This is a genomic window from Sphingopyxis sp. (assembly GCF_051861155.1).
Lineage (GTDB): Bacteria > Pseudomonadota > Alphaproteobacteria > Sphingomonadales > Sphingomonadaceae > Sphingopyxis.
Map to the genome: position 1 here is coordinate 279115 of NZ_JBHYDE010000005.1, position 45789 is coordinate 324903.

The window sequence follows — 45789 nt, forward strand, 5'->3', positions numbered from 1 at the left end:
GGCAGGTCGTGATTGTCGAAGGTCAGCACCCGCGGCACCGCAAATTTTGGCGATTCGTGGATCAGCACCCCCTGCGACAGGCGCAGGATGATGGTGTCGGGATCGTCGGTGGCGAGGAACTGGCCGCGCGCCGCGGTCGCCGAAACGCGCTGGCCGTCCTTGTTGTCGCCGCGCACGAAAATGCCGCGCAGCGCGCGCCCATCCTCATAGCTTTGCTCGATCCGCAAGGTCATGCGGTCGCCCAATTTGGTGAATTCGCCGACCTTGATCGAGGCGCCGAGCGCGCCCGAGCGCAGCTCGAACTGCAACCCTTCATAGGCGTAGCGCGCGATCGGCTGAATGAAGCCGACGATCGCGAGGTTGAGCGCCGCCAGCGCGATCGCATAGGCGAACGGCACGCGCATCAGGCGCCCGAAACTCATGCCGACACCCTTCAGCACATCGAGCTCGCTAGTCGTCGCGAGCTTGCGAAAGGCCAGCAAAATGCCCAGCATCAACCCAATCGGGATGCCCAGCGACAGATATTCGGGGATCAGGTTGGCGAGCATGCGCCACACGACGCTGACCGGGCCGCCTTCGGTCGCGACGAAGTCGAACAGGCGCAGCATCTTTTCCAGCACCAGCAGCATCGCCGACAGGACCAGCGTACCCAGCATGGGAAAAAAGATGAGACGCGCGATGTAGCGGTCGATGGCAGGCAGCTTATTCAATCTTTCGTCGCCCCATCACCATGATTTGGCCGCAAATGGTTCCGATATGCCGATGCAAGGGCGACAGGAACCCGTGCCGGCAGGTGCATCATGCGTTTGCTGGCGTGGCTATAACCTCTGGAGGTATTGAGGTCATGTCGAAAATTTTTCTCGCCGGGATGCTCGCCGCCGGTGCCGCCGGCGCGCTGATTGCGCCCGTCGCGGCCGAGGGTGCTGCGCTGGGTCCGGCAGCCGCCCTGTGCAACAGCAATGCGACCGCCGTCCAGGTCGACGTCCGCGGTTTCAAGGCGCGCACCGGGACCGTACGGGTCCAGATTTACAGCGCGAACAGCAGCTATCTGGAAAAGCGCAAATGGATCGAGCGGGTCGACGTGCCCGTGTCGCGCGCCGGAACCATGTCGGTCTGCGTCCCGGTCAAGCAGCCGGGCAGCTATGTCGTGTCGGTACGGCATGACATGAACGGCAACGGCAAATCGGACCGCAGCGACGGTGCCGGGCTGTCGGGCAATCCCGACATGAAGGTCAGCGATTTCATCTTCAAGCGGAAGCCGAAATTGGCGACGGTCAGCTTTGCGGTCGGCGGCGCCACCAAGCGCGTCCCGGTCGTGCTGAACTACGTCAACGGCCTGTCGTTCGACCCGGTCGAATAGGGACAATATGGCCAGCGTCGCGCTTCTTTCCAATCCGCGTTCGACGGGCAACCGTGCCCTGTTGCCGCGGGTTCGCGAATATTGCGCGGCGCATCCCGACATCTTTCATTACGAGGTCGAGGACGTCGACCAGATCGGTGAGGCGATCCGTACCATCGCCATGGTATCGCCGCGCGTCGTCGTCATCAACGGTGGCGACGGCACGGTGCAGGCCGCGCTGACCGAACTCTATTCGGGCGGGCATTTCGGCGGCTCGCCGCCGCCGGTCGCGGTGCTGCCGAACGGCAAGACCAATTTGATCGCGCTCGACCTTGGCGCCGAGGGCGATCCGATCAAGGCGTTGCAGCGGGTGATCGAGCTGGTCGAATCGGGTCAGCTCGACGATCATGTGATCCAGCGCCAGCTGATCTCGCTCGACAGCGGCGGCGAAGCGCGCCCGGTGCTCGGCATGTTCCTCGGCGGTGCCTATCTCGCCGACGTCATGCTCTATTGCCGCAATCGCATCTATCCGCTTGGCCTGCCCAACGGCATTTCGCATTTCCTGGCCGCCATCCTCGGCCTGTTCGCGATGATGTTCGGGCTCGGTGGCGGACGGCTGCCGCCCAAGCCCGAGGCGATGACGGTGTCGTTGATCCGTCAGGGCGAGTTCAAGGGCAAATTTTCGCTGCTGATCGTCACGACGCTGGAAAAATTGCTGCTCAGCATGCGCACCACCGACCGCGCCGGCGAAAGCGGCCAGATGAAGCTGCTCGCGGTCGAGCGCGGGCTTGGCGCGCTGGTCCGCATGCTTGGCGCGACCTGGCGCGGCACGCTGGGGCAAAGCCAGCTCGACGGGGTGCATTTTCAGCAGGGCGATGAAATCCGCATCGAGGGCGAGCGGTCGAACGTGATCCTGGACGGCGAGATTTTTCAGGCGAAGTCGGGCAAGCCGATCATCCTGACTTCGACGCAGCCGGTTCCCTTCCTGCGCCTCGCCGCCTGAGCGCTCGCGCGTGTCCGCTTTGACCGACCTGGTTCGCGCCGAATTATCGGTCCCCGTCGACCCGCGCGTCACCGCGATGGCGCAGGCGATCGCCGCGCAATATCCGGGTAGCGCGCGCGCGGTGCTGTTTTACGGCAGCTGCCTGCGTGAGAGCGAGCTCGACGGGCTGATGCTCGATTTCTACCTGATCGTGTCGGATTATGGCGACGCCTATCCCAAACGCTGGTTGGCGGCGGCCAACCGGCTGATCCCGCCCAATGTCTTTCCGTTCCAGCACGGCGGACTGATCGCCAAATATGCGGTGCTCAGCGAGGCCGATTTTCACCGTCTGAATGGCGCCGAGACGCGCAACGTGTCGGTGTGGGCGCGCTTTGCGCAGCCGTCACGGCTGGTGTGGGCGGTCGACGATACGGCGCGGCAGCGTTCGATCGCCGCGGTCGCGCGCGCCGCGCCGACTTTGCTGGCGGCGGCGGGTGCGGTCGATGGCGAACCGCCGCTCGACTGGTGGCGGCGTGCTTTCGCGCTGACTTACTCGGTCGAACTGCGGGCCGAGCGGACGGGCCGCGCGCAATCGGTGGTCGATGCCGACGCCGAACGCTACCAACGCTTCAGCATTCCCGCGATGGCGGCAATCCCGACCGGTGCGCGCGGCGGCGGCTGGCCGCGGCGGCGGCTGGAAGGCAAGGCGCTCAGCATCGCGCGGCTCGCCAAGGCCAGCCTGACCTATGCCGGCGGCATCGATTATCTGGCGTGGAAGATCAATCGCCACGCAGGGACAAAGATCGAGATCAAGCCGTGGCAACGCCGCTGGCCGCTGGTCGCCGCACTGACTTTGGTGCCGCGCCTGATGAAAAGCGGCGCGATCCGGTAAAACGGGATTCGAGATCCCGGCGGAGGCCGGGATCTCGACGTCGATAATCCGCGCACCGGTGAGATTCCGGCTTTCGCCGGAATGACGAAATAGGGTTCAACTCGCCAGCCGCTGTCCCTCGGCCAACCGGGCCTCGCCGCAGCGCCGGATCGCCTGATCGAGCGCGTTGAGGGTGAAGGGTTTGCGCAGCACGTCATGGTCGCCGAAACTCGCGACCTCGCTCGCGTCGCCCGAATAGCCGGTCACGAACAGCACCGACAGTTCGGGCCAGCGCCGCTTGAGCTGCGCCACCAGTTCCGGTCCGGTGAGCACGGGCATCAGCACGTCAGACAAGATGAGGTCGAAACCGCTGCCGTCGGCCAGCCGCCGCTCGACGAGCCGCTCGGCCTCCAGCGGATTGCCGCACGCGACCGCGCTGTGGCCCAGTTCCTCGACCGCATCGACCGTCGCCGCCAGCACGCGCTGGTCGTCCTCGATCACCAGGATGTTCAGCGCTTCGGCCGGCGGGGCGTCGGCGGGGGCGCCGTCGGTTTCGCTCGGCGTCGCGGCAACATCCTGCGGCCGCGCCACCGGCAACAGCATCGCGACGCTGGTGCCTTCGCCTTCGGTCGACGAAATCTGCACCTCGCCGCCCGACTGGCGGCAAAAGGCAAAGACCTGGCTCATCCCCAGCCCGGTTCCCTGACCCGCGGGCTTGGTGGTGTAGAAGGGATCGAACACGCGTTCGAGCACGTCGGGCGCCATGCCGCACCCGGTGTCGATCACCTGCACCGCCAACGCCCGCCCGTCGCCGTCGCCCAGGGTGCGGATGGTCAGCGCGCCATGGCCGTTCATCGCATCGCGCGCGTTGACCGCGAGGTTGAGGAGCGCGTTTTCGAACTGTTGCCGGTCGAGCCAGCAGGCGAGACCGTCGGCATGGAGGTCGAGCGTCAGCGCGATGCGGTCGCCGATCGTCCGTTCGATCAGCTCGGCAAAGCTGGCGATGCAGCCATCGACCGCGGTGATTTCGGGGCGCGCGGGTTCGGCGCGGGCAAAGGTGAGCAACCGCCGCGTCAGGTCGGCGGCGCGGTTGGCGCCGTCGAGCGCGTTGGCGAGGTGGCGTTCGGCCTTTTCGGGGGTACCCGGCAGCCAGCGCTGCGCGAGTTCGAGTCCGCCGACAACGACCGCCAGCATATTGTTGAAATCATGCGCGATGCCGCCGGTCAGCTGACCGACCGCCTCCATCTTCTGCGCCTGGCGGAGCTGCGCCTCGGCCGCCTCGCGCTCGGTCATTTCGCTGCGCAGCGCGATATTCGCCTGTTCGAGTTCGGCGGTGCGCGCTTCGACCGCCTCTTCCAGCTGCATCGCGCGGTCGCTTTCCGCGGCTTGCTCGCGCCGCGCGACGCGGCGCTCGGCTTCGGCGCGGACGAGCGAGAAAGTGGCGCCGATCGCCACCGCCGCGGCGGCGGCGCCGAGCAGCGAAAAGAGCAGGATCGCCTGGTTCAGGCTGGCGCGGTCGGCGGCGGCGACGCGATTGCGCTCGCGCAGCAGCGCGCGTTCGTTGCCGATGATCTCGGTCAACAGCCGGTCGATACGGCCCAGCCCGGCGTCGTGGCCGGCGGCATGATATTTGGAAATCGCCGCGACCGTCTGGCTGTAATTGGCGCTGAGCGCTGCGTCGCCAAGCTGGCTGCCGCGCCGGTCCATCTCTTGCGTCAGGTCGTCGACCAGCTTCGATTGCACCGCATTGTCGCGAACGGTGCGGTCGAGCCGCGTCAGATATTGCCGCGCTAGCCCCCATTGCTGCTGAAAAACGCGGCCATCCTCTTTCTGCAAGCCGACTGCGAAACGCCCCAGCGCCGCTTCGGCGCGCGCCAGCGCGGCGTCGAGCGAGCGGGTCTGCGAAATGACTTCCAGGCTCTGCGTCTGCCATCCGAGCGAGCGGTCATAATTGTCGTTGGCGCGCGCCAGCAACAGGACGAGCGCCGCGACGACGCCGGTCAGCAGCGTCGCCATCCCGATCGTCAGCCAAAAGCGTAACCGCTCCCGCCGCCCGTCGGTTTCCGTATCGCCATCCCTCTCGAACACGCGCCCGTCTTACCGGACAAGCGCCGCGCCGCAAAGCGCCGAAGCCCCGCGTGCCTTAACACCGCATCAACTCGCCCCGAAAAGGAATCCGCTGGTCGGCGGACGGTCTCGGTTCAGCCGATAATGCCGACGCGCTGGCCCGCGCGCTCGAAGCGGCCCAGGATCTCGCCGACTTGCTCGACACTGTGTTCGGCGCACAGCGAACAGCGCAGCAGCGTCATGTTCGCCGGGGTCGCGGGCGGGCGCGCGAGGTTGACGTAAAGCCCTTCCTCCAGCAGCGCTTCCCACATCATCGCGCCGCGCTCAAGGTCGGGCATGATCACCGCAATGATCGCTGACTGCGGCTCGTCGGTGCCGAGCTGGAAACCCAGATCGCGAAGCCCCTTATGGAGTATCTTGGAATTTTCCCACAGATGCGCGCGCTTGTTCGACCCGTGCATCAGCTTGCGGATGCTCGTCGCCGCGGTCGCGACGACGCTCGGCGGCAGCGACGCGGTGAAGACATAAGGACGACAGACGAGCCGCAATATCTCGAACTTCGGATTGTTCGAAACGCAGAACCCGCCCACGGTGCCGACGCTCTTGCTGAAGGTGCCGATGATGAAGTCGACATCGTCCAGCACGCCCTGCGCTTCGGCAACGCCGCGGCCATTTTCGCCGATAAAGCCCATCGAATGCGCCTCGTCGACCAGCACCATCGCGCCGGCTTCCTTCGAGACGCGGATCATCTCTTTCAGCGGCGCGATGTCGCCGAGCATCGAATAGACGCCTTCGAGCACGACCAGCTTGCCCGCTTCGGGCGGCAGGCGCTTCAGCCGCTTTTCGAGCGCGTCGACGTCATTGTGGCGGAAGGCGACGATTTCGGCGTTGCCCATCGCGCAGCCGTCATAGATCGACGCATGGCTGTCGATGTCGAGGATGACATAGTCGCCCTTGCCCGCGATCGTCGAAATGATGCCGAGGTTCGCCTGATAACCCGTTGAAAACACCATGGCATGGTCCATGGCGTAAAATTCCTTGAGCGCGTCCTCGCATTCCTTGTGCCCCTGATAGGTGCCGTTGAGGACGCGGCTGCCGGTGGTGCCGCTGCCGAACTTGGCGAGCGCGTCCTTGCCCGCGGCGATGACATCCTCGTCGAAGGTCATGCCCATATAGTTGTAGGTGCCGAGCAGGATCGTCTCGCGCCCATTGCAGATCGCGACGGTCGGCGAGATCACCTTTTCCATCACCAGATTATAGGGATCGGTGACCCCGGTCGCGAGCAGGGTTTCGCGCTGCTGGATCAGCGGGTCGAATTTCGAAAAGAGGTCGGTCATCGCCCTGTCAGCCCTGCAGCTTCTCTACCGCCGCGACCAGCTGGCCGACGGTCTCGATTTCGGCCTGCATATTCATGCTGATGATGATGTCGAACGTGTCTTCGACCTCGGCGACGAAATCCATTACCGTCAGGCTGTCCCATTCGAGGTCGCCGGCAAAGGTCGTGGCGTCGGTCAGCTCGACGCTCTTTTTGTTGAAGGGCGCGATCAGGCCGTAAATCTGGTCGGTCAGGGCGGTGCTCATGTGGTGCGTCCCATAAAGGAATAAGATTGCGCGCGGGAATGCCGCGCTCCTGTCCGATTGGCAAGTGAATGCGGCGGGAACAGGGCAGCATCTTGCCGCCCCCGGCACTTCATGGCATCCCTGTGGCGGGTCGCCAGCAGGGGCAGCTTGGCATGGACAGCGCAGATTCAAAGACATCGCAGGGCCGGCCGGCGATTTCCTTTCCGTCGAACGCGGTGCACCTGGTCCGCACCAACCAGCAGATTACGATGCAATTGTCGCAGATGGCCGATCAAAAGGCGTCGATCCTGATGGGCGCGACCTTTGTGGTCTTCACGCTCGCGATCGGACAGGCGCGCTCGGGCGGCGGGGCACTGGCAGTGCCGCTCGCGATCCTCGCGACCTTTTCCTTCCTGTCGGCGCTGCTCGCGGTGTCGGCAGTGCTGCCGCGTGTCGGCAAGGCGCCGCCGATCGTTTATCGCGACGGCAAGGACCACAGCAACATCCTGTTCTTCGGCCGCTTTGCCCAGATGGAGGAGGATGAGTTCATCGACGCGGTGAAAGCGCGGCTACGGACCGAGGAAGATCTGTACGAAGTGATGCTGCGCGACACCTATCAGAACGGCATCGTCCTCGCGCGGCGCAAATATCGTTATCTGGCCTATGCGTATCGCCTGTTCGTCGTCGGGCTGACGCTGACCTTTGGGGCGTTTGCGTTCGAGATGGCGTCGATGTGGGCCTGAATCCCTCCCCCTGGATGGGGGAGGCAGCGAGACTTGCCAGCTTGCTGGCTTAGTCGCAGCGGAGGGGGTGCGCTCGCGGCCTGAAACGATGGTGCAAGGACGCACCGTCACCCCCATCCAACTTCGCCTAGCCACATTCGTGGCAAGGCTTCGTATCCTTCCCCCATCAAGGGGGAAGGGCGATTCTGTTGCCTTTTTGCCACCCCGGCCATCGAAAATCCCCCCGATAGTCGCCCCGGATTGAACCGCCGCGCCGCCGCGCCTATCCGGGCCGGCTATGTTGCAACAGGCCACGCCTTTGACCGCGGAAACGCCGCGGGGTCTTCGCCAGGAGTTCCGGGCGACGCTGGCGCTGGCCTTGCCGCTGGCCGCGGCAAACCTGCTCCAGATGCTAGTCCACGCGATCGACGTCATCTTCGTGGCGCGGCTCGGCGATGCGGCGCTCGCCGCCTCGTCGCTCGGCGTGTCGATCTTTGGCCTGCTACTGTGGACCGGCAGCGGGCTGGTCGGCGCCGCCGCGCCGCTGATCGCTGCCGAGCTTGGCCGCCGCAAGCATACGGTGCGTGAAGTGCGGCGCACGGTGCGCATGGCGCTCTGGCTCAGCGCCTTGGTGTCGCTCGTCTTCATGGGCATCTGCGCCGCGGGCGGGCCGATCATGACCCTGACCGGACAGCCCGCCGAAACCTCGGCGCGCGCGGCCGGTTTCCTGCTGATCCTGATGTGGGGCATGTTCCCGATGATCGCGGCGGCGGTGCTGCGGATCTTCGTCTCGGCGCTCGGGCGCCCGACGATCGCGACCGCGATCACCTTTGGCGCGCTTGGGGCCAATGCGCTCGGCAACTGGGCGCTGGTGTTCGGCAATCTCGGCATGCCCGCGCTCGGGCTGCACGGCTCGGCAATCTCCAGCGTGTTGACCAGCGTGCTGATGCTTGCCGCCTATGTCGTCGTCATCCAGTCCGACCGGCGGCTGCGGCGTTATCATCTGTTCGGCAACTGGTGGCGCAGCGAGTGGACGCGCTTTTTCGACATGCTGCGCATCGGCACCCCGATCAGCCTGACCATTTTGGCCGAGGCCGGGCTGTTCACTGGCGCGGCGTTCCTGATGGGCCGGATCGGCGAGGCCGAACTCGCGGGCCACACGATCGCGCTCCAGGTCGCGGCGCTCGCCTTCCAGATCCCGTTCGGGGTGGCGCAGGCGGCGACGATCCGCGTCGGGCTGGCCTATGGTGCGCGCGACCACCGCGGCATCGCGCAGGCGGGGCAGGCGTCGCTGGTGCTCGGCATCGGCTTCATGGCGTTCACTGCGCTGCTGATGTGGCTGTTCCCGACGCTGGTGCTGTCGATCTATGTCGATGTCGATGCGGCGCGCAACGCGGCGCTGGTCGGTTTCGCCATGCAGTTTCTGGTCGTCGCCGCGGCGTTCCAGCTGTTCGACGGCGCGCAGGCGGTTGCTGCCGGGGTGCTGCGCGGGCTTCAGGATACGCGTACCCCGATGATCATCGCGATCTGCGGTTACTGGATCGCGGGCTATGGCACCGCCATCTACCTCGGCTTCTGGACCTCGCTCGCCGGGGTCGGGGTGTGGATCGGGCTGGCGGTGGGGCTGATCGTCGTGTCGGCGGTGCTGCTCATGCGCTGGCGGATGCGCGCCCGTCTTGGCCTGCTCCCGGCCTGACGCAAAAAACTTGGACTGCGGCGCTTGACGCCTATCGGACTCCCACCCATATGGCCGTCTGTTAGCACTCGCACCCCGTGAGTGCTAAATGACATCCATTGCATTTCTGGAGGGATATCCATGCAATTTCGTCCGCTGCACGACCGCGTGCTGGTTCGCCGTATCGAAGCCGAAGAAAAAACGGCTGGCGGCATCATCATTCCCGACACCGCCAAGGAAAAGCCGCAGGAAGGCGAAGTCGTCTCCGTCGGTTCGGGCACCCGCGCCGACGATGGCAAGGTGACCCCGCTCGACGTCAAGGCGGGTGACCGCATCCTGTTCGGCAAATGGTCGGGCACCGAAGTCAAGGTCGACGGCGAAGAGCTGCTGATCATGAAGGAATCGGACATCCTCGGCGTTATCGCCTGAGCTTGTTTGTCGATTTGCGAATGAAGTTGCGCAGTTTTCTGCGCCTTTGAAAGGAATAGCCCCATGGCTGCAAAAGACGTAAAATTTAGCCGCGACGCGCGCGAACGCATCCTGCGCGGTGTCGACATCCTCGCCGACGCGGTGAAGGTCACCCTCGGTCCCAAGGGCCGCAACGTCGTGATCGACAAGAGCTTCGGCGCCCCCCGCATCACCAAGGACGGCGTCACCGTCGCCAAGGAAATCGAACTCAAGGACAAGTTCGAAAACATGGGCGCGCAGATGGTCCGCGAAGTCGCTTCGAAGACCAACGATCTTGCCGGTGACGGTACCACCACCGCGACTGTGCTGGCGCAGGCGATCGTCCGCGAAGGCATGAAGTCGGTTGCTGCCGGCATGAACCCGATGGACCTGAAGCGCGGCATCGACCTGGCGGTCACCCGCGTCGTCGACACCATCAAGGCGCAGTCGAAGGCCGTTTCGGGCACCGCCGAAATCGCCCAGGTCGGTATCATTTCGGCCAATGGCGACACCATCGTCGGCGAAAAGATCGCCGAAGCGATGGATAAGGTCGGCAAGGAAGGCGTGATCACCGTCGAAGAAGCCAAGGGTCTCGATTTCGAGCTCGACGTCGTCGAGGGCATGCAGTTCGACCGCGGTTACCTGTCGCCTTACTTCATCACCAACCCGGAAAAGATGCTCGTCGAGCTGGCCGATCCGTACATCCTGATCTTCGAAAAGAAGCTGTCGAACCTCCAGTCGATGCTGCCGATCCTCGAAGCCGTGGTGCAGTCGGGCCGTCCGCTGCTGATCATCGCCGAAGACATCGAAGGCGAAGCGCTCGCGACGCTGGTGGTCAACCGCCTGCGCGGCGGCCTGAAGGTCGCGGCCGTCAAGGCACCGGGCTTCGGCGATCGCCGCAAGGCGATGCTGCAGGACATCGCGATCCTGACCAACGGTGAAATGATCAGCGAAGACCTGGGCATCAAGCTGGAAAGCGTCACGCTGAACATGCTGGGTCAGGCCAAGCGCGTCACCATCGACAAGGACAACACCACGATTGTCGACGGTGCCGGCGATGCCGACACGATCAAGGGCCGCGTCGAACAGATCCGCGCCCAGATCGAAACGACCACGTCGGATTACGACAAGGAAAAGCTGCAGGAACGTCTGGCGAAGCTCGCCGGCGGCGTTGCGGTGATCAAGGTCGGCGGCGCTTCGGAAGTCGAAGTGAAGGAACGCAAGGATCGCGTCGATGACGCGCTGCACGCGACCCGCGCTGCGGTCGAAGAAGGCATCGTCCCCGGCGGCGGTACCGCGCTGCTCTATGCCACCAAGGCATTGGACGGCCTGACCGGCGTCAACGAAGACCAGACCCGCGGCATCGACATCATCCGTCGCGCGCTGCAGGCTCCGGTTCGCCAGATCGCCGAAAACGCGGGCTTCGACGGCGCGGTTGTTGCCGGCAAGCTGTTCGACCAGAACGACGCCAACTTCGGCTTCAACGCCTCGACCGACGTCTATGAAGACCTGGTCAAGGCGGGTGTCATCGACCCGACCAAGGTTGTGCGCACCGCGCTGCAGGATGCGGCCTCGGTCGCCGGCCTGCTGATCACCACCGAAGCCGGCATCGCCGAAACGCCCGACGACAAGCCCGCCATGCCCATGGGCGGCGGCGGCATGGGTGGCATGGGCGGCATGGACTTCTAAGTCCGAACCGTTCGGCACTCAGCCAATGAAAAGAGGGCCGGGGGAGCAATCCTCCGGCCCATTTTCGTTGCACTTCACCTCCCGTCACCCCGGACTTGATCCGGGGCCCCGCTTGCCACCGTCGCTGAGCTGGACCCCGGGTCAAGCCCGGGGTGACGAAAGTGGGGAGGGACATTGCCAGTTCACCTTGCGCCGCATAGCTTGGGCCGCATGAGCCTGCTCCTCGCCCTCGCCATGATCGCCGACCCGGCCCAGCCGATCGAGCGCTGCGGTTACCGCATCGTCCAGAGCTACCCCCACGACAGGACGTCGTTCACCCAGGGCCTGTTCTGGGAAAACGGCCACCTCTACGAAGCCACCGGCCAATACGGTCGCTCGCGCGTCGCGCGGCTCGACCTCAAGACCGGCAAGGCGCTCGCCCAGACCAGGCTGCCCGCCGACCAGTTCGGCGAGGGCATCACCCGCTGGCGCGACCAGATCATCGGAGTCACCTGGCAGGGCGGGGTGGGCAATCGCTGGCGGATCAAGGATCTGAAGCCCGTCGGCAATTTCAAATATGCCGGCGAAGGCTGGGGCGTGACCATGGTCGGCGACGCACTGGTGCTGAGCGACGGCACGTCGCAGCTGCGCTTCTTCGATCCCGCGACGATGACCGAGCAGAAGCGCGTCACGGTGCGCTTCGGCAGCCGCCCGCTGGCGATGCTCAACGAGCTTGAGACGATCGACGGCGAAATCTGGGCCAATGTCTGGATGACCGACATGATCGTGCGGATCGACCCCGTCAGCGGCGCCATCACATCCTGGATCGACCTGTCGGGGCTGAAACAAGAGGCCGGGGTGCGGGGCAGCGACAGCGTCCTCAACGGCATCGCCTGGGACGCGAAGCAGAAGCGCCTGTTCGTCACCGGCAAATATTGGCCGAAGCTTTACGAAATCGCGCTTGCCGACTGCCGCTAGCCGCCCAGCGCCGCCGCCAGCCGCGCCGCGGCGGCATCATAGACACGTGCCTTCAATCCCGCGGTGATCGCCGTCGGCGTGCGGTCGGGGTGGCCGCCGGCATAGGGCGGGGCGGGGTCATATTCGATCGCGAGCTGGATCGCCTGCGCCACCGCATCGCCGTGCAGTCGGCCGATCAGCGTCAGCGCGAAATCGAGCCCCGACGTCACCCCGCCGCTGGTGACGACATTGCCATCTTCGACGATCCGCGCGTTCACCGGTTCGGCGCCGACCAGCGGCAGCAGATGGGCATAGGCCCAATGCGTCGTGGCGCGCTTGCCGGACAGCAGCCCGGCGCGGCCGAGCAGGAAGGCGCCGGTGCACACGCTGGTCACCCACCGCGCGCCCGCCGCCTGGCGGGCGATGAAATCGATCGTCGCGGGATCGTTCAGCGCCTCGGCGACGCCGTGTCCGCCGGGGACGCACAAGATGTCGGCTTGCGGACAGCTTGCGAAATCGTCGGTCGGCAGGATCGCAAAGCCGCTGTCGGTGGCGATCGCATCGCGGCGGGCGGCGGCGCCGACCAGACGCGCGCCGGGCATCCGGCACAGCGCCTGCGCGGGCGCGGTGAAATCGAGCTGGGTGATGCCCGGAAACAGCAGGAAGACGACGGTGGTCGGAGCGGGGGCGGCAGGTGTGTCGGTCATGCGGATGTCCTTGCGCTGGCGATGGATCACCCAGGCGCGCGGCTCGACATGGCAACTTGGCCAACCCCGCTTCCCGATGGGTCTCCATCTTCAGCGCCAGTCGCGGGGCGGTTCCCGTCTAACCCCGCGGCGCGCCAAGGGAAAGCCGCTATTTGTCCGCCGCCTCGCGCCCGTCGGTCGCGGTTTCCGCGTCGGCGGCGGACGCGGCGTCACGGCTTTCGAGCATTTCGGCGGCATCGTCGAGGGCCTTTGCCTCGCTGACCGTTACTCCGCCGGGGCCGGGTTCGTTATCGGTGCGGCTGCATCCCGCGGCCAGCAGCAGCGCCGCCGCCGCGATCGGGATGGTTGCCGGATATTGGCGGCTCACAGGACATCTCCCACGCAAAAGGGCTCCATCCGCGTTGGATGGAGCCCCTTCATAGTCGCACGCTCAGACGCGCGCCAACGACTTACTGCTTGTCGTTGGCTTCGGCCTTGGCGGTTTCTTCTTCGATCTTGTCGCCTGCGGCAGCGGCAGCGTCACCGGCAGCGTTCACGGTGCCTTCGACGGCGTTGCCGGCGTCGTCGGCAGCGGCAGCGGTTGCTTCGGCGGCGTCGGCCGCACCTTCGGCAACGGCGTCGCCAGCGGCGGCGGCATCGTCAGCAACGGCGGCGCCGGCTTCCGAGGTTTCTTCCTGGGCCTTTTCCGAGCAGGCGGTCAGGCTGAAGGCCGCGGCGGCCATCGAAGCGATGAGGATCTTGCGCATGGGTAATTCCTTTCGAATGCAATGACCGGGTGACCGGCCATGGATGCAGAGGGTTAGCGAGGGTTCAGGGGCTTGGCAATCAATAGCTTTTGCCCTCGTTTGGGACGCTGTCCGCGCCCAAATAGACAAGGGGGCCGCCGGTGAACCGACGACCCCCGTTGTTTTTTCGGCCGAAGCGGCCCGAAAGAAGCTTACTTCTTGGCTTCTTCCATCGCGCCCTTGGCAGCGTCGGTCGCTTCCTTGGCGGCGTCGGCAGCTTCGGTCGCCTTGTCGGCGGCAGCGGCGGTGTCGCCAGCAGCAGCGGCGTCGGCCGCACCTTCGGCGGCAGCGCCGGCGGTGGCAGCAGCGTCGGCAGCGCCTTCGGCGGCTTCCATCGCACCGTCAGCAGCGCCTTCGACGGTCGCTGCTGCGTCTTCGGTGGCGGCTGCGGTGTCGTCGGCAGCCTTTTCACCGCAAGCAGCGAGGCCCAGCGAGGCGGCGAGAACGAGCGACAGAGTGATCGATTTTTTCATGTGGGAAACCCCTCTCGGTTTGAACTGATCGACCGGCACAGGAACAGATCGATCCCGAAATATGCCAATCACGCGCAGAATTACTCGCTCGCCAAATGGCGCGCAACGCCCTTTTTGCGCGCGCCCACCGGTTTCGTCGCAAATGTGTTTCGGCGCGATCCCGCACGGCGGAAATAGGGGTGCGCGGCTTGGTTGACCAGATATAAAGAAAGCTTTATATGTATTGTCATGAGCGAACTGATCGACATCTTTAGGGCCCTGGCCGACCCGACGCGGTTGCGAGTCGTGGCGTTGCTGCGCGAGATGGAGCTGGCGATCGGCGAACTCGCGGTGGTGCTCGACCAGAGCCAGCCGCGGGTGTCGCGCCATGTCCGGATCCTGGTCGAGGCGGGCATCGTCGAGCGGCGGCGTGAAGGCAGCTGGGTCTTTCTGCGGATCGCCAAAGGCGGACCGATCGCGGAGATCATCGGACAGGCAGAAAAATGGCCATTTTCGGCGCGCGAGGCGCTGGTCATCGCGCATGACGCACGACGGCTGGCGGCGGTGCGCGACGAACGCGTCGCGGTCGCCGAGCGCTATTTTGCAGAACATGCCGCCGAATGGGACGCGATCCGCTCGCGCCACGTCGCCGAAAGCGAGGTCGAGGCGGCGATGCTGGCGATGATGCACAACCGCCGGTTGGGACATTTGCTCGACATTGGCACCGGCACCGGCCGGATGGCGGAAATTTTCGCGCCGACCGCGCGCCGGATCACCGCGCTCGATCGCAGCCCCGAAATGCTGCGCATCGCGCGCGCCAAGCTGGCGGGGCAGGCGATCCCGGTCGATCTGGTGCAGGGCGATTTCCTGAACCTGCCGGTCGGCGACGCCAGCGTCGACAGCATCGTCATCCACCAGGCGCTGCACTTTGCGCACGAACCCGATCGGGTGATTGCCGAGGCAAGCCGGGTGCTGCGCGGCGGCGGCCATTTGCTGGTCGTCGATTTTGCGCCGCACGAGGATGAAGACTTGCGCAACCTGGCGGCGCACGCGCGCCTCGGCTTTTCGGACGCGCAGATCCGCGGCTGGTTCGCTTCGGCAGGACTGCTGCTGGAAAATACCCAAACGCTCGAAGGCGGCGAACTGGCAGTCAAGCTCTGGCTCGGCCGCCGTCGCAGCGACGAAGATCAACCGCCGATCGCCCAGGATGGCGACGGTCAGCAAAAAAGGCTCGCGGCATGACGTCGAACTTGAATTCGCTCGCGGAAGCGCGCCGCGCTGCGGCGTCGCCGCTGTTCGCCAATCTGGACGGCGACATCGGCGTCAGCTTCGAATTTTTCCCGCCCAAGACCGAGAAGATGGAAGCGCAGCTGTGGGACACGTTCCGCACCCTCGAGCCGCTGGGCCCGAGCTTTGTGTCGGTCACTTATGGCGCGGGCGGATCGACGCGCGAGCGCACTCATGCGACCGTCGCGCGCATCGCGGCGGAAAGCGCGGTGCCGCCCGCGGCGCACCTGACCTGCGTCGAGGCGTCGCGCGCCGAGATCGACGAGGTAGCCGAGGCCTATTGGCAGGCCGGAGTGCGGCACATTGTCGCGCTGCGCGGCGACGTGCCGGGTGGGGCGCCCTATCGCGCGCATCCCAACGGCTATGCCAACGCGATCGAGCTGGTCGCGGGACTGAAGGCGATCGCGCCCTTCGACATTTCGGTTGCCGCTTACCCGGAGGTCCACCCCGACGCCGACTGCGCCGAGTCCGATCTCGATAACCTCAAGCGCAAACTCGATGCGGGCGCGACGCGGGCGATCACGCAATTCTTCTTTTCGCCCGACAGCTTCCTACGCTTTCGCGATGCGGCGGCGGCCGCGGGAATCGACGCGCCGATCATCCCGGGCATCCTCCCCGTGTCGAATGTGTCGCAGACGCGGCGCATGGCCGACATGTGCGGCACTGCGATCCCCGCTTGGATGATCTCGTTGTTCGAGGGGCTCGACGATCTGCCTGCGGCGCGCCAGCTCGTCGCTGCGACGATCGCTGCCGAAATGTGCCGCCGCCTTTACGCGGGCGGGGTGCGCGATTTCCATTTCTATACGCTCAACCGCGCCGAACTCAGCTATGCCATTTGCCATCTGCTCGGCCTGCGCCCCACCCCGACCGCAAAGGATCAGGCAGCATGAGCGCCAATTCGAAAATGGGGGCACGCGAAGCGCTGCAAGCGGCGGCGACGACCCGTATCCTGCTCACCGACGGCGGTTGGGGAACGCAGATCCAGGACCGCAAGCTGGTCGAGGCCGATTATGCCGGCAATCTGGGGCTGACGCATGATCAGAAGGGCAATAACGACATCCTCGCGCTGACGCGTCCGGACATCGTCTCCGCGATCGGCGAGGCCTATCTGGCGGCGGGGTCCGACATCGTGTCGACCAATACGTTCAGCACCAACCGAATCAGCCAGGCCGATTATGGCGCCGAACATCTGGTCGCCGACATCAATCGCGAAAGCGCGCGGCTGGGGCGCGCGGCGGCCGACAAATATGAAGCGATCGACGGTCGCCGCCGCTTCATCGCGGGCGCGGTCGGCCCGACGAACAAGACCTTGTCGTTGTCGCCCGACGTCAACAACCCCGGATACCGCGAGATCGATTTCGACGAGCTGAAGGACGTCTATCTCGACCAGGTGATCGCGCTGGCCGAGGGCGGCGCCGATTTCATCCTGATCGAGACGATCTTCGACACGCTCAACGCCAAGGCGGGCATCGCCGCGACGCTGGAGGCCGAGGCGAAGGTCGGACGCGAACTGCCGCTGATGATTTCGATGACCTTGACTGACCTCTCGGGCCGCAACCTGTCGGGGCACACGGTCGAGGCGTTCTGGTATGCGGTGCGCCATGCGAAGCCCTTGACGATCGGGCTCAACTGCTCGTTCGGCGCCGCGCAGCTGCGTCCGCATGTGAAAGTGCTGTCCGAGATCGCCGATGCGCTGGTGATGGTCTATCCCAACGCCGGCCTCCCCAACGAACTCGGCGAATATGACGAACTGCCCGAGACCACCGCAGAGCTGGTGCGCGAATGGGCCGATCATGGCCAGGTCAATATCCTGGGCGGCTGCTGCGGATCGACGCCGGCGCATATCGCCGCGATGGCGAAAGCCGTCGCGGGATTGCCCGCCAGGCAGATCCCCGAGGTGCCGGTGCGGACGCGGCTCGCCGGGCTGGAGCCGTTCACAATGGCGGCGTGATTCTAACCCCTCCCCTTCAGGGGAGGGGCAGCGAGACTTGCCAGCTTGCTGGCTAGTCGCAGCGGGGTGGGCCAAGCGGCGTCGCCCTATGCTGCGACCCCCACCCCAACCCCTCCCCTGAAGGGGAGGGGCTTGAAAGCATAAGATGACCGAAACCACCGCCTCCGCCACCAACTTCGTCAACATCGGCGAGCGCACCAACGTCACCGGTTCCGCGGCGTTCAAGAAGCTGATCCTCGCTGACGATTATACCGCGGCGGTCGAGGTCGCGCGCCAGCAGGTCGAGAATGGCGCGCAGGTCATCGACGTCAACATGGACGAAGGCCTGCTCGACGCCGAATATGCGATGACGACTTTCCTCAAGCTCATCGCCGCCGAACCCGACATCGCTCGGGTGCCGGTGATGATCGACAGCTCGAAATGGGATGTCATCGAGGCGGGGCTGAAATGCGTCCCCGGCAAACCGATCGTCAATTCGATCAGCATGAAGGAAGGCGAGGAGCCTTTCCTCGAACACGCCCGCAAGTGCATGGCCTATGGTGCGGCCGTCGTCGTGATGGCGTTCGACGAGGTCGGGCAGGCCGACACGATGGAACGCAAGATCGAGATTTGCGAGCGCGCGTACAAGCTGCTGACCGGCATCGGCTTTCCGCCCGAGGACATCATCTTCGACCCCAATGTCTTCGCGGTCGCGACGGGACTGGAAGAGCATGACAATTATGCGGTCGATTTCATCGAGGCCGTGAAGGTGATCCGGGTGCGCTGTCCGCACGTCCATTTCTCGGGCGGGCTGTCGAACCTGTCGTTCGGCTTTCGCGGTAACGAGACGGTGCGCCGTGCGATGCACAGCGTGTTCCTCTATCATGCGATCCCCGCCGGGCTCGACATGGCGATCGTCAATGCGGGGCAGCTCGACGTGTACGACACGATCGACCCCGAATTGCGGCAGGCGGTCGAGGATGTCGTGCTCAACCGCAAGGTCGAGGGCGAAGCGGCATCGCCCACCGAACGGCTGATCGCGCTCGCCGAACGCTATAAGGGTAGCAACCCGGCGCAGGAAAAGGCCGCAGAGGAATGGCGCGGCTGGGACGTCGCGAAGCGGCTCGAACATGCGCTTGTCAAGGGCATCGACGCCTATGTCGTCGACGATACCGAAGAGATGCGGCAGCTGATGCCGCGCCCGATCGAGGTGATCGAAGGACCGCTGATGGACGGCATGAACGTCGTCGGCGACCTGTTCGGATCGGGCAAGATGTTCCTCCCGCAGGTCGTCAAATCGGCGCGCGTGATGAAGAAGGCGGTGGCGCATCTGCTGCCCTTCATCGAGGCATCGAAGGAACCCGGCGCGAAGGGCAAGGGCAAGGTGGTGATGGCGACCGTCAAGGGCGACGTCCACGACATCGGCAAGAATATCGTCGGTGTCGTGCTGCAATGTAATGGCTTCGAGATCGTCGACCTGGGCGTGATGGTGCCTTGGTCGAAGATCCTTGACGCGGCGAACGAGAATGACGCCGACATGATCGGCCTGTCGGGCCTGATCACCCCCTCGCTCGACGAGATGGTGACGGTCGCCGAGGAAATGCAGCGCGCGGGGATGACGATGCCGCTGCTGATCGGCGGCGCGACGACGTCGAAGGTCCACACCGCGCTGCGCATCGACCCCGCCTATCAGGGGCCGGTACTCCACGTCCTCGACGCCAGCCGCGCGGTCGGCGTGGCGACGGCGCTGGTCAGCGACACCGGGCGCGACACCTATGTCCAAGGATATAAGGACGATTACGCCCATATCCGCGACGTGCGCGCGGGCAAGGGACAAAGTGTCCTCCACACCCTCGACGAAGCGCGCGCCAATTATTATGACGCCTATCTCAGCGACAAGCCCGCGCCGCCGCTGCAACCCGGGCTGCACCGCTTCGACGACTGGTCGCTCGCCGATTTGCGCGAGTGCATCGACTGGACGCCCTTCTTCCGCGCGTGGGAATTGCACGGCACCTATCCGTCAATCCTCGACGATGACGTCGTCGGCGAAACGGCGCGTGCGCTCAAGGCCGATGCGGACGCGATGCTCGACACGCTGATTGCCGAGAAATGGCTGACCGCACGCGGCGTCTGCGCCTTCTGGCCCTGCGCACGCGACGGCGACGATGTGACGATCCACCTCACCGAAGAGGAACGCCATGTGACGCTCCCCTTCCTGCGCCAGCAGATCAAGAAAAGCCGCGACCGCGCCAATATGTGCCTCGCCGACTTCATCGACCCAGCGGGTGACTGGATGGGCGGCTTCGCGGTCGGAATCCACGGTATCGAGCCGCATTCGGAACGCTTCCGCGCCGACAAGGATGATTATTCCGACATCCTGCTGAAGGCGCTGGCCGACCGCTTCGCCGAGGCCTTCGCCGAACGGCTGCACCAGCATGTTCGCACCACCCTGTGGGGCTATGCGCCCGGCGAACAGCTGACCAATGAAGCGCTGATCAAGGAAGAATATCGCGGTATCCGACCCGCCCCCGGCTATCCCGCCTGTCCCGACCATAGCCTGAAGCCGATCCTGTTCGATCTGCTGGCTGCAGGTGACAATGCCGGGCTCGTGCTGACCGAAAGCTTTGCGATGCTGCCGACAGCGGCGGTCAGCGGCTTCTATTTCGGGCATCCCGAAAGCCAGTATTTCGGCGTCGCGCGGATCGGCAGCGATCAGCTGGAGGATTATGCGCGGCGGCGCGGGGTCGATCTGGAAACCGCGACGCGCTGGCTGCGGCCCAATCTCGATTAATCTCGTGACGCGCGCCTGTCCGACAACGGGACGCGCCGTCGGTTAACCGCCTTCGCGAACGACTGGCGGCGCAAAACGCGCTATAAGGCTTTCATGGTAAAGTCTCTTTTCCGCCGGCCCATGTTGCCGCTGCTCGCCCTTCCGCTGCTGTTCGCCCCGGCCCCGCTGCCCGCGCAGACCGGCGGCGCGCCCTACAGCGTCGATGGCCGCGGCTTCGGGCGGTTGCAGGATGCAGTCGATGCGATCGGCGAGGGCGAGGGGACGATCCGCATCGCGCCGGGCTATCACCGCGACTGCGCGGTACAGACCGCCGGCCGCATCGCCTTTGTCGCGGTGGAACCGGGCCGCGCGATCTTCGACGGGGTGGCGTGCGAGGGCAAGGCGGCGCTGGTGCTGCGCGGTGCGGGCGCGCGCGTCGACGGGCTGGTGTTCCAGAATATGCGCGTTCCCGACGGCAATGGCGCGGGCATTCGCCTCGAAACCAGTGACCTCGACGTCGTCAACAGCCTGTTCCGCGCCAGCGAGGAAGGCATATTGACCGCCGACGACCCCGACGCATCGCTGACGATCGACCGCTCGACCTTCTCGCGCCTCGGCCGCTGCGATCGCGGGCTCAGCTGTGCGCACAGCGTTTACACCGGCATTTACGGCAAGGTCGTCGTCACCCGCACCCGGTTCGAAAAGGGCAGCGGCGGCCATTATCTGAAAACACGCGCGATCGCGGTCGACATCAACGACAATAGTTTCGACGACACCCAAGGGACAGGCACCAATTATATGATCGATCTGCCGTCCGGGTCAGTGGGGCGGATCGCGAACAATCTGTTCGTGCAGGGGCGCGACAAGGAAAATTATTCGGCGCTGATCGCGGTCGCCGCCGAGGAACGCAAGAACCCGTCGCGCGGCCTGTCAATCGTCGGCAACCGCGCCAGCCTGCCCGCGGGGATAGATCGCAAGTCGGTGTTCGTTGCCGATTGGAGCGGCGAAGCGCTGGCGATCGGGGCGAACGAGCTGGGCGCGGGATTGATGCGGTTCGAGAAACGGTAAGCAGACCCCAAAACCCGTTGGTTTCGAGCGAAGTCGAGACACGCGAGGCCATGCACGACGTCACCGTGTCTCGACTTCGCTCGACACAAACGGACTATGGGTAGGGTTCAAGCCTCGCCCCGCGTTTCGATCAGCGATGCCGCCAGCGCCTCGGCGGGCGATTTGCCGCCCCACAGCACGAACTGGAACACCGGGTAAAAGCGCTCGCATTCGTCGATCGCGCTTTCGATCAGCGTTTCGGTCATGTCGAGCGCCAGCGACGCATCGCTGCCCAGCAACATCCCGTGGCGGAACAGGATCGTCCCGCTGTTCGACCACAGCTCGAAATGACCCAGCCACAATTGCTCGTTGATCAGCGCCAGTGCCTCGTGCGCGACGGCGCGTTTTTCCTCGACGACGCGGATGTCGGGAAAGGCGAGCAACTGGATGACGCCGTCGTCGGCGCGCCACACGGCGCGAAGTTCATAGGCGGTCCAGCTGCCCTGTGCGGTCGCGACAATCTCGTCCTCGCCGACCATTTCGTGCGGCCAGTCGTGCGCGGCGAAATAGGATGCCAGCATGTCCATCGGGGCGGCGTCCTGGCCGTCTTCGTCGTCGTAAATATCGTCGCTCATCGGGGCGCTTTAGCGGCTGTTCGGCCGGGTGGCGAGTCTGGACCGCTCACCAATGGGCCGTCACCCCGGCGAAAGCCGGGGTCTCGCCGGTGCGTCAGGATGCTCGGTCGAGATCCCGGCCTGTGCCGGGATGACGAAATCAGGATTTGGGCTTTTGCACCGGTTTTGCAGCGGCAGGCTGCGCAGCAGCGGGCTTCGCAGCCGCTTTCGGCGCCGCCGCGGGCTTCGCCGCGCCTTCCAGCTTGTCGAGCCGCGCTTTCAGCGCTTCGGTCTCGGCGCGCGCGGTGGCGGCCATTTGCTTCACGGCTTCGAATTCTTCGCGGCTGACGAAATCCATCCGGCCGACCCATTCCTTGGCGCGTTCGCGCATCGCAGCTTCGGCTTCGCGGCCGGCACCGGCCACGGTGCCCGCGACGCCGTTCACCATCTTGGCCAGATCGTCGAAAAAGCGGTTCTCGCTCTGCATGTCTTACTTCCTTCGTCGGGATGCGTCCCTTGCCGTCACCCTATCTGGGTGCTGGCGGCGGCGGGGACAAGGGTTTCGGCGTCGGGATTGCGCTGGTCGATCTGGAAATTCAGGATCGCGGCGAAGCTGAGCCAGACCATATAGGGGACAAGCAGCCACGCGGCGGCCTTGCGGATCGGGGCAAAGGCAAAGGTGGTGGCGATCGTCACCATCAGGATAAAAATGATCAGATAAAGCGCGATCGTCACCTGATATTGGCCGAAAAACAGCGGCGACCAGGCGAAATTGGCGAGCAACTGGACAAAGAACAGCAGCAGCGCAAAGCCGCGTCCTTTCGCCCCGCGCGCATGCAGGATCATCGCCAGCGACAGGCCGAGCATGATGTAGAGGATCGGCCACACCACGCCGAACACCCAGCCGGGCGGGGTGATCGCGGGCAGGTCGAGCGCCGCGAACCAGCGATTGCCATAACCGCTGTTCGACAGCACGCCCATCAGCGTGCCGATCAGGACGATCGCGGGAACGGTAACCAGCGCCCAGCGTAGATACGACATGCGAAGCTGGCCCGGCGTAGCGATCTCGGTCATGCACATGGTCCTTTGCGCGGGAATCGATTGATGTCGGGTGTTGCGGCGAGCGGCGCTGGCGTCAAGCGGCAGCTTTGATGGCGGCGATCAGAAATTCGACATTGCCCTCTGGCCCGGTAATCGGGCTTTCGACCGTTTCAACGGCCATCCAGCCATTCTGTTCCAGCCAGCCGCGCACCTCTTCGCACACGCGCGCATGGACCGCCGCATCGCGCACGACGCCCTTCTTGCCGACCTCGTGCCGCTCGGCTTCGAACTGCGGCTTGATCAGCGCGACCATGCGCGCCCCGGCTTTGGCAAAGCCCATCGGCACCGGCAGCACCTTGGACAGCGCGATGAAGCTCGCGTCGCAGACGATCAGGTCGACGGGTTCGGGGATATGCGCGGCGGTCAGGATGCGCGCGCTCGTCTGTTCGTGGACGACGACCCGGTCGTCCTGACGCAGCTTCCACGCCAGCTGGTTGGTCCCCGAATCGACGGCATAGACGCGCGCCGCGCCGCGGCTCAGCAGGACGTCGGTGAACCCGCCGGTCGACGACCCGACGTCGATCGCGACCGAACCCGTCGCGTCCCAGCCGAGGTGCGTCAGCGCATGGTCCAGCTTGATACCGCCGCGCGACACCCACGGATGGTCGCGGCCCTTGACGCTGATCTCGGCATCGTCGGCGACCTGCTGCCCCGCCTTGTCGATCTTGCGGTCGCCGATGAAAGCGAGCCCCGCAAGGATCAGCGCCTGCGCCCGCGTCCGGCTTTCGGCGAGGCCGCGATCGACGAGCAGCTGGTCGGCGCGTTGCTTGGCCATCAGCCGCCAGCCTGTTCGACGAGCAACCCGGGAGTCAGGATCTGCGGCAGGATCTCGGGTTTCGCCGCACCGGGCGCGTACCACAGGTACAGCGGCACGCTGTTGCGGCCATGCTCGGCCAGGGTGCGGGTGATCACCGGGTCGCCGTTGGTCCAGTCGCCCACCAGTGTGACGACGCCCGCCTTGCCGAACGCCTCCTGCACTGCCGCGCGGTTGATCGCGCCCGCCTCGTTCGCTTTGCACGACAGGCACCAGTCGGCGGTGAAATAGACGAACAACGGTTTGCCGGTCGCGCGCGCCTTGGCGAGGGCATCGGGTGTGAAGGTCGAGCCGCTTGCGATGGTCGTGCGTTCGGTGTCGGCAACTTCCGTGACGGTGCCGCCAAGGCCAACAACGAAGAGCAGCCCGGCCGCGATCAGCAGCCACGATCGTCGGTCGCCGCGCTGCATCGCGCCATAATGGGTGAGCAAAACGAGCGCCATGGCAACCGCCACGATCGGCCAGATCAGCTGCGATCCGCTGCCCAATTGCCGCCACAGCAGCCAGCCGAGCGCGATCGCCGTCAGCCCCATCGGCAGCGCCATCCATTTGCGGAACCGGTCCATCCACGGGCCGGGCTTGGGCAGCCGGTTGCGGAGCGCGGAGACAAAACCGACGGCCAGGAAGGGCAGGGCAAGGCCGAGACCGAGGCCGCCAAAAATCGGGAGTGCCGCCCACGCCGGGAGCACGAGCGTCGCCCCGAGAGCTGCACCGAGCAGCGGCCCGCTGCACGGCGTCGCGACAAACGCGGCAAGCGTACCGGTCCAGAATCCGCCCGCTGCACCGCCCTTGTCCGCCAGCGCCTGCCCGCCGCCGAACGACGGCAGCTCATAGGTGCCCAGCAGGTTGAGCGTGATCGCGAGCGCGAGGATCAGCAGCGCCAGCACGCTGACCGGATGTTGCAACTGGAACGCCCAGCCGATCTGCTCGCCCGCCGCGCGCAGCGCGAGCAGCGCGGCGCCGAGCAGCAGCGCGGTGACGACGGCGCCTGCGGTATAAGCGAGCGCCTCGACCTTGGCCGACCTTGCATCGCCGCCCGAGCGCGCGAGACTGAGCGCCTTCAAGCTGAGGATCGGGAACACGCACGGCATCAGGTTGAGGATGAGTCCGCCAAGAATGGCGCCGCCGAGCGCGGTCCAGAACAGCGCGGTGTCGATGCTGCTGCCTTCCGTGCGGATCGCTTTGCCGGCCGCCGGCACCGCGCCGGGTTCGAAGCGCACCGAAAGTCCGCGCCCGTCGCCGAGCTTGAGCAACGCCGCAATCGGCCCTTGCGCCTCGCCTTTGGTGCGGGTCTCGACGATGATCTGGTCGCCGTTGCGGCTGAAGCTTTGCCGCGCGGCATAGTCGACAAGATTCTGCGTTTCGACGAACAGATGCGGTGCATCGAGCGCGGCGCCTGCGGGCAAGGGGATGCCAAAGCGCGCCGTACCGCCGCGCCGCTCCCACGTGCCGCTGCGGTCGAGCGGTTGCGGCAGCAGCGCGCGCCAACCGTCGAAGCGCGCGCGCGCTGCGGCCGCAACCGAACCGTCGCCCGCCTTCAGCGCGACCGAAATCACCGCTTTTTCCGGCACGCACACCTTGTCGGTGCAGGCGAGCCAGTTCGCGACCCCCGACAGCGTCAGGTCGGCGCCCGGCGCGATGCGGTCGTCGATCCGGACGTCGGCGATCAGCGCATAGGGATGCTCGTAAACATGGTTCATCATGCCGAACAGGATCAGCGGTTCGGGAACCGGATAGCGGAACGGCGCCACCGTCACGCCTTCCGGCAAATTCCATTCGATCGACAGGCCGAATCCGGCATCGCCGCCATTGATCCAATAGCCGTGCCAGCCTTTGTCGGGGGTCATCGTGAGCGCCAACGCCGTCGTGCCGCCGGGTGCGGGCGCGGCGGATTCGGCGACCAGTTTCGGCTGGATATGCGTCGATTGCGCCCTGGCGGGGCCAGCCGCGAGCAGCGCGAAAGCCAGCAGCGCCAGCGCCGCGCGCCACAGGCTTGTCACAAAAACGTCCTTGCCGCGATCCATGCCGGTTCCGCTGTCATCCATCTCTCGAGGCTTGCCATATAGGCGGCTTTCGTCGAGAGGACAGCCCGCGCTGACACCCCTTCGCAACGGAGACGCCGCTCGTGATGCTGAACCACCTCAAAATCGCCCTGGCCGCCACCCTCTGCATTGGCGGCGCCAGCGCCGTCGTCGCGCAGAATTCGGCGCCGCCGGTGCAAAGGGTGACCGCGACAACGCCGCCGCCAAAGCTGATCGTGATGATCGCGGTCGACCAGTTTTCTGCCGATCTGTTTGCCGAATATCGCGGCAAGTTCACTGGCGGCCTTGCGCGGCTGGCGTCGGGCGTCGTTTTTCCGTCGGGCTATCAGGCGCACGGTGCGACCGAAACCTGCCCCGGTCATGCAACGATCCTGACCGGCAGCCATCCCGGTCGCGCGGGCATCGTCGCGAACAATTATTTCGACCTCTCGGTCGCGCGCGAAGACAAACGCATCTATTGCGCCGAGGATGAAAGCGTCGCGGGCACTGCATCGGGCGGCGGCAAATATGCGCCGTCGGTGAAGCATCTGCTCGCGCCGACGCTGGGCGACCTGATGAAGGCGCGCGATCCCGGCGCGCAGGTCGTTTCGGTTGCAGGCAAGGATCGCGCCGCGATCATGATGGGCGGGCGCCAGGCCGACGAGCTGATGTGGCTCGTTCCCGCCGGTCTCACCAGCTATCGCGGCACCACGCTGTCGCCAACCGCGACGCAGGCGGGCGCGGCGATTGCCGCCGCGATCGCGCAGCCGCGCCCGGCGATGACGCTGCCGGCGGATTGCGCAAATCATGACATCGCGATCCCGGTGAACGACAAGGGCGGCACGGTCGGCACCGGCCGCCTCGCCCGCGACGGCGGCGATTTCCGCCGCTTCATGGCGTCGCCCGAAGCCGACGGCGCGGTCCTCGCGACCGCTGCGGCGCTGCGCCAGGTGCGCAAAATGGGTGAGGGCAGCGGCACCGACCTGCTGATCGTCGGGCTGTCGGCGACCGACTATGTCGGCCATGGCGCGGGGACCGAGGGCAGCGAAATGTGCCTCCAGATGGCGGGGCTCGACCGCGAGCTCGGCGATTTCTTTGCCCGGCTCGACGCGACCGGGATCGACTATGCCGTCGCGCTGACCGCCGACCATGGCGGGCACGACATGCCCGAACGCAACCGCCAGAACGCCTGGCCTGCCGCGCAGCGTGTCGATCCGGCGCTCGATCCCGACAAGCTGGGCAAGGCGGTCGCCGAAAAGCTCGGCCTGCCGCAGCCGCTGCTTTATGGCGACGGCCCGTTCGGCGACATGTATCTGTCGAAAGCGCTGACCGCGGCGCAGCGCAAGACCGCGCTCACCGAAATCCTCGCGCGGCTGCGCGCGCATCCGCAGATCGAAGCGGTGGTGACCGCCGACGAACTGGCGAGCCGCCCGATGCCGAAGCAGGCGCCCGACACCTGGAGCCTGCACGACAAGCTGCGCGCGTCGTTCCACCCCGCTCGCTCGGGCGATTTCGTCGTGGTGCTGAAACCGCGCGTCACCCCGATTCCCGAATCGGGGCTTGGCTATGTTGCGACGCACGGATCGGTATGGGATTATGATCGGCGCGTGCCGATCCTGTTCTGGCGCAAGGGGCTGGCCGGGTTTGAACAGCCGAATGCGGTGATGACGGTCGATATCATGCCGACGCTCGCGGCGCTGATCGGGGTGCCGGTCGATGCGGGCCAGATCGACGGGCGCTGCCTCGACCTGTTGTCGGGTGCTGACAGCAGCTGTCGTTAAGGATCAGAAAAGAAACGACTATGAAGAAGGTTTTGCAGGACTTTTCCGACCGGCTGCTGTTGATCGGCTGCGGCAATATGGCAGGCGCGATGCTTGATCGCTGGCTCGCCGCGGGGCTCGATCCGGCGCAGGTCGCGATCGTCGATCCGCTCGCGGCGCCGCGCGTCGGCGTCGACCAGCATGCGTCGATCGGCGAATGGCAGGCCGCGGACGGCGCCGCCGACTGGATCATGCTGGGCATGAAGCCGCAGCAACTGGGCGATGTTGCTGAAGAGTTGGCGCCGCTGGTGAAGCAGGGCGTCCATCTGCTCTCGATCCTCGCCGGGGTATCGCTCGCCGATCTGGCAGCGCGTTTCCCCGACGCGGGCGCGCAGGTTCGCATCCTGCCCAATCTTGCGGCGCGCATCGGCGCCGGGGTGTCGGCGGTCGCAACCTTGGGCAACGCCGATGAACGGGCCATTGCGGCGCTGCTCGGCCCGCTGGGCCAGACGGTGACGCTGGCCGACGATTCGACGATGGATCTGGTCACCGCCTTTACCGGCAGCGGCCCGGCGTTCGTCTTTCGCCTGATCGAATCCTACGCAGCAGCGGGCGAACGGCTGGGCCTGTCGGCCGACGATGCGCTGGCGCTGGCCACCGCAACCTTTGGCGGCGCCGCCGCGCTGCTCGCCGACAGCGGCGAAAAACCCGGGGTGCTCACCGCGCAGGTCGCGAGCAAGGGCGGCACGACGCAGGCCGGGCTCGATGTGCTCGACAGCGACGGGCAACTCGCCGCGCTGCTCACCAATGTGTTGCGTGCGGCGCGCGATCGCGGGCGCGAGCTGGCGGATATTGCGCGCGGCGAAGGCTAAGCCGGATCGCGCCCCAACGCCGCAATGCGTTTGCGGTCGCGTACCGGGACGAGGGCCTCGCTGACGTGCCAGAATCCGGTCACCGCCTGTTGCCCGGCATGGGTATAGGCGCGGCTCATCGTGTCGCGCAGCAGCGCAAAGATCGCGGCTTCGATCGTGCGGCCGGTCTCGGTCAGGCGCAGTTCCTTTTGCCGCCGGTCGCGATTGCCCGGCCGCGTTGTCAGCATGTCGCGCGCTTCAAGCTCTTTCACGACCCGCCCCAGCGACTGTTTGGTGATGCCCAGCAGCGCGAGCAGGTCCGATATCGTTAGGCCGGGTTGCCGCGCGATGAAATAGAGTGCGCGGTAATGCGCGCGGCCCAGTTCCTGGTCGGCGAGCTGCGCGTCGATCGAGCGCCACAGCGAGGCGTGGGCGAAAAACAGAAATTCGATGCCGCGACGCACTTCGTCTTCGCGCAAGAAAAGAGCAGATGCAGCGGGGACTTGTGAAAGAAAATTTTCCTCGGCCATGGTGACTATCGTTGCGCGCCGCGCCGGTCTTTGGCAAGAGGCGCGCACCATTGACCGCTCAGCCACAGGTGTTTTCGCATGTCCGCTCCCGCATTTACCCATCTGCCGCACCCCAATCGCGTTGCGGACGATGTACGGGCGGCGGCGATTGCCGATCCGGTGTTCGGGCGCGTCTTTACCGATCATATGGTGTCGATCCGCTACACCGAGGGCAAGGGTTGGCACGACGCGCAGGTGATGCCGCGCGGCCCGCTGACGCTCGATCCCGCGACCGCGGTGCTCCATTATGCGCAGGAGATTTTCGAGGGGCTGAAGGCGTACCGGCTCGACGACGGGTCGATGGCGCTGTTCCGGGTCGAGGCCAATTCGGCGCGCTTCAACGCCAGCGCCCGGCGCATGGCGATGGCCGAAATGCCCGAGGAATTGTTCATCGCCGCGGTCAAGGAAGCCGTCGCCGCCGACGCCGCCTGGTTCCCGCCGGTCGATGGCGGCGCGCTGTACCTGCGCCCCTTCATGTTCGCGAGCGAGGTGTTCCTGGGGGTGAAGCCCGCGGCCGAATATCAGTTCCTCGTCATCACTTCGCCGGTCGGCAATTATTTCAAATCGGGCGCGCCGGCGATTTCGCTGTGGGTGTCGGAAGATTACACGCGCGCCGCGCCCGGCGGCACCGGCGCCGCCAAATGCGGCGGCAATTATGCCTCCAGCCTGATCGCGCAGCGCGAAGCCATTTCGAAGGGGCACGATCAGGTCGTTTTCCTCGACGCCGCCGAACATCGCTGGATCGAAGAGCTGGGCGGCATGAACATGTTCTTCGTGTTCGACGACGGCAGTATCGTCACGCCGCCGCTGACCGGCACGATCCTGCCCGGCATCACCCGCGACGCGATCATCACGCTGGCGCGCGGCGCCGGGCTGACGGTGCGCGAAGAACCCTATGCGATCGACCAGTGGCAGGCCGATGCGGAGAGCGGCCGCCTGACCGAAAGCTTTGCCTGCGGCACCGCCGCGGTGGTGACCCCGGTGGGCAAGGTGACGCGCGGCGACACCAGCTTTACCATCGGCGCCGGTGGTCCCGGGCAGGTGACCGGGATGCTCAAGGACAAGCTCGTCGATATCCAGCGCGGCCGCGCCGCCGATCCGCACGGCTGGGTGACCCGGCTCTAAGGGCTGCCTTGCAATAGGCGACGACGCGTTATAGAGCGCGCCTCGCACCGGCCCGTTGGGGCGTCGCCAAGTGGTAAGGCAGCGGCTTTTGATGCCGCCATTCGCAGGTTCGAATCCTGCCGCCCCAGCCAGCCGGTGCTGTGCCTCAGCCAAGGGACGGAAAACCCCAGTTTTCTCCCTAAGCTGAGCAAGGCCGACCATCGCAGTGGCATCAGTTGCTACCAGTGGGTGGAGCCAGTGCCTGATGCCAGCAATCGAAAATGTAAACCGCCGCGGGGCTACCTATTGGTGGCGTCGCCGGGTGCGCTTCGTTGGACGGCTTCCCCGTCCTATAACCATAGTAACAACGGTCAGCCTTCTGACGAAGGACCAGTCGGTCGCGCGACGGCGCGCGGCCGCGATGACCGGTCGAAGCGAGGTTGTACGAATGAGCCTATACGAACGGATCGAGCGAGAAGGTCTGACCAGCGAACAGGTCGATTACCTCTTTCGAGAGGAGATGGTGCGGTATCGCAATATGCTGGCGCATCAGTTGGCGGCGATCGAGAAGGATGGGGAAGGCGATGTCACAGCTCGCTTTCACCAGATGCTCGCGATCTACGCAGCGTTCAACGGCGACTTCATCTCAAATGGCTTCGACGACTATATGGGCATCAATTACATCGGGTCGTTCGACAAGCGCTTTCCGTCGCTGGACGACGAGGGCCGGGCCAATCTTTATGCCATGCTTTCCCAAGCCGGCGATGTTCCCGGCAATTTGCTGAACGAGGCAAAGGCCTTGCTGGAGCGACTTGGGATCGAGCCAGCGGCTGACCGCATCGAAATTGCCCGGCAGGTCATGTGTGCCGCACGTTTGACGGCGGCGGCAACCTACGACAACCCCGAAGTTCGCGCGATCGAACACAGCTTGGCGCTGATGAATGCGCTCGGGCGAGCGCCTCTGCAGAATTCGATGCCTCCCCCGATCTCCGCCCCTGCGCCTCCGAATGCGTGGAACGCCAGCACCATTGTGTCTGCGCCAACGCCGACATTCCGCGATGCGCAGACCTGTTATGCCGCCCTTAGCCCGGTGCAGGTGGTAGAGAAATATATGGAGTTGAAACCAAAGGCGCGCGGACGGGACGATGCGCCGGTCCTGGCCGAGGCTACGAACCCCAAAAAGCGCAAGTCGCAGCCGAAGGTCTGGGGTGCCAGCCAGAAGCGCCAGTTCAAAGCCGCGCCCTTTCTTTTCGGCAAGTCGAACAATGGCAAGGCCATGGCAGCAACAAGCCAAGAAGACCTCAATCGGTTTTACGACCTGTTGAACCGGTTACCGTCGTCGCATCATAAGTCGCCCCGTCATGAAGATATGTCATTGGAGGACATTTGCAGCGAGGCGCTCGATCGTCTTGCGGAAGCAGAGGAGCACGGTGAAGAAGTTTCGATCACGATCGGACTCGACGTAGGCACAATCAACCGCCATTTCGCTAACCTCAAGAGATTGTGCGCGTGGCTGGCGACAAAGACGCCCATGCTGCCGCTTGATTTCTCAGATTTCATCCTCGAGGAGGATGACATGGACGAGCGCAACGAGCGCGACCCCTATACGATTGCGCAGGGCGAGGAATTGTTTCGTCTCGGCATCTGGACCGGCGGTGCGGGCGTGGATTTGCCTCAGCGTTTGTCCGTGACGCCGGGAGGCTCGATTTGGCACGACGCGGCCTATTGGGTCATGCCGCTGGTTTGGTATTCAGGCATGCGGCGCGAGGAAGCTTGCAAGCTTTTGGTCGATGATATCGGCGACGAGGACGGTATCTTTTTTGTGAATATTAGGAAGACTTCTGCAGGCGGCGTCAAGAACGCGACCAGCGTCCGTAAGATTCCGCTTTGCGACGAGCTGCGTCGCTTGGGCTTCCTGCATTATGTCGAAGCCATGAAGGAAGCTGGTGAGCAGTACCTCTTTCCGGAAATCCAGCCCGGTCGCATAGGGCGTGCGCTGGGCGATGTTTTTTTCAAGAATGTATGGCTTCACATTAAGTCACGTCTGACGCTCATTAAGCCGGGACAGGCGGTCCACAGCGGTCGGCATATGGTCAGTACTGAACTGAAGATGCTGCAGACGTTCGAAGAATTTCGGTCTGACCTCCTCGGTCAGAAGACTGGCGGGGAGAATGCCAGTCGATATGCGAGCGCCACCCGCGTCCAAATCTTGTTTGATATTGTAAACCAGATTCCCAAGGTGACGGCCCATCTGCCAGATGCCTTAGAAATCCGGTTGCTACCCGTTAGCATGCGTGGCGCTCGGCCAATTCGCAAGAGCGCCGGGCGCCGCAAGCGCGGTTGACACCACGTCCGACTAAATATCCAATAGTCATTGAGTGGCGAAGCGATCGTTACCGGCCGCTATGCGCCCGATGTCGGTCATTCAGGCCTCAATCATCCTGGGCCCGAAAGCGGTCATTCGATTGAGATACGGACCGCGGCTGCTTCGCGCACAATCCCAGCCGCTCGCAGATCACAGGAGCCTCACCGCAAGCTGCCATTCGGCATCCGGCGCATCCGACCTTGAGAACTCGTAAAGCTGGTGTCGCCGCGCCATAAATTTGGAATGGGAACGCAATCCGCATTCACGTTTGTCGCGACGTAGCTAGTCGATCGTCATAATCTCGCCGCTTGCCAGAGTTCGAAGCGGGAGCGACGGCAGCGATGGCTCCGAGATTTCCATGACGCCGGTCGCGCCTAGGATTGAACTGAGCTCGTCGTGGAAGCCGAACATCTCGAGGTTGCTCTTTCCTTCAAATACCGATGCTGAGAAGGGCCCGTCGATTCCATACCAAGCCTCAAGCCAGGAAATTAGCGGGGTGAGGGGTTGGTCGAGGTGCCTTAGAAGGATCAGGTCCTTGTTGAGTTCGCCGAAGCTTCGATCCAGATGGTCGACCAGCTCAAAAAAATAGATTGTCTGATCCGCAAGCTTCACTGGGCTCGAGTTTGGCGATGCACGACGCCAGTGGACCAGATGATAGTAGTCCAGATGAGGATTGAAGGAGATACTCAAAACGTCCGTGTAAGGGCCAAAGCGCCCGCCCAAATCAGTTTCTTCGAAGCTCGCGTAGACCTCAATTTGCGTGTGCGGGACGAGGGTGAGCGTGAAGAAACGATTGTCATGGGCATCCTCGCGGCCATTGCTACGCAGGTACTCTACAAATCTTCGCCCATTGAGCGTGAGAGGTGCGAGGAACGTCGGGAATTCCAGTTTTGCATACAACGAATGATTGATGTCCGTTCCATCAAGGAGCGCTAGATGATGGCGCATCAGCACATCGATATAGCGAGTGAAGAACGGATAGAGGTCGCTTCTCGAAAAGCTGTAGCGCACGACAATGTCTTCGCGAGCCGCGCTGACCGCTTTCCTGAAGAGATCGGCGAGCAAGCTCGAATGAAACTGCAGTTTGCTACAGAGGCCCCAAAGCCCCCCAGTAAAGAGATCGAGCCCCGTGACCGTGACACGTCCGCTACCGATACCATCCGTGTGCGAGATTGCTTCGAGCTCAGCACGCACAGCCATAAATTTCGCGTCGTCGTAGCTCGTCAAATCAAAAAGGCTGGTTAGATATTGGTAGAATGCGTCGTTGATCTGATTGGACTTTAAGAAAGCGATATGGGCTGGACCGAGGGGATCGGCCGCCCGTTGTTGAATATGCTTCGTGACATCGACCCAATAGACGCTGCGATCCGCAGGGTCGTGGACAAACAAAATTAGCGGAATTGATAACTGTCCCCAGTACGTCAAATCATCCGCGTCGGGATAAAATCGGAACCCTGAAGCCGTTTCAGATCTGATATAGCTGCGACCGGATTTCACCTGGGCACCGACCAACTTACCCGAAGGAAACTCGCCAATACAAACCTCAATGGTTCCATCTACACCGACATCTTCCTGATAGAGGTCCCGCCAAATCAAATCGAGCGCATTGCATGCGTCATCAACGGCATTGACCCCAGCACGCTCTGTCCTCGCGTTTCTCGACCGCTTACGCGTCACTGCCCATACCCCTGCTGCGTCACTCATCATTTCCGCGCGACGGTGAATGTATTCGATGCATCGGCGCCAGTACCTGAAAGGGCAACCTATCTTAGTCGGACCGAGTTGGTCATTCTGACTCAGGCATTAACTTGCTCGTTGCACCAGATTGATCTCAAGGCAGAGCTAAAGATTGATCGGATAGATCCAAGAGCGCCCCACTCCTTTCGACGTCTCGCGATCATACAATTTGGCGTTTGGATAGATCATGCTTGCCGACTTGTCTGAAAGGTGGCGGAGATAAAAAAGGCCGAAACCCACTGCTTGAGGTTTTGTCGCCAACGGGGTGAGGTAGATGTTGGTAATTGCCCTGTGCGCGTTTACGGCCAAAACTGCGGAACGAAGCGATGCAGCAATGACGAAGGGATCATTGGCGCTGCTGAAGTACACCTCATCGCCCACCCGAGACAGTTCAGAGCGAACCCGGTGAAGCCTTAGTATGCTTTCGTGATACATATCCGCGCTCAGCGATGGAAAGGAATGCAACTGCAGTGTTCGTGCCGCTTCCTTCGCCTGAAGCGCGTGTGAGATCAGTTGATGATCGTACCCGACGCCGAGGACCAACACATCTCCGCCCATATCGTTTTCGTGAGCGCCAATGTAGCCCGCGACCGATCGGACTTGGACATCCTCGCCAATCGAAAACTGCGTTTCGGCACGCCGCTTATAGTGCTCTGGCTCGGTGTAGAGCAGGTCGAAGGTACGGCAACCAAGGTCCTTGAGATATGCCATAAGAAACATGATCTGCGGACGCATCATTCCAGTTATATCAACGCACAATCGCTGACCTTTTTCGAACCCGGAGCGTCGCAATCCATCTGTCACGACCTGATCTTCGGAGCCGTCTGATAGGCATATGGGGTTGCTAAGATGATCTACTTCCCCGCTTCCGTAGGCGTACTCCGGCAAAACCCACCAAGCACGCCTTTGCGCGGGAACGGTGTCAAAAACTCGCTGGACTCGTTCGCTGTCGTTGTAGGCGGAAACGAACAAATCCCACGGCTCTCCAGGATAACTCTGGAGTGGCATCTTCGCATCCATCAAAGATTCTATGTCGACCAGCATGCTCAGAATAATTCCTCGCTCGCTTCCCCGGGTGGACTAACAATCCGCGAGACCCTGCGTTTGAAAAGCGCGGGAAGATTTATCCGCAGGTCCGGGTCAAGAATTGCATTCGCTAACTCGGTCGATAGCTCGGTCGAGCCGCGCCTATGTTCGGAGACTTCCCATTTAGGTGCCAACATTGGCGCAAGCTGGAATTTTTCGTCAACGCGACGGCTATTCTTGTTCGGACGCCCTTCCGGCAATCGGATCAAATATGACCAATTCTCGGCAATTTGTAGGACCTTACGGCTCTTGTCGGTGAGCTCGTCAAACCTCAAACTGAACGTGCACAGGTCGCACTCAGAGGGAGAATGCCCAAAACGAATCGTTCGGAATAGTATCGCAATTCCTTCAACGGCTTCCCGCACCCTCATGCCGTCGCTGCCGGGCTGAGCGTCTTCCCAGAACCAAGACGCACCATCTCGAACACCGTCAGTTTGCGACCTGATTGAAATGACGCCGTCGGAAAACGGCCTCTCGCCTGCGAACTGTGCTCTGCGATAAACATGTTTCAGATTTGTCAGGAGATTTCGTGGACTGCCCTGTGAGAGCGTTACGAGCGTCTCGAAGCCAGTATATGGCACCCGGCGACGGAAATCGTAGTAGAGTTGCGCCAAAATGTCTGAACCCCAGTGGGAGATGAAGTCCTTAAGATCCTTTCCAACTGCTCGATCACCTTCTGACAGCGCACGAGCTTGAACTCCAATATCCTTCGCTAACGCAACCGCCTCAGAAGCGTCCTTTGGCCACCTCTTCCGGAATGCGAAAGAGGCCGCCTTCTCTAAAAATAGATGCTTGGGCACCGTCAGTGCATCTAGCACTGCTTCTATCTCATCCGCGGACAGGCCGCGAATCAGCTGCAAATCATCGCGTAGTCGCCGGTTGAGAGACCGCCTTCGATCAGAATCGCCACGTGGCATTAGATCGTGCTGGGCGGCCTCCCAAAAGTTTCTACCGTCTAGGTTCTCGAAGCACTCGTCGAGAGACTTATTGCCCTTGGTCTCAACCAAGGATCCGAAGGCCGCTAGTCGCTTTAGCACAAGTTTACGGACGAGAATTTCATACTCTTTAGGTTGCTCGCGCAAAAGTCGGTCGAGTTCCACTCTTTCATACTCGGCGTCACGCTTGATCGGCTCGCCAGATCCCATCGTTTCGTAGGTCTTTACGCCGTACAACCGAGCTCCTAGCTTAATTGTTGCGTTACCGGATCTATACCGGATCAGTGAGTTAAGGAATCTCTGCTGGTCCGCTGTAAAGTTTTCTATCTCATCTATGAGATAGACGAACAAAGTCTCGTCAAGCTCGGGAACTACGCGTGCTATTAGCGCAGGAATGCCGAACACGAGCCTTCCGGCGGAGAAGGTAATAGTAATCTCCGCTGGTTGACCCGTTTTGGAGCTGTTATTGACAGCGAAATCTATGCTTTTTCGCTGCTTGGTTATGTAAGTCAAAAACGACTCAAGACCATCAAACTCGGAGTCTACCGCGGTGTCGAATAAATCGGCGACGCCGCGGGCAAATGCCCCTTCGTCAATGGGCGCGCTTCTTTGCGCGCAGAAATCCCGCAAGATTTCTACGAGGCTGGTAGCCAGCCAGAGCTCGAAATACATGCTGAAGATCGGCGCCCAGAACTCCTCCGTTTGCCCCTTCCCGGAGAATTTGTCCGTGTTCAGACCGTCGGCACGAATATAAATCCCAAGATATCCGTCTTGCTCAATAGCCTTCAGGAGATCGTTGTCCCGACGGGCAGCCTGAACTGGCGCGGAGCAATATCGCATCAAGTGCGTCTTGCCGCTGCCCTTCCCACCGAGCAGCAGCATTGGCAGGCGTAAAGTAGGCTTCAGAATCCCGAGCAATCCTCCGGGCGCATTGGAAAAATCGACCCAATGCTCGGCGATCTCTGCATCGGAAAAATCGGACGCTCGGTTGAGATCGAATGGATTTTCATGGAGGCCAGGTTCGCGCATTTGATCTCTCAAAACTTCGGATAGCGGCGGAACGCCGGAGTCCACGCTTGGGCGCTCGTGCCTTCGGCCCAAACGATTGGTAGCGTGTTGTCAGGCGTATTGTGATGAAAACCCAGTAGTAACTGGCTGTCATCATACCCGGCTGGGTGGCGAGGGAGGAGCATCTTTCCGTACCAAAGCGCCATCTGGCGTAGGCTGGCGCCGTCAATGTGAGGAGGCGCTGCGTGCATGATCCGAGAATGCTCGGTTAAGCATCGATAGCTTTCGTCGAGCTCAAACACCGCACCGCAATTCGTGCCGAACTTGGTGTTTTCTCTGACATTTCTCAGGCCGTCGGCTGAGGCGAACATTGAAAGATAGTACAGCTTCGCTTTGGGTTTGAGCGAGAGAATATCCGCCAGAATGTTCTTCGAGTAATCAACCGCGGTTTTCCCAGAACCGCATACGTCATCGACAAAGACGTACCGATCGACCGTTGGCTGCGCGAGTGTCCGACGAGGAGATCCATCTGGCAGGATTTGATTTGCGAAAACCGCCGCGCTGTCCAAAAACAGCTTCTTGCTCAGACCATTTTCTTGGCGGAAATAGTATAGAAGGTGCACGCCGCTCTCTGAAGGGTTGCCAACGCCGAGAAACCGTGTGCGGACGAGCGCTTCAGAGACCTTTCTCCGGACCAGTGCTTCGTCCCTGGAGCCACCCAATTGGTTCCGGATTTCTTGCACCAGCGGAATCATGAATAGGTCGCGATAGATTGCTTGTAGCAACACTCGCGTCTCGATGCTCCCAATGTAGAGGAATTGCGACAGGAGAAAGAGTGCATGCAGTCGCTCGACCCGCTCATCGAGTCCGGAACGGCCGTCAAAGTTTCGTAGCCAAGCTTGTATCGCTGGCCATTCATTGCGGCCTTCCCAGGCACGCGATGATAGAACCGTCACGCGTTCCCGGAGAATATCCCATGTGTCTTCGGGCGTGCTCTCACCATCGCCAGGGAGGACCGAACGAAGCTCGTCGAGAACCGTCACGATCAGTCGTCCTTACTAAATACAATCACTTGCTCGGTAGCAATGACGCCGGCCGTTGCCGCACGGCGGGTCATCAAGCCTCGAGACTTAATGTCGTCAACTAAGGCGAGGGTCGTTGTCATGCCGAGGTCCTGCAATATTGTCTCAAGATAGGCAGAGGTTTGAAACTGGTGACCGCAAACAGTGTTGTCACCGATCACAAGGACTAACTTACCTCCAGGTCGTAGGACGCGCACAGATTCTCGGAGCGCATCACGCATTTCGTTCAAATAAGTGGCTGCAATAAGGGCTCTGGCCGGATTTATCTCTCTAATTCGGGCTAGTAGCGCGTCAGCAGCTGCGACATTAGTAGGCGTTACAATGTCGTGTTGCGCGCGAGCGAAGTGCTCCCGTCCGATCGTTGCCTCTTCGAGTGGCCGCAGCTGCCGGACCCCTGCCATGTCTAACCAGCCAAGGCTCAGGCTGGCGGCGCGAACATACTTTTGGGCGCCAGCATAAGGTGGCGAGGTAAGGATCATCCCTACCGACCCATCCTGAAGAGGGTCATCGCTCTCAGGGCAGCGTAGTGATCGCGCGTCCGTACCGCACAATTTCGCGGCCACGTCGCCGGCGTATAGCCGCTCAAGGTTGGCAAGCCGTTGGTCATTGGCCAGAAATTGCTGTTCAAACAGGCGCCAGACATCAGCCTTGGACTTGGGAATGTCGGTGTCGCGACGGCGTACTGGGACCGAAAAGCGTGGATCAGCTAAGCTTGCTTTGCGGAGCGCGGCAGAGAAGGTGACCAAAAGGACATCTCGAATTTCCGCGTGCTCAACACTAAGAATTGCTGCTCGAAGCCGGATCAGTTTGGAGATCGTCGCGGGTTCGAACCAGCGATCGAGATTTACGACGTCCGGGCGTCTACGGGCTCGAGATCTAGCATAAGAAGCTCTCACTTCGTGAAACGCACGGGTCAGAAGTGTTCGGTCCACTCTTCTTGTCTTCGTCGACGAAATAAATCGCGCGAGTGGGTTCGCATCAGCATAGAGAGCGGGGCGACCGGATAAGATAGTTTCTAACGCAACCGTACCCGTCCCGCCAAATGGATCGAGAATGACCTCGTCTATGCCAGCGAAGCTCGTGTTAGCTAAGAAGAAATGCGCGATTTGGGGCAGTAGCTTCGCCGGATAGGTGTGAATGTGGTGTGTTGCTCGCTCGCCCATACGAATCCAGGGAACAAGGTCGCGAAAAGACACAGCCAAAGGTTCGCCGGCTTCCTCATACCGGCGCATCAAGTTTGCCAAAATTTGACCGGTATCGACAGGGAAGGCACAGGGCTGCACCTCCCTTCGACGTGGATCAACATTCGGAATGTTCGCTTCGATCACTGCGCTGGGATCGTTCTCGACCACCTGTGCTCGTGCCGTCCCGGTAGCAACCGCTTCCATTAATCCCCCTGAGGCTCCGATGATGCGCGAGCCAATGCTTTCATCCAGTTGATGGCAGTTGCGGCTCGTTAAATCCAGCGAAGATGCGGCCGCCTCGAAGCGCGGAACGAGCGCCTAGCAGGCGTGCGATCGACAGATAATTTAGCAGTGGAGCAACGCTCAGTCGCCTCGCTGGCCTAGCACTGCTAATATGTGCGTGGAGGGACTTTATGCGATTTATTTCCGGCGGTATTGATCTTCCCGACGAACTATTGAATGCCCGCGACGCTGGGGAATTGTTGCTGTTTTGCGGCGCGGGTATCTCCCAGGCACAAGCTTGGCTTCCGAACTTTCCGGTGCTCGCACGAAATGTGCTGCAGAGCCTTGGCTCAGCGCTGGATAGTCCGGCGCGACGCCTCTTTGAGGCGAGCGGGAAGCTTGAGAAGATAAGTGGTCTTACCGGCCTCATTGCTACTGACCGAATTTTCGGGATGCTCGAACAGGAATTCCATCCAAGCGAAGTGCGCGAGGCGATGGCGGTCGCACTCAGACCTCCAACTGGATATGGACTTGGAGCACACCGGACAATTCTGGATCTCGCCCGCACGCGTGAGGGGGTGACACGCCTTGTCACAACAAATTTTGACCGGCTCTTCGAGGAGTGCGATGGCGGGCTCGCTTCACATTTTCCGCCGCGTCTTCCGGATCCGCGGCGCGACAAGGACTTCCGAGGCGTTGTCCATATTCATGGCATGGTTGATCAGACCTACAGCCGAACCTGCGATGACGAGATTGTGCTGTCGAGCGCCGACTTCGGGCGTGCCTATCTCGCTGACGGGTGGGCCACTCGATACATCCAGCTGTTACTAGAACGCTACAAGATTTTATTCATTGGCTATTCCGCAGACGATCCACCGGTTCAGTATCTGCTCGAGGCCCTCAACCAGTCGGGCACGCACACCGGGCGTATTTTTGCTTTTCAGGCTGGAGATTCGGCGCAGGCGGTAGCGCAGTGGGCCCACAAGGGAGTACTGCCTATCGCCTATAGCCCGGACAATGGGCACCGCGAGCTGTGGGAAACACTTGATGCGTGGGCTGAGCGTTCCCGGGACGTGGACGCATGGTACGAGCGACTTATCGTTGGCGCTAGCCGCGGTCCCGAAGTGCTTGACCCTGCTGAGCGCGGAAGGGTCGTGAATCTTGCAGCGACAGGCGCCAATGGCATAAAGCGGGATATCATTCCGGAGAGAATGTTCGAGAGGATGAACGATGGCATCGCGCATCTTGACAACTGAGCAGGCGATACGCGTCGCCGAGTTTCGACCCTCGCTCACGGGCGGTGCATATGGCCGCGTGTTTGAAGCCATCGGCCGCGAAGACTTTCAGCAAGAATTACTTGGTCTGTTCAACGACGTCTGCGGCGCTGATTCGGTTCATCTGTTCTGGATCCAGAGCGGCCGACCCGACATTGCTTGCGGCCAGAGCCTCGTCGGGGACGGGTCCGCCCACAGTCAGGCTCGCCACTATATGGAGGGCCGCTTGTGGCGCGACGATCGACAAATGTGCGAAGGCAGCGCCGTCCTGCAAGAGGAGCCCATGTTCTACCGTATGGATACACGCGACGCTCCGACGAGCGATTTGCGTGAATTCTATCGCAGCCAGAGCCTTCTCGAGCGCCTGATGATTTGCGGGTGGACGCCGATGGGCACCTTGGGATTTAGCGTGATGAGGGCAATGACACGCGATATTACGTCCGCAGAGAATCTGCAGGGTGTCGGTGCGGCTTTTTGCGAAATCTTTCCGATGCTTGCCAAGCATATGGAGATGGTCGGCCAGAGTCGGCGGCTGGTCGAATCCCTGACCACGCTGCCGCTCATCGAAGAATATCTGGCGGTGAGCGACGCGGGCCTGTCTCAGCGCGAGATTCATGTCGGAGCAAGGCTTCTTTATGGCCTGAGCGCAAGTTGCATCGCGAGTGATCTCGGCATTGGCACGGAAACCGTGAATACGCACCGCAAGCGCCTTTACGAGCGTCTACGTATCGGCTGTCATCATGAACTGCTGCTCTGGTATTTGCGACATTGCGGTCGCGTGGGCGCGGGCCGCACTATCCCAAATATTTTCGCGTTCTGATCTGTCCCCTAGCGAGGGGATTGCGGGTGCAGGTCGCTGATCGCACTTCTTCTCGAGCGGACACGGGAAGCCAGCCAAGCAGATGAGGAAACATACAGTTGGGAAAGACAACAGGCGCCGGGATGGCGCATTACGATCGCCTGTTCATCGGCGGCGAGTGGCAAGCGCCTCAGGACGGTGAACTGATCGAGTCTATCGACCCGTCCACGGCCGAACCCTGGGCGGAAGTTGCCCTCGGCGGACCGGCAGACATCGATCTCGCAGTGGCAGCTGCGCGAGATGCCTTCGCAGGTCCCTGGCGCAAAATGCCGGCTTGGGAGCGCGCCGGAATTCTCCGAAACCTCGCTGAACTCTATCGTGCTGAAGCTCCGCGCCTGGCGGAAATCGAAACGCGCGACTGCGGCCGAGCAATCCGCGAAACGCGCATGGACGTGGGCGCCCACTCGCAGTGGTATCATTGGTTTGCCTCGCTTGCCGACAAGAGCGAAGGCCGCACGATACCGATCGACGAAAGCGTGCATGCCTTCACCAGCAAGGTTCCGATCGGCGTCGTAGGAGCTGTAACGCCATGGAATGCACCCTTGCTTACCGCTTGCTGGAAAGTAGGCACCGCCTTGGCCGCCGGCTGCACCATAGTCCTCAAGCCGTCGGAGTTCACGGCGGCCACGTCGTTCGAGCTTGCCAGAATCGCCGAAGCCGCCGGCGTGCCTCGCGGAGTTATCAATGTCGTGCCAGGACGAGGCGCGAGCGCGGGCGCTCGGCTTGTGCGGCATCCAGAGGTTGCCAAAATCAGCTTCACAGGCTCGGGCGTCACGGCGCGTCGGATGCTGCTTGACGGCGCCGATACACTCAAGCGCTTCACCTTCGAGCTTGGCGGCAAGGCGGCGCACATCATCTTTGCCGATGCCGATCTCGAGGCCGCAATCAACGCGGCGACGTCGTCGGCCTGGGTCCATTGCGGGCAGGCTTGCGCTCTCGGTTCCCGTATTTTGGTCGAACGGCCGATCTATGACCGCGTCGTGGAGGCGTTCCGCGAGCGGGCGGGGCAGGTTCGCGTCGGGATGCCGCTGGACGACGCAACCCACATGGGGCCGCACGCGCATGAGCAGCAACTGATCAAGACCTTATCCTATGTTGACATCGGCCGCGCCGAGGGAGCGGAGTTGATTGCCGGCGGGCGCCGGATCGAAGGGGCTCTCGCACGCGGCTATTTTGTCGAGCCGACGGTCTTTGCCGGCGTGTCAAATGCGATGCGCGTGGCGCGTGAGGAGATATTCGGCCCGGTTGCAGCGCTCATTCCATTCGACGGCGAGGAAGAGGCAATCGCGATCGCCAACGATAGCGACTTCGGATTGACCGCGGGCCTTTGGACGCGCGATGTCGGCCGCGCCCTCCGCGTGTCGCAGCGGATCGAGGCCGGCATGGTATGGGTGAACGCCTATCGCTACATACGCTGGTCGACGCCCTACGGCGGCTTCAAATTGAGCGGCTGGGGTCGCGAGAATGGAACCGATGCTCTCGAAGCCTATCAGGAGACGCGGACCACAATCATGAGCGCAACGGGGGCGTTCGCAAATCCCTACGCGGCCTGATTTCGCAGGACTGCCTGTCCCCACGCTTGGGGACTGTGGACTGGCCTATGCTGGTGTAAGACGCTGCGGGAGGTTGCGTTTGCGTGCAGTGCGGGCGGATTGAGCAATTGAAGAGGAATGCCATGTCGACGACGATTATCGAGCAGCTCGCGGAGTTTTCCGCCGACACAAATTATGCGGAGCTTCCCGCCGAGGTTGTCGAAGATACCAAGCTGATTATCCTTGATTCCATTGGTTGTGCGCTCGCCTCGACCGAGCAACCGAAGGGCAAGGCCGGAATCGACTACGGCCGGCTGACCGGCGGAGGCACGGGCCCTGCAACCATTATCGGGACGGGTGACAAGGTTTCGGTGTTCGGGGCCGCCTTCGCGAACGGCGAACTCATCAATACGCTCGACATGGACGCGATCCTTCCGCCAGGCCATGTTTGCCCATATGTCCTGCCCGGTGCACTTGCGATGGCCGAGCAGGAGCGGGCGAACGGTAAAACGCTGATCGAGGCCGTGGCCCTAGCGCACGAGATGTCGTATCGCCTCGGCAAAGCCATGGATTATCTTCGCGATACCAAGGACGGCAAGGTCATGCCGCCCGAAATCTATGGTTACAGCAGCACGGTGTTCGGAGCGACCGCTGCGATCCTCAAGGTCAAAGGCGCAGATGCGAACAGGATAGCGCACGGCCTCGGTCTCGCAGGCTCCATCGCGCCGGTTCAGTCGCAGGCAGCCTGGTTCCAGCATGCGCCAAGCTCGACGATCAAATATCTCCAGGCCGGTATTCTGACGCAGGCCGCGTTCAACGCCGCCTTTATGTCCGAGCTCGGGCATCGCGGAGACCTTATACTGCTCGACGACCGACAATATGGATTCCCGCGGTTCATTGGCACAAAGCGCTGGGAGCCGGCACCGATCACCGAAGCGCTCGGTACGGAATGGCGTTTCCCTGCGGAGCAGGGCTACAAGCCTTATCCGCACTGCCGGATATTGCATGCGCTTGTCGATGCGATGACCGAAATCCTCGACACGCATGACATTCAGCCAGACGAAATTGAGCACATCAAAGCCTTTGTCGAAGGCTTCGTCGAACAGCCGGTCTGGCTCAACCGCGACGTTACCACCGCACATGATGCGCAGTTCAGCATCGCTCACGGGCTCGCCGTAGGAGCGCATCGGGTGAAGCCCGGCAAGGACTGGATGAACCCGGACCTGATTTTCGGCGAGTCTGTCATGAGCTTGATGGACCGCGTCACCCACGCGGTTCATCCCGACTATGTAAAGCTGCTCACCGGCAATGCGGCAAGCCGCCCGGCGATCATCGAGATCACCGCGCGCGGAACGACGTTCCGTGGCGAGCGTCGCTATCCGCGCGGCAGCAAGGCTCCCGAAGAAGGTGTCGCGTTGACGGTCGACGAAATCATCGAGAAATTCCGGCACAATGCTGACGGCGTCATACCCGCCGAACAGATCGAACGCCTGGTCGACGGGGTCATGACGCTGGAGCGATGCGACGACATTCCCGCACTCATGGCCGCAACCGCGCCGGTATCTAAGATTCAGGCCGCAGCCTGACCCGTTTTCAGATGGTAGCGGACGCCTTCATGACTTGGCGTCCGTCCGCGGCGAAGGCGGCGAACTCGATGTCGCCGTCGCCGCGCAGAACGAGGTGAAGGGGTTCCCCGGCAACGGCTGGAGACAATCCCCGGAAGTCGAACCTCCGCAGACCATTGTCGCCGAAGCGTCGGCGCGCGAGATCAAGCAACAGGGTCGCAGTGAGCGGCCCTTGGACGACGAGTCCGCGGTATCGTTCCTCATCACGCGCATAGGCGAGATCGTAATGAATGCGATGGTTGTTGAAGGTGAGCGCCGAGTAGCGGAAGAGCAGGGCTTCCGAGGGGCTGAGCGTGCGATGAGTATTCCAGTCGGCAGGATCGAACCCGTCCGTACCTAGCGGTGGCGGACTTAAAGGCGCATCGGCCACAGCTGCGTCACGATAGACGATAGACTGCGTCTCTCGAACCTTCATGTCGCCCTCGCTAAGGGTCTCATGCGCGATCTCCACGAAAACGAGGCGGCCCGTGGCGCCTTTTTTCTCGGTGATCGAGGCTATTGAAGAGTGCCGCTCGATGAGGTCGCCAACCTTGAGAGGCGCCAGAAATTCGATTTTGCTGGAAGCCCACATGCGACGAGGAAGCGGAACGGGCGGCAAGAAAGCATCCGGCCCACTCAAACGCCGGGGATGCCCATCCCGCCCCAAGGCTGCAGTCGGAGCGTCGGGTGTACCGAGGCACCAATGAATACCCTGACCTGCGTCTGAACGAGCCGCGCTATGCCTCGCTGCCGAACATCATGAAGGCGAAGTCGAAGCCGCTCGATACCAAGACCCCCGCC

The 45789-nt window shown here is 62.8% G+C and carries 41 protein-coding genes, 1 tRNA gene, 1 pseudogene and 1 riboswitch (1 of these 44 only partly in view); of the genes and pseudogenes, 23 read left to right on the plus strand and 20 right to left on the minus strand.

Translation table 11 applies throughout. From position 1 onward, the window contains the following. Positions 1-656, minus strand: partial view of an LPS export ABC transporter permease LptF gene (gene lptF / locus ACTIFP_RS11425; protein ID WP_439568888.1) — the 5' portion only. 511 nt of this gene lie to the left of the window's left edge; the window shows 656 of its 1167 coding nt (coding positions 1-656); the start codon lies at positions 654-656; the stop codon falls past the left edge of the window. A 188-nt stretch (positions 657-844) separates the two neighbouring features. On the opposite strand from lptF, the gene ACTIFP_RS11430 reads away from it, so the two are divergent. The 3 genes from ACTIFP_RS11430 to ACTIFP_RS11440 are packed head-to-tail and all read left to right on the plus strand — an operon-like array spanning position 845 to position 3213. Next, on the plus strand, positions 845-1360 hold the full coding sequence (locus ACTIFP_RS11430) for a DUF2141 domain-containing protein (RefSeq protein ID WP_439568840.1): 516 nt from the start codon (positions 845-847) through the stop codon (positions 1358-1360). 7 nt (positions 1361-1367) lie between these two features. Continuing rightward, positions 1368-2342: a diacylglycerol/lipid kinase family protein gene (locus ACTIFP_RS11435; protein WP_439568841.1), complete on the plus strand. Its 975-nt coding sequence runs from the start codon at positions 1368-1370 to the stop codon at positions 2340-2342. A gap of 10 nt (positions 2343-2352) precedes the next feature. Beyond that, positions 2353-3213: a hypothetical protein gene (locus tag ACTIFP_RS11440; RefSeq protein ID WP_439568842.1), complete on the plus strand. Its 861-nt coding sequence runs from the start codon at positions 2353-2355 to the stop codon at positions 3211-3213. A gap of 96 nt (positions 3214-3309) precedes the next feature. On the opposite strand, the gene ACTIFP_RS11445 is transcribed toward ACTIFP_RS11440, so the two are convergent. The 3 genes from ACTIFP_RS11445 to ACTIFP_RS11455 all read right to left on the minus strand — a co-directional run bounded on the left by ACTIFP_RS11445 (position 3310) and on the right by ACTIFP_RS11455 (position 6840). Further along, on the minus strand, positions 3310-5280 hold the full coding sequence (locus ACTIFP_RS11445; RefSeq protein WP_439568843.1) for an ATP-binding protein: 1971 nt from the start codon (positions 5278-5280) through the stop codon (positions 3310-3312). A 113-nt stretch (positions 5281-5393) separates the two neighbouring features. Next, positions 5394-6596 carry a serine palmitoyltransferase gene (gene spt / locus ACTIFP_RS11450; protein ID WP_439568844.1) on the minus strand — a complete coding sequence of 401 codons (1203 nt, stop codon included), beginning with the start codon at positions 6594-6596 and terminating at the stop codon, positions 5394-5396. Between the two features lie 7 nt (positions 6597-6603). Continuing rightward, complete coding sequence (locus ACTIFP_RS11455; RefSeq protein ID WP_439568845.1) at positions 6604-6840, minus strand: acyl carrier protein; 237 nt, start codon at positions 6838-6840, stop codon at positions 6604-6606. A 122-nt stretch (positions 6841-6962) separates the two neighbouring features. On the opposite strand from ACTIFP_RS11455, the gene ACTIFP_RS11460 reads away from it, so the two are divergent. The 5 genes from ACTIFP_RS11460 (at position 6963) to ACTIFP_RS11480 (ending at position 12309) form a co-directional block, all read left to right on the plus strand. Further along, positions 6963-7562: a Pycsar system effector family protein gene (locus ACTIFP_RS11460; RefSeq protein WP_439568846.1), complete on the plus strand. Its 600-nt coding sequence runs from the start codon at positions 6963-6965 to the stop codon at positions 7560-7562. Between the two features lie 277 nt (positions 7563-7839). Then, a complete protein-coding gene (locus tag ACTIFP_RS11465; protein WP_439568847.1) occupies positions 7840-9237 on the plus strand; it encodes an MATE family efflux transporter in 1398 nt (465 codons plus the stop codon). A gap of 120 nt (positions 9238-9357) precedes the next feature. After that, complete coding sequence (groES, locus tag ACTIFP_RS11470) at positions 9358-9645, plus strand: co-chaperone GroES (protein ID WP_037554105.1); 288 nt, start codon at positions 9358-9360, stop codon at positions 9643-9645. A gap of 63 nt (positions 9646-9708) precedes the next feature. Continuing rightward, positions 9709-11352, plus strand: a complete 1644-nt coding sequence (gene groL, locus ACTIFP_RS11475; protein WP_439568848.1) for a chaperonin GroEL — start codon at positions 9709-9711, stop codon at positions 11350-11352. A 210-nt stretch (positions 11353-11562) separates the two neighbouring features. Then, on the plus strand, positions 11563-12309 hold the full coding sequence (locus tag ACTIFP_RS11480; protein WP_439568849.1) for a glutaminyl-peptide cyclotransferase: 747 nt from the start codon (positions 11563-11565) through the stop codon (positions 12307-12309). On the opposite strand, the gene ACTIFP_RS11485 is transcribed toward ACTIFP_RS11480, so the two are convergent. The 4 genes from ACTIFP_RS11485 to ACTIFP_RS11500 all read right to left on the minus strand — a co-directional run bounded on the left by ACTIFP_RS11485 (position 12306) and on the right by ACTIFP_RS11500 (position 14253). After that, positions 12306-12995, minus strand: a complete 690-nt coding sequence (locus ACTIFP_RS11485; RefSeq protein ID WP_439568850.1) for a DJ-1/PfpI family protein — start codon at positions 12993-12995, stop codon at positions 12306-12308. The two genes, ACTIFP_RS11480 and ACTIFP_RS11485, sit on opposite strands and share 4 nt — an antisense overlap. A 21-nt stretch (positions 12996-13016) precedes the next feature. Next, positions 13017-13109, minus strand: a riboswitch (ZMP/ZTP riboswitch). Positions 13110-13143: 34 nt separating this feature from the next. Further along, positions 13144-13362 (minus strand): hypothetical protein, encoded by a 219-nt coding sequence (locus ACTIFP_RS11490; RefSeq protein WP_439568851.1) that lies wholly within the window; start codon positions 13360-13362, stop codon positions 13144-13146. Positions 13363-13444: 82 nt separating this feature from the next. Beyond that, a complete protein-coding gene (locus ACTIFP_RS11495) occupies positions 13445-13741 on the minus strand; it encodes an entericidin EcnAB (RefSeq protein ID WP_439568852.1) in 297 nt (98 codons plus the stop codon). A 191-nt stretch (positions 13742-13932) separates the two neighbouring features. Beyond that, positions 13933-14253: a hypothetical protein gene (locus ACTIFP_RS11500; RefSeq protein WP_439568853.1), complete on the minus strand. Its 321-nt coding sequence runs from the start codon at positions 14251-14253 to the stop codon at positions 13933-13935. 228 nt (positions 14254-14481) lie between these two features. On the opposite strand from ACTIFP_RS11500, the gene ACTIFP_RS11505 reads away from it, so the two are divergent. The 5 genes from ACTIFP_RS11505 to ACTIFP_RS11525 all read left to right on the plus strand — a co-directional run bounded on the left by ACTIFP_RS11505 (position 14482) and on the right by ACTIFP_RS11525 (position 21287). After that, positions 14482-15474 carry an ArsR/SmtB family transcription factor gene (locus ACTIFP_RS11505; protein ID WP_439568854.1) on the plus strand — a complete coding sequence of 331 codons (993 nt, stop codon included), beginning with the start codon at positions 14482-14484 and terminating at the stop codon, positions 15472-15474. Then, entirely contained in the window at positions 15471-16409 is a 939-nt protein-coding gene (gene metF, locus ACTIFP_RS11510) for a methylenetetrahydrofolate reductase (protein WP_439568855.1), read from the plus strand. Before ACTIFP_RS11505 ends, metF begins: the two co-directional genes overlap by 4 nt. A gap of 14 nt (positions 16410-16423) precedes the next feature. Next, a complete protein-coding gene (locus ACTIFP_RS11515; protein ID WP_439568889.1) occupies positions 16424-17470 on the plus strand; it encodes a homocysteine S-methyltransferase family protein in 1047 nt (348 codons plus the stop codon). Between the two features lie 145 nt (positions 17471-17615). Next, positions 17616-20240 carry a methionine synthase gene (gene metH / locus ACTIFP_RS11520; RefSeq protein ID WP_439568856.1) on the plus strand — a complete coding sequence of 875 codons (2625 nt, stop codon included), beginning with the start codon at positions 17616-17618 and terminating at the stop codon, positions 20238-20240. A gap of 120 nt (positions 20241-20360) precedes the next feature. Then, positions 20361-21287, plus strand: coding sequence for a right-handed parallel beta-helix repeat-containing protein (locus tag ACTIFP_RS11525; protein WP_439568857.1), 927 nt, complete (start codon positions 20361-20363; stop codon positions 21285-21287). 107 nt (positions 21288-21394) lie between these two features. On the opposite strand, the gene ACTIFP_RS11530 is transcribed toward ACTIFP_RS11525, so the two are convergent. The 5 genes from ACTIFP_RS11530 to ACTIFP_RS11550 all read right to left on the minus strand — a co-directional run bounded on the left by ACTIFP_RS11530 (position 21395) and on the right by ACTIFP_RS11550 (position 25840). Beyond that, entirely contained in the window at positions 21395-21901 is a 507-nt protein-coding gene (locus ACTIFP_RS11530; RefSeq protein ID WP_439568858.1) for a YbjN domain-containing protein, read from the minus strand. A 139-nt stretch (positions 21902-22040) separates the two neighbouring features. Then, complete coding sequence (locus ACTIFP_RS11535) at positions 22041-22367, minus strand: accessory factor UbiK family protein (protein WP_439568859.1); 327 nt, start codon at positions 22365-22367, stop codon at positions 22041-22043. A 35-nt stretch (positions 22368-22402) separates the two neighbouring features. Then, complete coding sequence (locus ACTIFP_RS11540) at positions 22403-22954, minus strand: TspO/MBR family protein (RefSeq protein WP_439568860.1); 552 nt, start codon at positions 22952-22954, stop codon at positions 22403-22405. Positions 22955-23015: 61 nt separating this feature from the next. Then, positions 23016-23756: a TlyA family RNA methyltransferase gene (locus ACTIFP_RS11545; protein ID WP_439568861.1), complete on the minus strand. Its 741-nt coding sequence runs from the start codon at positions 23754-23756 to the stop codon at positions 23016-23018. After that, entirely contained in the window at positions 23756-25840 is a 2085-nt protein-coding gene (locus ACTIFP_RS11550) for a protein-disulfide reductase DsbD family protein (RefSeq protein WP_439568862.1), read from the minus strand. Before ACTIFP_RS11550 ends, ACTIFP_RS11545 begins: the two co-directional genes overlap by 1 nt. Before the next feature lie 83 nt (positions 25841-25923). Between ACTIFP_RS11550 and ACTIFP_RS11555 the strand changes: the two genes are divergently transcribed. After that, positions 25924-27597, plus strand: a complete 1674-nt coding sequence (locus ACTIFP_RS11555; protein WP_439568863.1) for an alkaline phosphatase family protein — start codon at positions 25924-25926, stop codon at positions 27595-27597. A 20-nt stretch (positions 27598-27617) separates the two neighbouring features. Beyond that, positions 27618-28448: a pyrroline-5-carboxylate reductase gene (gene proC / locus ACTIFP_RS11560; protein ID WP_439568864.1), complete on the plus strand. Its 831-nt coding sequence runs from the start codon at positions 27618-27620 to the stop codon at positions 28446-28448. On the opposite strand, the gene ACTIFP_RS11565 is transcribed toward proC, so the two are convergent. Continuing rightward, complete coding sequence (locus ACTIFP_RS11565) at positions 28445-28957, minus strand: MarR family winged helix-turn-helix transcriptional regulator (RefSeq protein WP_439568865.1); 513 nt, start codon at positions 28955-28957, stop codon at positions 28445-28447. The two genes, proC and ACTIFP_RS11565, sit on opposite strands and share 4 nt — an antisense overlap. Before the next feature lie 78 nt (positions 28958-29035). Here ACTIFP_RS11565 and ACTIFP_RS11570 point away from each other — a divergent pair, with 78 nt between their 5' ends. The 3 genes from ACTIFP_RS11570 to ACTIFP_RS11580 all read left to right on the plus strand — a co-directional run bounded on the left by ACTIFP_RS11570 (position 29036) and on the right by ACTIFP_RS11580 (position 32444). Further along, positions 29036-30121: a branched-chain amino acid aminotransferase gene (locus ACTIFP_RS11570; RefSeq protein WP_439568866.1), complete on the plus strand. Its 1086-nt coding sequence runs from the start codon at positions 29036-29038 to the stop codon at positions 30119-30121. A gap of 56 nt (positions 30122-30177) precedes the next feature. Continuing rightward, a tRNA-Gln gene (locus ACTIFP_RS11575) sits at positions 30178-30252 on the plus strand. Between the two features lie 296 nt (positions 30253-30548). Continuing rightward, on the plus strand, positions 30549-32444 hold the full coding sequence (locus ACTIFP_RS11580) for an integrase (RefSeq protein WP_439568867.1): 1896 nt from the start codon (positions 30549-30551) through the stop codon (positions 32442-32444). 303 nt (positions 32445-32747) lie between these two features. Here ACTIFP_RS11580 and ACTIFP_RS11585 read toward each other — a convergent pair whose 3' ends face one another. The 5 genes from ACTIFP_RS11585 to ACTIFP_RS11605 all read right to left on the minus strand — a co-directional run bounded on the left by ACTIFP_RS11585 (position 32748) and on the right by ACTIFP_RS11605 (position 39665). Further along, positions 32748-34169, minus strand: coding sequence for a DUF4365 domain-containing protein (locus ACTIFP_RS11585; RefSeq protein ID WP_439568868.1), 1422 nt, complete (start codon positions 34167-34169; stop codon positions 32748-32750). A gap of 138 nt (positions 34170-34307) precedes the next feature. Continuing rightward, positions 34308-35246, minus strand: a complete 939-nt coding sequence (locus tag ACTIFP_RS11590) for a hypothetical protein (protein WP_439568869.1) — start codon at positions 35244-35246, stop codon at positions 34308-34310. Between the two features lie 2 nt (positions 35247-35248). Continuing rightward, a complete protein-coding gene (locus ACTIFP_RS11595) occupies positions 35249-37252 on the minus strand; it encodes an ORC-CDC6 family AAA ATPase (RefSeq protein WP_439568870.1) in 2004 nt (667 codons plus the stop codon). Between the two features lie 8 nt (positions 37253-37260). Continuing rightward, positions 37261-38274: a phosphoribosyltransferase-like protein gene (locus ACTIFP_RS11600; protein WP_439568871.1), complete on the minus strand. Its 1014-nt coding sequence runs from the start codon at positions 38272-38274 to the stop codon at positions 37261-37263. Positions 38275-38276: 2 nt separating this feature from the next. Continuing rightward, a complete protein-coding gene (locus ACTIFP_RS11605; RefSeq protein WP_439568872.1) occupies positions 38277-39665 on the minus strand; it encodes a hypothetical protein in 1389 nt (462 codons plus the stop codon). A gap of 245 nt (positions 39666-39910) precedes the next feature. Between ACTIFP_RS11605 and ACTIFP_RS11610 the strand changes: the two genes are divergently transcribed. The 4 genes from ACTIFP_RS11610 to ACTIFP_RS11625 all read left to right on the plus strand — a co-directional run bounded on the left by ACTIFP_RS11610 (position 39911) and on the right by ACTIFP_RS11625 (position 44970). Continuing rightward, a complete protein-coding gene (locus ACTIFP_RS11610; RefSeq protein WP_439568873.1) occupies positions 39911-40975 on the plus strand; it encodes an SIR2 family protein in 1065 nt (354 codons plus the stop codon). Continuing rightward, positions 40950-41813 carry a LuxR C-terminal-related transcriptional regulator gene (locus ACTIFP_RS11615; RefSeq protein ID WP_439568874.1) on the plus strand — a complete coding sequence of 288 codons (864 nt, stop codon included), beginning with the start codon at positions 40950-40952 and terminating at the stop codon, positions 41811-41813. The genes ACTIFP_RS11610 and ACTIFP_RS11615 overlap by 26 nt, the downstream gene beginning before the upstream one ends. A gap of 122 nt (positions 41814-41935) precedes the next feature. Further along, the gene (locus ACTIFP_RS11620; RefSeq protein WP_439568875.1) at positions 41936-43405 is read left to right on the plus strand and encodes an aldehyde dehydrogenase; all 1470 of its coding nucleotides are present in this window, start codon (positions 41936-41938) and stop codon (positions 43403-43405) included. Positions 43406-43527: 122 nt separating this feature from the next. Next, positions 43528-44970 (plus strand): MmgE/PrpD family protein, encoded by a 1443-nt coding sequence (locus ACTIFP_RS11625; RefSeq protein WP_439568876.1) that lies wholly within the window; start codon positions 43528-43530, stop codon positions 44968-44970. 7 nt (positions 44971-44977) lie between these two features. Here ACTIFP_RS11625 and ACTIFP_RS11630 read toward each other — a convergent pair whose 3' ends face one another. Further along, the gene (locus ACTIFP_RS11630) at positions 44978-45697 is read right to left on the minus strand and encodes an FAS1-like dehydratase domain-containing protein (RefSeq protein WP_439568890.1); all 720 of its coding nucleotides are present in this window, start codon (positions 45695-45697) and stop codon (positions 44978-44980) included. Between the two features lie 5 nt (positions 45698-45702). On the opposite strand from ACTIFP_RS11630, the pseudogene ACTIFP_RS11635 reads away from it, so the two are divergent. After that, positions 45703-45789 (plus strand): annotated as a pseudogene (locus ACTIFP_RS11635) (electron transfer flavoprotein subunit beta/FixA family protein); the annotation flags it as partial.

Bases quoted from the DNA above. Each gene is read 5' to 3' on its own strand.
- ACTIFP_RS11585 (WP_439568868.1), bottom strand. From the start codon at position 34,169: ATGAGTGACGCAGCAGGGGTATGGGCAGTGACGCGTAAGCGGTCGAGA.
- ACTIFP_RS11545 (WP_439568861.1), bottom strand. From the start codon at position 23,756: ATGGCCAAGCAACGCGCCGACCAGCTGCTCGTCGATCGCGGCCTCGCC.
- groES (WP_037554105.1), top strand. From the start codon at position 9,358: ATGCAATTTCGTCCGCTGCACGACCGCGTGCTGGTTCGCCGTATCGAA.
- ACTIFP_RS11555 (WP_439568863.1), top strand. From the start codon at position 25,924: ATGCTGAACCACCTCAAAATCGCCCTGGCCGCCACCCTCTGCATTGGC.
- ACTIFP_RS11570 (WP_439568866.1), top strand. From the start codon at position 29,036: ATGTCCGCTCCCGCATTTACCCATCTGCCGCACCCCAATCGCGTTGCG.
- ACTIFP_RS11495 (WP_439568852.1), bottom strand. From the start codon at position 13,741: ATGCGCAAGATCCTCATCGCTTCGATGGCCGCCGCGGCCTTCAGCCTG.
- ACTIFP_RS11505 (WP_439568854.1), top strand. From the start codon at position 14,482: ATGAGCGAACTGATCGACATCTTTAGGGCCCTGGCCGACCCGACGCGG.
- ACTIFP_RS11625 (WP_439568876.1), top strand. From the start codon at position 43,528: ATGTCGACGACGATTATCGAGCAGCTCGCGGAGTTTTCCGCCGACACA.
- ACTIFP_RS11435 (WP_439568841.1), top strand. From the start codon at position 1,368: ATGGCCAGCGTCGCGCTTCTTTCCAATCCGCGTTCGACGGGCAACCGT.
- ACTIFP_RS11530 (WP_439568858.1), bottom strand. From the start codon at position 21,901: ATGAGCGACGATATTTACGACGACGAAGACGGCCAGGACGCCGCCCCG.
- ACTIFP_RS11580 (WP_439568867.1), top strand. From the start codon at position 30,549: ATGAGCCTATACGAACGGATCGAGCGAGAAGGTCTGACCAGCGAACAG.
- ACTIFP_RS11500 (WP_439568853.1), bottom strand. From the start codon at position 14,253: ATGAAAAAATCGATCACTCTGTCGCTCGTTCTCGCCGCCTCGCTGGGC.
- ACTIFP_RS11525 (WP_439568857.1), top strand. From the start codon at position 20,361: ATGTTGCCGCTGCTCGCCCTTCCGCTGCTGTTCGCCCCGGCCCCGCTG.
- ACTIFP_RS11590 (WP_439568869.1), bottom strand. From the start codon at position 35,246: ATGCTGGTCGACATAGAATCTTTGATGGATGCGAAGATGCCACTCCAG.
- ACTIFP_RS11595 (WP_439568870.1), bottom strand. From the start codon at position 37,252: ATGCGCGAACCTGGCCTCCATGAAAATCCATTCGATCTCAACCGAGCG.
- ACTIFP_RS11515 (WP_439568889.1), top strand. From the start codon at position 16,424: ATGGGGGCACGCGAAGCGCTGCAAGCGGCGGCGACGACCCGTATCCTG.
- ACTIFP_RS11620 (WP_439568875.1), top strand. From the start codon at position 41,936: ATGGCGCATTACGATCGCCTGTTCATCGGCGGCGAGTGGCAAGCGCCT.
- ACTIFP_RS11610 (WP_439568873.1), top strand. From the start codon at position 39,911: ATGCGATTTATTTCCGGCGGTATTGATCTTCCCGACGAACTATTGAAT.
- groL (WP_439568848.1), top strand. From the start codon at position 9,709: ATGGCTGCAAAAGACGTAAAATTTAGCCGCGACGCGCGCGAACGCATC.
- ACTIFP_RS11550 (WP_439568862.1), bottom strand. From the start codon at position 25,840: ATGGATGACAGCGGAACCGGCATGGATCGCGGCAAGGACGTTTTTGTG.
- ACTIFP_RS11480 (WP_439568849.1), top strand. From the start codon at position 11,563: ATGAGCCTGCTCCTCGCCCTCGCCATGATCGCCGACCCGGCCCAGCCG.
- ACTIFP_RS11565 (WP_439568865.1), bottom strand. From the start codon at position 28,957: ATGGCCGAGGAAAATTTTCTTTCACAAGTCCCCGCTGCATCTGCTCTT.
- ACTIFP_RS11535 (WP_439568859.1), bottom strand. From the start codon at position 22,367: ATGCAGAGCGAGAACCGCTTTTTCGACGATCTGGCCAAGATGGTGAAC.
- ACTIFP_RS11430 (WP_439568840.1), top strand. From the start codon at position 845: ATGTCGAAAATTTTTCTCGCCGGGATGCTCGCCGCCGGTGCCGCCGGC.
- spt (WP_439568844.1), bottom strand. From the start codon at position 6,596: ATGACCGACCTCTTTTCGAAATTCGACCCGCTGATCCAGCAGCGCGAA.
- ACTIFP_RS11540 (WP_439568860.1), bottom strand. From the start codon at position 22,954: ATGACCGAGATCGCTACGCCGGGCCAGCTTCGCATGTCGTATCTACGC.
- ACTIFP_RS11485 (WP_439568850.1), bottom strand. From the start codon at position 12,995: ATGACCGACACACCTGCCGCCCCCGCTCCGACCACCGTCGTCTTCCTG.
- ACTIFP_RS11465 (WP_439568847.1), top strand. From the start codon at position 7,840: ATGTTGCAACAGGCCACGCCTTTGACCGCGGAAACGCCGCGGGGTCTT.
- ACTIFP_RS11455 (WP_439568845.1), bottom strand. From the start codon at position 6,840: ATGAGCACCGCCCTGACCGACCAGATTTACGGCCTGATCGCGCCCTTC.
- proC (WP_439568864.1), top strand. From the start codon at position 27,618: ATGAAGAAGGTTTTGCAGGACTTTTCCGACCGGCTGCTGTTGATCGGC.
- metH (WP_439568856.1), top strand. From the start codon at position 17,616: ATGACCGAAACCACCGCCTCCGCCACCAACTTCGTCAACATCGGCGAG.
- metF (WP_439568855.1), top strand. From the start codon at position 15,471: ATGACGTCGAACTTGAATTCGCTCGCGGAAGCGCGCCGCGCTGCGGCG.
- ACTIFP_RS11615 (WP_439568874.1), top strand. From the start codon at position 40,950: ATGGCATCGCGCATCTTGACAACTGAGCAGGCGATACGCGTCGCCGAG.